At 40.7% G+C, this 57,671-nt stretch carries 49 protein-coding genes and 5 pseudogenes (1 of these 54 running past the window's edge); 24 read left to right on the top strand and 30 right to left on the bottom strand.

What is annotated here, in order from left to right:
• Positions 1–26: 26 nt before the first annotated feature.
• On the bottom strand, positions 27–170 hold the full coding sequence (locus D1367_RS30615; protein WP_181985236.1) for a hypothetical protein: 144 nt from the start codon (positions 168–170) through the stop codon (positions 27–29).
• A gap of 372 nt (positions 171–542) precedes the next feature.
• The gene (locus D1367_RS08190; protein ID WP_118165565.1) at positions 543–1,202 is read right to left on the bottom strand and encodes a phytochelatin synthase family protein; all 660 of its coding nucleotides are present in this window, start codon (positions 1,200–1,202) and stop codon (positions 543–545) included.
• A gap of 638 nt (positions 1,203–1,840) precedes the next feature.
• On the opposite strand from D1367_RS08190, the gene D1367_RS08185 reads away from it, so the two are divergent.
• The 5 genes from D1367_RS08185 to D1367_RS08165 all read left to right on the top strand — a co-directional run bounded on the left by D1367_RS08185 (position 1,841) and on the right by D1367_RS08165 (position 5,349).
• Entirely contained in the window at positions 1,841–2,041 is a 201-nt protein-coding gene (locus tag D1367_RS08185; protein WP_220451015.1) for a hypothetical protein, read from the top strand.
• Between the two features lie 142 nt (positions 2,042–2,183).
• The gene (locus D1367_RS08180; protein ID WP_118165561.1) at positions 2,184–2,579 is read left to right on the top strand and encodes a hypothetical protein; all 396 of its coding nucleotides are present in this window, start codon (positions 2,184–2,186) and stop codon (positions 2,577–2,579) included.
• A gap of 460 nt (positions 2,580–3,039) precedes the next feature.
• Positions 3,040–3,798, top strand: a complete 759-nt coding sequence (locus D1367_RS08175) for an ATP-binding cassette domain-containing protein (RefSeq protein WP_118165555.1) — start codon at positions 3,040–3,042, stop codon at positions 3,796–3,798.
• On the top strand, positions 3,795–4,427 hold the full coding sequence (locus D1367_RS08170) for an ABC transporter permease (protein ID WP_118165553.1): 633 nt from the start codon (positions 3,795–3,797) through the stop codon (positions 4,425–4,427). The genes D1367_RS08175 and D1367_RS08170 overlap by 4 nt, the downstream gene beginning before the upstream one ends.
• Before the next feature lie 7 nt (positions 4,428–4,434).
• The gene (locus D1367_RS08165) at positions 4,435–5,349 is read left to right on the top strand and encodes a glycine betaine ABC transporter substrate-binding protein (protein ID WP_118165550.1); all 915 of its coding nucleotides are present in this window, start codon (positions 4,435–4,437) and stop codon (positions 5,347–5,349) included.
• A 146-nt stretch (positions 5,350–5,495) separates the two neighbouring features.
• On the opposite strand, the gene D1367_RS30610 is transcribed toward D1367_RS08165, so the two are convergent.
• The 4 genes and pseudogenes from D1367_RS30610 to D1367_RS32710 form a co-directional block, all read right to left on the bottom strand.
• The gene (locus tag D1367_RS30610; protein ID WP_181985103.1) at positions 5,496–5,660 is read right to left on the bottom strand and encodes a hypothetical protein; all 165 of its coding nucleotides are present in this window, start codon (positions 5,658–5,660) and stop codon (positions 5,496–5,498) included.
• Positions 5,661–5,678: 18 nt separating this feature from the next.
• On the bottom strand, positions 5,679–6,308 hold the full coding sequence (locus D1367_RS08160; RefSeq protein WP_118165548.1) for a Uma2 family endonuclease: 630 nt from the start codon (positions 6,306–6,308) through the stop codon (positions 5,679–5,681).
• Between the two features lie 72 nt (positions 6,309–6,380).
• Positions 6,381–6,548 (bottom strand): annotated as a pseudogene (locus tag D1367_RS32715) (phytochelatin synthase family protein); the annotation flags it as partial.
• Between the two features lie 111 nt (positions 6,549–6,659).
• Positions 6,660–6,862 (bottom strand): annotated as a pseudogene (locus D1367_RS32710) (phytochelatin synthase family protein); the annotation flags it as partial.
• Positions 6,863–6,869: 7 nt separating this feature from the next.
• Between D1367_RS32710 and D1367_RS08145 the strand changes: the two are divergent.
• Positions 6,870–7,427, top strand: a pseudogene (locus D1367_RS08145) (gamma-glutamyltransferase); the annotation flags it as partial.
• 69 nt (positions 7,428–7,496) lie between these two features.
• On the opposite strand, the gene D1367_RS08140 reads toward D1367_RS08145, so the two are convergent.
• From D1367_RS08140 to D1367_RS08100, 7 genes are all read right to left on the bottom strand, one after another.
• Entirely contained in the window at positions 7,497–7,760 is a 264-nt protein-coding gene (locus tag D1367_RS08140) for a hypothetical protein (RefSeq protein WP_118165546.1), read from the bottom strand.
• A gap of 550 nt (positions 7,761–8,310) precedes the next feature.
• Positions 8,311–9,243 (bottom strand): polysaccharide lyase family 7 protein, encoded by a 933-nt coding sequence (locus tag D1367_RS08135; protein ID WP_118165544.1) that lies wholly within the window; start codon positions 9,241–9,243, stop codon positions 8,311–8,313.
• Between the two features lie 349 nt (positions 9,244–9,592).
• Positions 9,593–11,260 (bottom strand): NosD domain-containing protein, encoded by a 1,668-nt coding sequence (locus D1367_RS08130; RefSeq protein ID WP_118165542.1) that lies wholly within the window; start codon positions 11,258–11,260, stop codon positions 9,593–9,595.
• Positions 11,261–11,752: 492 nt separating this feature from the next.
• Positions 11,753–13,831, bottom strand: a complete 2,079-nt coding sequence (locus D1367_RS08120) for a glycosyltransferase (protein ID WP_118165538.1) — start codon at positions 13,829–13,831, stop codon at positions 11,753–11,755.
• 87 nt (positions 13,832–13,918) lie between these two features.
• Entirely contained in the window at positions 13,919–15,346 is a 1,428-nt protein-coding gene (locus tag D1367_RS08115; RefSeq protein ID WP_118165535.1) for a nucleotide sugar dehydrogenase, read from the bottom strand.
• A gap of 265 nt (positions 15,347–15,611) precedes the next feature.
• Positions 15,612–17,030, bottom strand: coding sequence for an HlyD family secretion protein (locus tag D1367_RS08110; RefSeq protein ID WP_118165532.1), 1,419 nt, complete (start codon positions 17,028–17,030; stop codon positions 15,612–15,614).
• Between the two features lie 654 nt (positions 17,031–17,684).
• Positions 17,685–18,104, bottom strand: coding sequence for a cupin domain-containing protein (locus tag D1367_RS08100; protein ID WP_118165528.1), 420 nt, complete (start codon positions 18,102–18,104; stop codon positions 17,685–17,687).
• Positions 18,105–18,512: 408 nt separating this feature from the next.
• On the opposite strand from D1367_RS08100, the gene D1367_RS08095 reads away from it, so the two are divergent.
• Complete coding sequence (locus D1367_RS08095; RefSeq protein WP_220451014.1) at positions 18,513–19,325, top strand: polysaccharide lyase; 813 nt, start codon at positions 18,513–18,515, stop codon at positions 19,323–19,325.
• Positions 19,326–19,352: 27 nt separating this feature from the next.
• On the opposite strand, the gene D1367_RS08090 is transcribed toward D1367_RS08095, so the two are convergent.
• Positions 19,353–19,976, bottom strand: a complete 624-nt coding sequence (locus D1367_RS08090; protein WP_118165524.1) for a DUF1802 family protein — start codon at positions 19,974–19,976, stop codon at positions 19,353–19,355.
• A 53-nt stretch (positions 19,977–20,029) separates the two neighbouring features.
• Positions 20,030–20,179 (bottom strand): hypothetical protein, encoded by a 150-nt coding sequence (locus D1367_RS30605; protein ID WP_181985102.1) that lies wholly within the window; start codon positions 20,177–20,179, stop codon positions 20,030–20,032.
• Between the two features lie 1,668 nt (positions 20,180–21,847).
• Here D1367_RS30605 and D1367_RS08085 point away from each other — a divergent pair.
• Positions 21,848–22,396: a 2'-5' RNA ligase family protein gene (locus D1367_RS08085; protein WP_118165522.1), complete on the top strand. Its 549-nt coding sequence runs from the start codon at positions 21,848–21,850 to the stop codon at positions 22,394–22,396.
• 32 nt (positions 22,397–22,428) lie between these two features.
• On the opposite strand, the gene D1367_RS08080 is transcribed toward D1367_RS08085, so the two are convergent.
• On the bottom strand, positions 22,429–22,965 hold the full coding sequence (locus D1367_RS08080) for a Uma2 family endonuclease (RefSeq protein ID WP_118165520.1): 537 nt from the start codon (positions 22,963–22,965) through the stop codon (positions 22,429–22,431).
• 330 nt (positions 22,966–23,295) lie between these two features.
• On the opposite strand from D1367_RS08080, the gene D1367_RS08075 reads away from it, so the two are divergent.
• The 3 genes from D1367_RS08075 to D1367_RS08065 all read left to right on the top strand — a co-directional run bounded on the left by D1367_RS08075 (position 23,296) and on the right by D1367_RS08065 (position 29,142).
• Entirely contained in the window at positions 23,296–24,120 is an 825-nt protein-coding gene (locus D1367_RS08075) for a peptidoglycan-binding domain-containing protein (protein WP_118165518.1), read from the top strand.
• A gap of 276 nt (positions 24,121–24,396) precedes the next feature.
• A complete protein-coding gene (locus D1367_RS08070) occupies positions 24,397–25,584 on the top strand; it encodes a TRC40/GET3/ArsA family transport-energizing ATPase (RefSeq protein WP_118165516.1) in 1,188 nt (395 codons plus the stop codon).
• 252 nt (positions 25,585–25,836) lie between these two features.
• A complete protein-coding gene (locus D1367_RS08065) occupies positions 25,837–29,142 on the top strand; it encodes a GAF domain-containing protein (RefSeq protein ID WP_118165514.1) in 3,306 nt (1,101 codons plus the stop codon).
• A gap of 403 nt (positions 29,143–29,545) precedes the next feature.
• Here the strand turns inward: D1367_RS08065 and dnaN are convergent, their stop codons facing one another.
• The gene (gene dnaN, locus D1367_RS08060; RefSeq protein WP_118165512.1) at positions 29,546–30,709 is read right to left on the bottom strand and encodes a DNA polymerase III subunit beta; all 1,164 of its coding nucleotides are present in this window, start codon (positions 30,707–30,709) and stop codon (positions 29,546–29,548) included.
• Between the two features lie 16 nt (positions 30,710–30,725).
• Between dnaN and D1367_RS30600 the strand changes: the two genes are divergently transcribed.
• On the top strand, positions 30,726–30,875 hold the full coding sequence (locus D1367_RS30600) for a hypothetical protein (protein ID WP_181985101.1): 150 nt from the start codon (positions 30,726–30,728) through the stop codon (positions 30,873–30,875).
• A gap of 291 nt (positions 30,876–31,166) precedes the next feature.
• Here the strand turns inward: D1367_RS30600 and D1367_RS08055 are convergent, their stop codons facing one another.
• A complete protein-coding gene (locus D1367_RS08055; RefSeq protein WP_118165510.1) occupies positions 31,167–32,147 on the bottom strand; it encodes a magnesium transporter CorA family protein in 981 nt (326 codons plus the stop codon).
• A 161-nt stretch (positions 32,148–32,308) separates the two neighbouring features.
• Positions 32,309–34,360 (bottom strand): serine/threonine-protein kinase, encoded by a 2,052-nt coding sequence (locus D1367_RS08050; protein ID WP_118165508.1) that lies wholly within the window; start codon positions 34,358–34,360, stop codon positions 32,309–32,311.
• 519 nt (positions 34,361–34,879) lie between these two features.
• On the opposite strand from D1367_RS08050, the gene D1367_RS08045 reads away from it, so the two are divergent.
• Complete coding sequence (locus D1367_RS08045; protein WP_118165505.1) at positions 34,880–35,758, top strand: hypothetical protein; 879 nt, start codon at positions 34,880–34,882, stop codon at positions 35,756–35,758.
• 28 nt (positions 35,759–35,786) lie between these two features.
• On the opposite strand, the pseudogene D1367_RS08040 reads toward D1367_RS08045, so the two are convergent.
• Both D1367_RS08040 and D1367_RS08035 read right to left on the bottom strand, forming a co-directional pair.
• A pseudogene (locus D1367_RS08040) lies at positions 35,787–37,803 on the bottom strand (aspartate kinase).
• A 122-nt stretch (positions 37,804–37,925) separates the two neighbouring features.
• A complete protein-coding gene (locus D1367_RS08035) occupies positions 37,926–38,495 on the bottom strand; it encodes a Uma2 family endonuclease (protein ID WP_118165503.1) in 570 nt (189 codons plus the stop codon).
• Positions 38,496–38,948: 453 nt separating this feature from the next.
• Between D1367_RS08035 and D1367_RS08030 the strand changes: the two genes are divergently transcribed.
• On the top strand, positions 38,949–39,452 hold the full coding sequence (locus D1367_RS08030) for a HugZ family pyridoxamine 5'-phosphate oxidase (protein WP_118165501.1): 504 nt from the start codon (positions 38,949–38,951) through the stop codon (positions 39,450–39,452).
• Between the two features lie 159 nt (positions 39,453–39,611).
• Positions 39,612–40,517: an alpha/beta fold hydrolase gene (locus D1367_RS08025; protein WP_118165499.1), complete on the top strand. Its 906-nt coding sequence runs from the start codon at positions 39,612–39,614 to the stop codon at positions 40,515–40,517.
• A 223-nt stretch (positions 40,518–40,740) separates the two neighbouring features.
• Here the strand turns inward: D1367_RS08025 and D1367_RS08020 are convergent, their stop codons facing one another.
• Positions 40,741–43,488, bottom strand: a complete 2,748-nt coding sequence (locus D1367_RS08020) for a zinc-dependent metalloprotease (protein ID WP_118165496.1) — start codon at positions 43,486–43,488, stop codon at positions 40,741–40,743.
• A gap of 1,057 nt (positions 43,489–44,545) precedes the next feature.
• Here D1367_RS08020 and D1367_RS08015 point away from each other — a divergent pair.
• Entirely contained in the window at positions 44,546–44,941 is a 396-nt protein-coding gene (locus D1367_RS08015) for a hypothetical protein (protein WP_118165494.1), read from the top strand.
• A gap of 378 nt (positions 44,942–45,319) precedes the next feature.
• On the opposite strand, the gene D1367_RS08010 is transcribed toward D1367_RS08015, so the two are convergent.
• Complete coding sequence (locus D1367_RS08010) at positions 45,320–45,991, bottom strand: LuxR C-terminal-related transcriptional regulator (protein ID WP_118165492.1); 672 nt, start codon at positions 45,989–45,991, stop codon at positions 45,320–45,322.
• A 105-nt stretch (positions 45,992–46,096) separates the two neighbouring features.
• On the opposite strand from D1367_RS08010, the gene D1367_RS08005 reads away from it, so the two are divergent.
• Positions 46,097–46,753, top strand: a complete 657-nt coding sequence (locus D1367_RS08005) for a DUF3386 domain-containing protein (protein ID WP_118165490.1) — start codon at positions 46,097–46,099, stop codon at positions 46,751–46,753.
• Positions 46,754–46,775: 22 nt separating this feature from the next.
• On the opposite strand, the gene D1367_RS08000 is transcribed toward D1367_RS08005, so the two are convergent.
• Entirely contained in the window at positions 46,776–47,006 is a 231-nt protein-coding gene (locus D1367_RS08000) for a hypothetical protein (protein WP_118165488.1), read from the bottom strand.
• Between the two features lie 55 nt (positions 47,007–47,061).
• On the opposite strand from D1367_RS08000, the gene D1367_RS07995 reads away from it, so the two are divergent.
• Together D1367_RS07995 and D1367_RS07990 are read left to right on the top strand one after the other, a co-directional pair.
• Positions 47,062–47,379, top strand: coding sequence for a hypothetical protein (locus D1367_RS07995; RefSeq protein ID WP_118165486.1), 318 nt, complete (start codon positions 47,062–47,064; stop codon positions 47,377–47,379).
• Positions 47,376–47,744: an aspartyl protease gene (locus tag D1367_RS07990; RefSeq protein WP_118165484.1), complete on the top strand. Its 369-nt coding sequence runs from the start codon at positions 47,376–47,378 to the stop codon at positions 47,742–47,744. Before D1367_RS07995 ends, D1367_RS07990 begins: the two co-directional genes overlap by 4 nt.
• Positions 47,745–47,929: 185 nt before the next feature.
• Here D1367_RS07990 and D1367_RS07985 read toward each other — a convergent pair whose 3' ends face one another.
• The 3 genes from D1367_RS07985 to tmk all read right to left on the bottom strand — a co-directional run bounded on the left by D1367_RS07985 (position 47,930) and on the right by tmk (position 49,589).
• On the bottom strand, positions 47,930–48,220 hold the full coding sequence (locus D1367_RS07985) for a hypothetical protein (protein WP_118165482.1): 291 nt from the start codon (positions 48,218–48,220) through the stop codon (positions 47,930–47,932).
• A 5-nt stretch (positions 48,221–48,225) separates the two neighbouring features.
• Positions 48,226–48,732: a hypothetical protein gene (locus D1367_RS07980; protein ID WP_118165479.1), complete on the bottom strand. Its 507-nt coding sequence runs from the start codon at positions 48,730–48,732 to the stop codon at positions 48,226–48,228.
• A gap of 197 nt (positions 48,733–48,929) precedes the next feature.
• Positions 48,930–49,589, bottom strand: coding sequence for a dTMP kinase (gene tmk / locus D1367_RS07975; protein WP_118165477.1), 660 nt, complete (start codon positions 49,587–49,589; stop codon positions 48,930–48,932).
• A 97-nt stretch (positions 49,590–49,686) separates the two neighbouring features.
• Between tmk and D1367_RS07970 the strand changes: the two are divergent.
• The 3 genes and pseudogenes from D1367_RS07970 to D1367_RS07960 all read left to right on the top strand — a co-directional run.
• Positions 49,687–49,896: pseudogene (locus tag D1367_RS07970) on the top strand (sensor histidine kinase); the annotation flags it as partial.
• 220 nt (positions 49,897–50,116) lie between these two features.
• Positions 50,117–51,961: an ABC transporter substrate-binding protein gene (locus tag D1367_RS07965; RefSeq protein WP_118165475.1), complete on the top strand. Its 1,845-nt coding sequence runs from the start codon at positions 50,117–50,119 to the stop codon at positions 51,959–51,961.
• 263 nt (positions 51,962–52,224) lie between these two features.
• On the top strand, positions 52,225–54,315 hold the full coding sequence (locus tag D1367_RS07960) for a hydantoinase/oxoprolinase family protein (RefSeq protein ID WP_118165473.1): 2,091 nt from the start codon (positions 52,225–52,227) through the stop codon (positions 54,313–54,315).
• 5 nt (positions 54,316–54,320) lie between these two features.
• Here the strand turns inward: D1367_RS07960 and D1367_RS07955 are convergent, their stop codons facing one another.
• Positions 54,321–54,803: a GNAT family N-acetyltransferase gene (locus D1367_RS07955; protein ID WP_118171216.1), complete on the bottom strand. Its 483-nt coding sequence runs from the start codon at positions 54,801–54,803 to the stop codon at positions 54,321–54,323.
• A gap of 55 nt (positions 54,804–54,858) precedes the next feature.
• On the opposite strand from D1367_RS07955, the gene D1367_RS07950 reads away from it, so the two are divergent.
• The gene (locus tag D1367_RS07950; RefSeq protein WP_118165471.1) at positions 54,859–56,421 is read left to right on the top strand and encodes a hydantoinase B/oxoprolinase family protein; all 1,563 of its coding nucleotides are present in this window, start codon (positions 54,859–54,861) and stop codon (positions 56,419–56,421) included.
• Positions 56,422–56,710: 289 nt separating this feature from the next.
• Complete coding sequence (locus D1367_RS30595) at positions 56,711–56,887, top strand: hypothetical protein (protein WP_181985100.1); 177 nt, start codon at positions 56,711–56,713, stop codon at positions 56,885–56,887.
• A 54-nt stretch (positions 56,888–56,941) separates the two neighbouring features.
• Here D1367_RS30595 and D1367_RS07945 read toward each other — a convergent pair whose 3' ends face one another.
• Positions 56,942–57,448: a GNAT family N-acetyltransferase gene (locus D1367_RS07945; RefSeq protein WP_118165469.1), complete on the bottom strand. Its 507-nt coding sequence runs from the start codon at positions 57,446–57,448 to the stop codon at positions 56,942–56,944.
• Positions 57,449–57,481: 33 nt separating this feature from the next.
• Positions 57,482–57,671, bottom strand: the final stretch of a protein-coding gene (locus D1367_RS07940; protein ID WP_118165467.1) for a pyridoxamine 5'-phosphate oxidase family protein. Its footprint extends 365 nt past the window's final position; the window shows 190 of its 555 coding nt (coding positions 366–555); its start codon lies beyond the right edge, outside the window; the stop codon is at positions 57,482–57,484.

Here is a 57,671-nt window from a genome sequence, read left to right as displayed (position 1 = left end):
TAAGCAAAAAGCGATCGCATAACTCATTATCTCTGCTCTGAGCGATTAGCAAGATATTCATCTATACTCACGGACTCACCATCGCTATACTCAGCGCGAACTGCTTCAATTTCTGCCAGTGTATCTGCATCGTCTTCGTACAAAGCTTCTTCGGCTTCAAAAAAGCCCAAAGTCTTTAGGTTGTATTTTACGCTTGTGGGGTCAGCGCAGCAATTGGATTTGTCTAAACTGCGATCGCACTTCTACAACACTCTACTAACTATCTCTTTCTCTCCCCTTTCCAAGGCTACGGTGTACACACAAATTAAATTACCCCCCTTAATCCCCCCTTGGAAAGGGGGGAAAAAGAAATCTAGTTCCCTCCCCTTTACAAGGGGAGGGTTAGGGTGGGGTAATTTGATAACTTGTGTGTACACCGTAGCCTTTTAGGAGAGAGGTTAAACTGTATTACTTCCATTCGAGAACCGCTATATTCATCATCAACATTTGTTAGTTATCTTTTAGAGGTTGTTTTAAAAATGGTTGGCTGTTATTCTCAGCACTTATTCAGAATGGAGAGCGTTCAAGGCGATTTCTGATGGGTGAACCACTCCGTTAGCTGCTAGATTTGCTTTCTCTTTCCTGCGAAGCACAATCATACCACGAGAGCGATTCGATGAGGAATCTTTATCTACGCAGGCGGCATAGATACGCTCAATTGGGCATTTCCAAAACCGGGTATACCGTTTAGGATTTGTATCTGCAATGGTTATTTCTTTAGTGTCCGGGTCATAGTCTGCCAATAAGGAGAAGTGACCACCTTCTAAACTTGGATTTTCATGGGCAATACGGGTATTGAAGTTAAGAATGTGGACATCATTTTCATCACAAACGGCGGCTTCAACTTCACGGATGAATGCTTCGAGTGTCATACTCGGTTTATCAAAATGCTCTATCCGAATGGACAGGGGTATTCCTTTTTTTTCAATATAAGTTCGACAGGTATCGTAAGTTTCTGCTAACGTCATGCCATCATCTAAAACCGATGCGATCGGCAGTTGGGTGGCATAGAAAATCTCATCAACAGTCGTCAGATATCCCAATGCGGTAAAGGCATAAGCAATTGCAGTGACATTGCAACAATAGATGGGTTGTTGAAACTGATGTAGTTGAATGATTTCCAAATCTCGTTTGGAAATTTGAGCTAGGTTATCAAGATCCATTTTTCTACCTCTTTAGATATATACATAGATTAACTCAGGATTTACGCGCTAACGGCAATCGTGCTTGTATTATCAAGCGATCGCCATTCCAGATGCAAGGACAGTTAAGACACTTAAGCAAATTTTTGCAACAAGTACCATTAATTCCTAATTTTTAAGCTATCTGCTTGTCTCAATACTGCGTAGGTTTTGGCAAAAAAATAAAAAATGTGTAGGTTGGGTTGAGGAACGAAACCCAACATTTTAGGGGGTTTGTTGGGTTTCGCTTAGGCTCAACCCAACCTACAAATATTCAAAACCTACGCAGTATTGCTGCTTGTCTTTTGTAATCACAGCATTTACTTGCTCTCCATCAACAAGCCGCTTCTCTACGTTCCCTGTGGGACGCTGACGCGCAGTTTGCTTCCCCGGAGGGTACGCGTTTACGTACTCCCCAATAAGTATCTGGAAAACCTCTCTCTAAATCTCTCTCCTTTTAGGAGAGAGACTTTGAATTTCCCCCCTTCCCGCGACGAGTTGGGGGTTAGGTCAATCGTTGGGTTTTCCACATAACGTGAAAAGTCAGATCAGAACTTACGGGAATGGTTTCACAACTTACGGGAACGGTTTCACAACTTACGGGAACGGTTTCACAACTTATGGGAACGGTTTCACAACTTACGGGAACGGTTTCACAACTTATGGGAACGGTTTCACAACTTATGGGAACGGTTTCACAACTTACGGGAACGGTTTCAGAACTTACGGGAGCAGTCTCACAACTTATGGGAACGGTTTCACAACTTATGGGAGCGGTTTCTCTTAAAGTTTTGATAAAGTTTAGACAATTATCTCTATAAATACTAACATTTAGTAATGAAATTCCGAAAATTTACTGCTATAGCTTGAAAAATTTATTATAAAAATTGCGAGTTTTGCTGAACCGGAGTGCAGTTTAATTGAGGCAAGCTAGCTTTAGCAGCATCTTAAAGGATTAATTTTATGTCTCGTAAAAAACGCACATCTCGGATTTTAGAAAAAGCTCAGTTAAGATCGGCTGGGCTAAAATCGATTGTTCCAAATATCAAATTTGATGAAAACTATAGTCTGGAAAAACTGATTGAGTCAATTGAGCAGTTACGTAAAAAGATTGATATTTATAATACTGCTCTGTCTGTGGTTGACTCTTCTAGAACTGAAATTGGAGAGATGGAAAAAAACTTGAGTCAGCTTTCTGAGAAAATGTTGATGGTGGTTGCAATCAAGTACGGCAAAGACAGCCGCGAATATGAGATGGCGGGTGGTGTTCGTAGTAGCGATCGCATCCGCAAAATCAGGTCGAGCCGCTTAAAAAATGTTGCAGAACAAGCATTAGATGAAAATGCTAAAACTGCATAGTAGGGTGTGTTATGCCAAAGGCTAACGCACCGTTTTTATAATTTATTAAAATCTTGTTTTCAGCCAGAGTCGGGAAATGCTAATAATTGGGCTGCTGCCGCGAGTAAGGGAGGCGGGAGCCTCAACGATGGGCATTCCTAGTCGGAGACTGGGAACGAGATAAACGAGATAATAGCTGAAAAACCCAAGGTTTTACCCCACCCTAACCCTCCCCTTATAAAGGGGAGGGAACTAGATTTTTTTCCCCCCTTTATAAGGGGGGACTAAGGGGGGTAATTCGACTTCTGTATACACGGTAGCCTTAAAAAGGGGGGAACCGAAATCAAAGTCCCCCAATTTATCGGGGGATTTAGGGGATCTAAAATTTTTGATATTGGCAAGAGGACTTTTCAAACATCCTCTTAGCACGCTAGCAAAATCAGCACATAATACAATAGCTAGCGTCCACTAAAAGCCACTCATGCCGCAAAATAACCAAACCGCCGTCGAATTCCGCGATGTTACCTTTAGCCGCAATCATCGCCCATTGGTGTCAAATCTCAATTTCACCATCCGCCAAGGAGAAGCACTGGTATTACTTGGGCGTAGTGGTAGCGGCAAAACCACCACAATGAAGTTAATTAATCGCCTATTTACACCTACACAAGGCGAAGTTTTATTTGATGGCATTCCCACAACTCAATGGGATGAAATTAAACTGCGGCGAAAAATTGGTTATGTGATTCAAGAAATTGGTTTATTTCCCCATTTCACAGTTGAACGCAATGTGGGTTTAGTCCCGGCTTTAGAAGGTTGGCAACCGAAACAAATTAAAACGCGGGTTTATGAATTGTTGCAATTAGTAGGCTTAGAACCAGTACAATTTGCTGGGCGTTACCCGCACGAACTTTCGGGAGGACAAAGGCAAAGAGTCGGTGTAGCCAGGGCTTTAGCAGCAGATCCGCCAGTGTTGTTGATGGATGAACCCTTTGGCGCACTCGATCCAATTACGCGGCTAGAACTGCAACAAGAGTTTCGGCTTATGCAGCAAGAATTGGGCAAGACAGTTGTGTTTGTCACCCACGATATTCAAGAAGCGTTTGTGTTGGCATCGAGAATTGGTTTAATGTATGGGGGAGAATTGGTAGTATTGGAGGCAAAAGATGAATTTATGCGATCGCAACATCCAGAAAGCCTCGCCTTTCTCCAATGTCTGCGTTCCCTACAAGATACTTTATGAAAGATTTTTTCCTTGTTAAGTATGCCCCAGAAATTCTTCAGCATACTCTAGAACACTTGTTTTTGGTAGGCATAGCAATTGGAATTGCTATAGTTATAGGCATTCCATTAGGTATTTTGATTACACGCAAAACCTATCTCCGCCAACCAATTCTCGGCATAGCAAATATTTTCCAAACTATCCCTAGTTTGGCACTATTTGGCTTACTCATTCCAGTACCTATAATTGGTGGAATTGGCGCAGTACCAGCAATTGTTGCTCTGACTGTATATTCTTTGCTGCCGATAATTCGTAACACTTACACAGGTATTACTGGCGTAGATCCAGCGATTCGAGAAGCTGGGAGAGGCATGGGAATGACAGATAGACAATTATTATTACAAGTTGAGATTCCCTTAGCATTGGGAGTAATTTTAGCAGGAGTGCGAGTAGCAACGGTAATTGCCATTGGTATTGCAACTATTGCAGCAGCGATTGGGGCTGGTGGTTTGGGAGTATTTATTTTTCGCGGCATATCAGTAGTGAATAATCAGTTAATTTTAGCTGGTGCAGTTCCGGCGGCGGCAATTGCATTACTGGCTGATTTTGCAATTGGCTGGATAGAGAATAAATTAAAAATTAAAAATTAAGCTAATAATGAAAAGATTTTTAACGCTTTTATTTTTAAGTTTTGCTGTGTTATTGCTAACCACTGGCTGCACGCAAAATTTAAATAGTAGTAGCAATGATGGTAATATTATCGTTGCTTCTAAAGATTTTACTGAACAAGATATTTTAGGTGAACTTTTAGCACAGCAAATCGAGGCAACAACTAATTTAAAAGTAGTTCGCCGCCCTCGTTTAGGTGGTTCTTTTGTTTGTCATAATGCGATTACTGCTGGCATAATTGATGCTTATATTGAGTATACAGGCACAGCTTTGACTGCAATTTTAAAGCAAAAACCAGTTAATAGCTCCAAAGAAGTGTATGAAATAATAAAACAAACTTATGCCCAGCAATTCAATCTGGAAGTGATGCCAAGCTTGGGTTTTGAAAACACTTTTGCGATGATTATTCGGGGTGATGATGCCAAGCGCTACAATATTCAAACTCTCTCCCAAGCGACTCAATATACACCGCAGTGGCGCGGCGGTTTCGGCTATGAGTTTTTAGAACGGGAAGATGGTTTTCCTGGATTAGCGAAAGCTTACGATTTACGTTTTGCAAAACCTCCTCAAATCATGGACTTGGGTTTGATATATCGTGCTTTGATTCAAAAACAAGTAGATATGGTGGCGGGTAATTCTACTGATGGGCAGATTTCTCGTTTGGGTTTAGTTGTCTTAAAAGATGATAAACATTATTTTCCACCTTACGAAACTGTGCCGATTGTTCGACAAGAAACATTAAAAAAATATCCCGAATTAAGAAATGCGATCGCTTCACTTGCGGGAAAGATTTCGGCAGATGAAATGCGGCAATTAAACTACTTAGTTGAGGGAGAATTACGTGAGATTAAAGATGTTGTCCAGGAGTTTCGGAAGTCTAAGAGATTAGGTTCATCTAACTGATGGGTTCGGATAAGGTTTTTTGATGACACGCCGCTAATCGCCGTTTCTACAGACGCGATAAATCGCCGTTTCTACAGACGCGATAAATCGCCGTTTCTACAGACGCGATAAATCGCCGTTTCTACAGACGCGATAAATCGCCGTTTCTACAGACGCGATAAATCGCCGTTTCTACAGACGCGATAAATCGCCGTCTCTACAAAGGATTGATTATTATTGTAAAGACGGCGATTTATCGCTTCTCTTGCCTTAACCGAATCGTATTGGGCTACGGTGTAACTCACCCAGTCGAAAACCGCTATATGAGGCATTGAATTAAATATTATTTTCTACTGTTGTCCATGCAAAAAGTTCTTTAACCACTTAATGACTTCACTTGTTGTTTGCTCGTTTGCCATTTGGAGACATTGCTGCACAATTTCTCTGACGTTAGAAAAGTAGCTGCTTTCTGTAAGCACATAACTTTCTCCGTGCAATCGATAAATTAATAGCCGATTACTCTTTAATATCCAGACTTCTGGTACTCGATAAGGCAAGAAATCATTAACGTCGGTGTAGCTTGTTACATCTATTTCAATTGCTAAATCTGGTGGTGGATCTGACTCCCAATCAATTCTTTTTTTGCCTACTACTGCTCTGCAATTTTCAATGTAAAAGCAAAAATCTGGTTCAATACCACTAATTTCTGGCAAGCTCATGGTGATGGGCGTAAATGACTCGTATATGCGGTTTAAATGATCCAGCAAAATCCTAGCAATATCTGCCAGTAAACTCGCATCTCTTCCATGCTGTGTTAGCGGTGTCATCAGCAAAATCTCTCCTCTTCGATATTTAATGCGAGGCGACGAGCGATCGCCTAGTTGCTGACTCAATACTTGATAGTCTTTCCAGCCTCCCAAAAGCTTCAACACCGCGCCAGGTGGTAACTCGATTCTTTCTGGTGTAATTACGGTATCCATAACTAGCTCGCATTATTTACATCGAAGATAGGCGATCGCAGGATTCATCAATTGTATGAACAGATTATTATATCAACGAATTTTGCTGACAAATACAAAGCCACGGCTTTTATTTACTGAAGAATCAGTTGTGAGCATTGCTTTCCATAAATCTGCTGTTTTTACCCAAACTGGTGGATATTTGGAACGAGAAACATCAAGAATTAAAAACCTATCTGTTTGCTCATTATATGCTGCTAAATGAGAAATATATCCCAATACAGTTCAGATAAGACCAAAACACTTGTAGAGACGGCGATTTATCGCGTCTTATAGAGACGGCGATTTAGTAGAAATAGCGCTTAACTGAACCGTATTGAAATATATCCGCCTTTTTCTTGACCAATTTGTTTGCGTAAATAGTTTACTATAACGAAGTTTTGCGGTTGTTTTAAATTTTCTGCCGCTTGTTTGCGGAACTGCTCTAAACTAGTGTCGGCAGCGTGGTAAACGTTAACTCTAACGCCATAGCTAGCTAGTAATTGCCCTAACTGATCTAAAGTTATATAGCGTCGCTATCCTCTTGTGGATGAAGAACGCAACGCCGTAAGTCTGACTTTTACAATTAACCTTGGTTTTGGTTCTGGTGTCGTGACACCGGGAACTGGAATTGTGCTTAACAATGAGATGGATGACTTTGCTTCTGCGCCAGGAGTGCCTAATGCCTTTGGTTTGGTTGGTAATGATGCCAATGCGATCGCACCTCGTAAGACTCCCTTATCTAGCATGACTCCCACAATTGTCACAGAAAATGGTCATTTCCGCATGGCAGCAGGTGCGCCTGGTGGTAGCACTATCATCACCCAGGTTTTGCAAGTAATCCTAAATGTACTGGAATACAACATGGATGTTGGTGCAGCTGTTTCTGTTCCACGCATACATCATCAATGGCTTCCAGATCAGTTGCGCGTCGAATCTTGGGGCTTAGATGCTCTCACTGTGCAAGACTTACGCCGTCGAGGACACAAAATAAAGGAAACTAATCCTTGGGGTAATGGTAATGCGATCGCTCTCACATCTGATGGAACTCTAGAAGGGGCCGCCGATCCTCGCGGTGAAGGTTCCCCCAGAGGTTTGTGAGCGAGTCAGAGACTAGGAAGACGCACAGACGCCAAAAATCACAAATGACAAATGACCAATGACAAATGACTATTGATTTTGGGTCGTTGATTCTACGTAGCTGCTGCTGCCGAACTCATTTGCTCGTGCGCTAGGTACTAGTGTCCAACCTGCTTTAAGAAGTTTTTGATAAGTTGCCCAACCTTTAGAACCATTTGGTATTTGATAATCTGGGACTGTAAAACCTCTAAAAGCTGTGTAAGGACGCCAAGGTTGATTCGGTTCTGTCTGCAAATACAAAATTTTCTCTCCGTTGCCACCAGATTTAGGTAACCAGCACATTTGTCGATGCATTGCAAACTCCTTGTACTTTTAGTTAATAATGCATAATAACAGAAATTTGTCAAGTTAATTATCACCCTTCTGGGATACTTTTTTGCCTAAGACTTTAGACAAAGAGTAATTAAGTTTTATCCATTTCAGGATAATTACTTAACAAGTCATAGCTTGGAAGACATCTGCTAGAGGGACACAAAGATAAACAACTTTGCCTCACCTTCTTTATCGGGTGAGATTTTTCTCATGTTATCCGCGTTTTTTGGGATTGTGTGTAACAATAACTACTTTTTGAAGTGTGGGTTTGCAATTTAGAGGAAAAACCAAACATGGATGATTTTAACGGATGCGGAAGTCCCCACTTTGACTGGTTCCCAGCCTAAAGGCTGGGAACCCATTCTCTTAGGCTCCGCCTCCAGTAGCTTGACTATAGGCAGCAGCCCATTCTGAATACATTCCCAGCCTGGAGGCTCTTGACGAGGCTACACAAGCCTTTGGGCTTTACAAGCGTGCCATTCGATCCTGTACTTAAGTCTTAAGCTTCTAAACACTGATTAGACGCGTGGAATTAGCGTAGAGTAATATTCCGTACTTCTATTTCCGAGTAGGCGTAAGGGTCAGTCTCAGACCTATCAACAGACCGATTTTTGCTCACGCACGCAGTGTTGGTGTTGTTGTAAATATCTCTCTTTGAGCAAGCTTGGATATATATGCCGGCTTTGAAGTAACAGGAACCGACGATATCTGTTAGCTTCACTGTAGCAGTACTATTGCTTACACCTGAACGCTGGTTCTTGTAGGTGACGGTGACATTGCCACCGGATGTAACAGCAATGTCGATAGTCATCGGATCGCCGATCTTATAAGCGCTGTCGAGGATCTGAGTCATAGTGTCGTTGTTGAAGCGGGCTTCAAGCTTGCCGATGTCCGTCGAGCCGTTGGCAAAAGGTGGGCCAAAGTATTTCACCATCAGGTTATCGTTTTTTGAGTCATGGATCTGTGCGATGGTGACTTCTGGCTTCTTCGTGGTGGTGTGCAACAGGGTTTGCTCCAGGTACATGGCATGATTGGCATTCGTACAGCTCCAGGCAGCGGGCTGCGTACCGTCACCCTGCATTTCACGCAGTTCAGAACGGGGGTAAGCGGTATTTTTGGTGGTGCGTGCGCCACCAGCAATCGCTTTAAAAAGCACACCATTCTTCGCAGCATTCAGACGAAAATATTCTGATTGAGGGTAGGTTTGGAGTTGCGGCTGCTTAATTTCTGTTGCACTGTTTGACTTGGGGGGCAAATCCAGGCTGATTGGCAGGGTTAGCTTCCACTGGCTGAGGTCAAGCACGTCGTCTGGGTACTGAGCGCTATCACCTGAGACTGTGGCATTGTCCGCAACAAAGAAACTACTTTCAGACTGAGCGCTAGCATTGCTGACCGACATAATTCCAGCCGACGCTACAAAAGCAGCAGCGATCGTAAAAGATAGCTTTGAAAATTTTGTCTTCATTTTTTAATCTCTGTTGAATAATCAGTTGTGACTTTACGGGTTTGAAACACACCCACAGTAGGTCAAAAGGTGATCTTCAACCAACCGTGTCCATTGGCTATAATGAGTGCCAAATGCTATTTTTACCCCGATAGCGCGAAACCGAGATTCTACAAGCTGAAGTCACAAAAGAATTTCTGACAAAAAATCAATTATCCCAAATGATTTTTACATTTTAGGGGCGCAAGGTCTTGCGCCCCTAAAATAGGATGGAATGTTTTTAACTGGAAGTCCCTAAAACTAAAAAGTTTTTCATGTTATGTACGCCCTCTAGAACGTACATAAAAAAACTCAGATTCTAACCACAAATCTAGGGTATTATCTGATTGTTAGTATTAGTTGAATTTAGCCCCTTGAGACGGAAGGGGATATTGACACTCTGTATAGTGTTGCTGTCAATTTTATTGTAATCATCTTTTACATCTCCTTCTGCTATTCCCCACTTGTATCTATTAAGTGCACTAGCGCGAACCAAGTTATTTTGTAATAGGTTATTCGTTGAGAAAACTACAGCATCACCATGCAAGTAAATTGCTGGGTAGGTGTTAAAACTTCCTTGACCATTATCATCAACTATATTGCCAGTGATAGTGCTGTATGACGAAGACCGATTGCGAATACCATACTTAGCATTAAGAGCAACAACATTGTCTTTTATTTCAGTCAATTTAGCCAGATAAACATAGATGCCATCTGCTTTATTGAACTTGACAATATTCCCCAGCAGCTTATTTTCATTTGAGACTCTGCTTAAAGTTGAACCTGGTTGAACCGTGATCCCATTAGCGCCGTTATTGGTTACTACATTATTCAAGTAGATGTTGTTTTTTGCGCCTGTGACTATATTGATGCCATGTCTAGTATTGGCATCGACAACGTTGTTTACAAAGATTGAATCAACACAAGTATCAGTCGTCATCCCATCTACTGCATTATGGTCAGCCAGAGAGTCTTTAATCGTTAGTCTTAATGTTGGTGTTCCCGTATCAGATTGTTCATGAGGGTCAAACCCATAATGGGGAAAGTCATGCACTCGCATATTATCGAAGCTACTATCGCCGTAAGTCCCGAAATTGGCGTAGCCGTTAGTGTAATTTGTGCCATTCCCTTTATTTCCATCCAGCGACATATGACGAAAGTGTTGTCCATAGAAAATAGGCTTCCTTCTTCTGTCAACAGAGTATCTGAATGCCGACCTCAGCAGCCCAGCCTGTCCTAATTTAATCCCGTTTGCCAATTTAAGTTTAGTTCCCCAACCAACACCAGTGAGAGTAACGTTATCGTAAGTAACGTAAACATTATTAGAAATCATGTAAGTGCCTTCAAGCAGCAATACAGTTCCGCCTCCGCGCTTACCTACATACTCGATTGCTTGCATGATGGTATCTTGATCGGCAATGCCATCAGCAGTATAGTTAGTCAAACCTGGCTTAACACTATCTTTTGCGGCGACGGTGACAGTATCAGGTGCATTAAAGGGAATCAAGTTCACAGTATAGGAAGAGTCAAAACTTTTGTAAAGTGGGTTCCCAGTGTTCGTAGTTGGAGAAATGCGGATATAGTAAGTACCTACATTTAGGCTCTCGGTGATTGATCCTCCTGTAGTACCAGGGTTAATTGCACTAGTCCATGTTGTGCCATTGTTTGCTGAAACTTGCAGGATGTTTCCATTACTGTCGAGCAGTTCCAATTGAGTACCTGCACTCAAGCCGTTGAGAAAAACACTTACAGGAGTCGCAACGCTGACATTGAACTTGTAGTAGTCGTCAGTGTCAAAGTTGCCAACAAAATCTTTGAATGAGACAGCATTAGTTAATGTGCCAATATCGTTGGCTGTTTGCGGGGTGTTACCTGCACCGTCAACGGGATCATCTGCTCTTGCAGGTAAATTAGGAATAACAAAGCTAGTTACTCCTAATCCAGATACAACTAAGATTAACGAAACGAATTTCGTCAAAGTCAGAAAGTTAAGCTTCATAGAATATGTACCTCAAAAATTTATTTGGCTGATTGAATCAAAAAAGTAGATACGGCTTCCATATAAAAGGGAAAAGGTTAAAGGGCAAAGGGGAAAGGGATGAACAGGTCGCCCACAAGGGGCGAGGTTTTTACCTTCCCCATAAAATTTGGAAAATTTTCGCTTGACTTCGGGCGAGGTTTTTACCTTTCCCCCTTCCCCTTTCCCCCTTCCCCTTCTTCATAAAGCACCCCTGAATCAGACACTAGTACTTTCTCAAAGCAACTTTGATGAGTGAATAAGTTTGTAGCCAGGACTTTAGTTCTCAATTTGAGCGCTAAAGCATTCACTACAAACCCAGCAAAATTGGTTTGATGGGCTACTAATAGTTTGTCAAGCCAATTTTGATAAGTGGATAAGTTCGTATTCAGGACTTTATTCCTTAATTTGAGGGCTAAAGCACTCGCTACAAACCCAGCAAAATTGGCTTGATAGACTACTATAAGGCTGAAACTAGCGACTAGAGTTGATCGAGACATACTCAGAGTTGATATCTTCAGATTTGCGAAGGATCAAAGAATGATTACCAATTTTCTCTAGATCGAGGTTTTTGATTTCGGCGTGCAATACGTTTTCTAGAACAATGCCATCCAAGCCCGACGCTGTTTTAGACAGCATCTGCAAGAGCGTGAAACTCCTTAACTGGATGTTCTTAACCTTGTTTTGCGAGACAAGTAATGTCTTAGAAAAACGAGGTCTAATTAAAATAACTGCCTCTGCTAACTTCCGGCTGAAGTGGGCTTGCAAGATTGTTCGCCCCATGCCTTGTCCTTTGATAATCGTGTTGCTTCGGTTAATTTCTATAGGTCGAAACAGGTCGATTTCACCAATGGGTAAGTTAATCTGAACTATGCCTTTACTAGGTAAGCTATTAATCAAGGCTTGCAGAGGTGCTGAGTCATCCTGACCATCGTTAGGAAGGATGCCTCGATCAATTGCTTCAATGATTTGAGTGATGGGCGGTTGAGCTAACACTTGGCTATTCCACCACAATCCTGGCAAGTCCTGAATAGGATTGACAACTTTTGAGAGGCACAGTAAAAAAATTACAAAGCTAAACATCTGAGAAACAACTAGGAAACGGGATGTAGTGGTTTTAGCCCACCGCTCCCATCGTGAGCCTGCAACAGCTTGGCTCTGATTGCCTCGGTTACTCCATTTTTGTTGAGCTAAATTCATCTGAGTCCAAACTTTGATTAAAGATGAACTCCACTGAGCAATCAAAAGGATAGGCAAATGAATTGGCTTCAGGTGAGACTCCCGTCCCCAAAAAACGATGGCTAGCATTATGGGCCGACTCAAAAGAATCCAAGACCAGATGATTGCCATAGCAGTCCAGTTGGTCTGGAAAAAATAAATCAGCAATAAACCAGGGGCAATTAAAGATGTCCAAATGCTCAATCTTTGATCGAGCAGACAGTACCAAATAAACCAGCCCGTCTTGTTTGGCCCAAGAGCGATCGCCCGATTACCATTCCGCAGCATATTACCAGACCAGCGCCGGATATTTTGGTAGGCACGGTCTACAAAAGAGCCAGAGATCGTTTCGATCGTGTAGACCATCACATCAGGGATGTAAAGTAGGTTATATCCCCGTTGCAACACCCAGTACCAAGTACTTTTATCGTCTCCTGAGAGAAACTTAAAGTTACCCCAGAGCCAATCGTCTAACTTGTCATTTTCGAGGACATCGGCAAACGTCGGATCAAGAGCTGCTTCAGACCGATACAAGGAAAAGCGACCTGTGAGGCATAGCAATTTCTGGGAGAGGGAATGAGAACACATGTAGAGATGCCGTTGGCAAAACCGTAAGTGTAGCCACTCGGAGAACAAGTAAGACCCTACGACTATAGGCATTTCATCGGTAGTAAGTGCGCCCATTTTGGGAAACATCTCAAAAAAGGGTAGGCATTTGCGTAAGGTGCCAGGGCTGATTACTGAGTCGCCATCCATGAGAGCAACGATAGTTTCTGGAGGCAGATTCAGGCGAGCCAGTTCTCGTAAACCATCAGCTAGGGCTTTCCGCTTACCACCGCCAGGATCTGCGATCGCAATTAAGTTCACAAAACGGCTGTCTGGGTCTTCAGATTTCAAAAGTTCTCGAATTGCGACAATTTCTGGTTCAGTAGTGACGATTACTAAGGTGACAGGTTGGGTGAGGCTCTTGGCTTCTTGAGCGATCGCCAAAAACACTCGCTCTGTAATCCAAGGTTTCTCTTTGAAAGTGGGCGCAACTATACAAAGAGGTGGTAAATTCGTAACCGGAATCCGATTAGCCCGTCGTCGCCAACGAGCAAATACCCAGTTGAGGTAGATACGGGAACGAAGCAATTGTAAGCCAAACCAACACCACCGCCAAGACCCCATCACTCCTAATACCATCAGGCTGGACAAGCCCAATATTGCTAACCGTTCTGGGTTGCTAAGGAGTTTTAATCCGATAAAACCTAAGACCGAGATGCTTAACATCAGCATCCAATTCAGGTAGGGGCTTAGTTTTTGTAAAGGCTTTAGAGCCGCAAATTTATTCATTGATGTTACTTCTTAGAACCTAGAGCAGCTAGCAAACGAGTAGAAGTTAGGACTTATGCATCAGCAGCATGAGTCCTAAACAATTGACTAACTGGCTAATTTGTTAAGGCTATTCAACTGCGTTACCTTAGCAGTGCCATTTTTGTAAACAGCATCGTTTAAATTCGCCTGTGATTTCTTGAGGGCACCTTTTTTGTTCCAGGAAATTCCCTCATATTTGGCTACGCCTGGTAAGGAAAGCCCTTCGGTCAATCGCACTAAGTCGATAACAGCAATGTCACTATTAAGTCCCTGTAATGCCTCTATGAACTCTGGTCGTTTTTGAGTAACAACTATTGTCTGACAGTTATTCAACACATCTGATATGTCATTAGTCACAATCTGAGAGATTTGAGGCAACTGGCGTCTTAGGTACTCCAAGTTACTGCCCAGTATGGTATCTGGATTTACATCTGGATCGTGTACTACCACTTCCATTCCGTCTTGCCACAGTTCTCTAATCAGGCTGATCACAGGGCTTTCACGCAGGTCATCCGTACCTGCCTTAAAGCTTAAGCCCAGTACGCCTATACGTCGAGCGCCAGTCTCATGTACTTTGACACGCGCTGCTTCGATTTGCAGGCAGTTGCTAGGTATTACTGCGTCTAAGATGGGAATCTCTACTCCCAATTTCCGAGCGTTGAAGGTTAAAGAGCGTAGGTCTTTGGGCAGACATGAACCCCCAAAGGCAAAGCCGGGCTTCAAGTAAACAGGGGAAATGTTGAGCTTGGTATCGGCGCAGACTAGTTTCATCACAACATGACTATCTATGCCTAAGCGATCGCAGACACGACCGATCTCATTACCGAATCCGACCTTGAGAGCGTGAAAACCATTGTTGACTACTTTCAGAAGTTCTGCTTCCTCCAAGGCTACACGATAGAAAGGAGCTGGAATATTCTCATAAAGCAATGCCATCATGTCGCCTGAACGGCTGTCTAATTCACCAATCACCGTGTAAGGAGGCGCATAAAAATCTTTGATAGCGTCAGTTTCGCGCAGAAATTCTGGGTTGACCACAATGCCAAAATCTTTTCCGGCAGTTCGTTGCGAATACTGTTCTATCACTGGTAGCAGAAAATCACGAGCAACACCAGGAAAGACTGTACTGCGTAGCACTACAACGTGATAGCGTTCTGATGTTTGTAGACCACGACCAATCTGTTGAGCAACACTTTCAATATAGTCCAGCATTGGGCTACCATCGGCCAAACTGGGCGTACCGACACAGATCAGTGAAACATCAGCCCAAGGCACATACTTCAAACCATTTGTTACAGCCTTCAGATTCCCCTGGTCTATACCCTTCTTGATCAAATCATCAAGGTTAGGTTCTTTAATAGGGCTACGTCCACTGTTGAAGGCATTTACCTTTTCTTGACTCAGTTCAACACCGATCACATCGTGGCCAGATTCAGCGAGACAGGCCGCAACAACTGTACCAACGTAACCTAAACCCCAAACTATAACTCGCATTGCTAATCTCCTAAAGAATAAATGTGGTAGCCCAATTATTTGGCTCAGAGCCATGAACCTCTACTTGTGACATGATCTCATCAGCTAAGAAGAGTCACAGTAATAGCAATACAGACTACTTTTGCCAAAGCTATACCGATCAAGTTGTCGAATCATATTTATCTATAAGTTGAGGAAAATTGACAAAAAAGTACTCTAGAATTTCGCAAGAAAATGTTTCTGACGAAATTCGCTCATTAAGACCTATAAACTGAACTCAAACAGCTTAATTCGAGCCAAAGCCTTTGTTACTAAATGTCAGACGAGCTGATTGTCCTAGTCCGCAGAACTGTTGAGAGTTGGTATGTCCAGGTGGTGGCGGAATTTTGACTGTTACCCGCGTCAAAGGTTGTCCTACCAATGTTGGTGGAATGGTGGGTAAAAGTGCCTGAACCTGCATGAGCTTTGCTCGCTCGTCGATGCCTTGAATGCTACTAATTGGCTGGAGCAGGTCAATTTCACCGGTGATGGTTTTGGAGTAGCCTCTGATCTGCACGTTCACCGGCTTTTTGGTATCGATGCGGCTAGCTTCGTCAGCACGAACCACAGCTTCAATCCAAAGGTTGTTACAGTCGAGCAAAGTCATAATCCGTTCGGAATTAGTTACTTGTTCGCCCTGTTCATGCTCTGTGCTATAGACAACACCAGCAAAGGGCGCTGACACTTTTATATCTTGGCGATCGCGGGGATATGAAACAGGAGCGATCGCTAGAGGCTGACGAATTTTGTACAGAGATTGGGCTTTGTTAAGTTGTTGTCTGCCGGTACTAATTTGAGCCTCTAGGTTGCTGATCAATGTCTCTTGCGCTTGAATTGCCTGAAGCAATTTTGAGCGTTGGTCTGAAAGTGTTCCCCCGATGGTGTTTTGATTACTGAAAGCAAGGCCATTTTTAGTAGCATTTAAGGAAGCTTGAGCCGAATTAAGAGCTGCTTTGGTTTGCTTGACTTCGGCTTCGGCTGATTCCCAGCCAAGCTGTAGTATCTCTGTTTGCTGTTGCGAAACTGCACCTTGTGCTAGCAACTGTTTGTATCGTTCGTATTGTGAGCGGTTAGCTATTGCTTTAGCAACTGCTGCGTCGACGGCGGCTTGTTGCTGGCTCACTCCTTGCAAAGCCATCTGCACATCCACTCCCTGCACGGCATTATGTTGGTTTTTTAAGCTTTGCAACTGGTTTTTGAGAAAATTTAAAGATTCCTTTGCTGCCGCCAGTTGGCTAGCATTCGCTTGAACTTCTCCTGCTAAGTCTGAAAGTTTTAACTGCGAACTAATTTGTTCGGCTTGCGATCGCTCTAAACGTTCAGCTTGCGATCGCTCTAACTGTAAGCGAAATTGCTCTTCTTGAGGGCTGCGCTCAGTGCCAATCTGTGCTAACACCTGTCCTGGTTTCACCAACACACCAGGCTGTGCATAAAAAGCTTTGATGTTACCATTGGTAGGAGCTTGTAACCGCACAATCCGGCCATTGATCAATCCATCTTCTACTATTAAGTTTGTCAAACGATACTTAATTGTTGCACCACCTACTGCTACCGTTGCTGCCCCTAAAAATATAAATGCTGTCCCTAGTAATACCCTTTGATAAGAGTAGGGCTTTTTTTTAATATCAGGAAGCGGTGCTACTATTTCTTTTTCTATTTCTAACATAATGCTGTTCTTAGTAGATATTAAACTTGTACAAAAATTTAAACCGTTCTATCTACAAGCTTTTAAAACTAATACATTGTATTTTTTAAAAGAATATAGCCGTTACTCTTTGTTCATGATGCTGATAGCTTATTTTTCTAAGAATGCGCTGTTAATTCATCATTATAAGGATGCAATTCTTACTTATAATTAACTTGAACAAACAAGCTATCTCTTTTTACACCTACAATTTCCATCTCGCGTGTTTATGCTTTTAATATTAGTTTCTGGCTTTTGAATATACAATAAAGAAGGGATGAAAATTAGTATAAATACGTAAAGCAACGATGATTTCAATAAAAGACCTACTGTGAAATAACTGAGAGTGAGAACTAAGCACAGCCAAGAGAATCGCCGAGATATTAGTACCACTACGTGTACTTGATAATTCTCATATTGCAAGTCGGATAAGCACATATTGTCAATAAAAAAGTTTAATCTCAATAAAGCCCACATTAATTGCATTAATGCTTACTTATTGAGAATAGTCTGCTTCACTATTTTTACAACACACGTTACACATCTACTTTTATCCAAACGCAAATTGCTGTAAATTGTCATGATATTGACTAGCGGGACTGGCGAGAGTCCCGCTAAATTCACTCAAAAATGATACTAGGCTCTATTACGGGCGTAATCGTCTTGAAACCGAACAATGTCATCTTCTCCTAAGTATTCTCCATTTTGAACTTCAATTAAGATTAGGGGAACTACACCAGGATTTTCTAGACGATGATTCGTACACTGGGGTAAATAAGTAGATTGATTGTTAGTTAGCAATACTTCTTGATCAGCGCAAGTGACTTTTGCTGTACCAGAAACAACAATCCAGTGTTCGCTACGATGGTAGTGCATTTGCAAGCTAAGGCGATGACCGGGCTTCACTTCAATCCGTTTAATCTTGTAGCCTGGCTTTTCTTCCAAAATAGTAAAAGAACCCCAAGGCCGCAGTTCTGTTGCAGCAACGCTTTTGTGACTCTCAGATACAGATACGACTAATGACGGCGCAAGGTGAATCTCTTGAGACTGAAGCATAATTATTTTTCCTTATATACAGAACAGCTTTTGTTTGCTGAACGTTAGTTAGTAATTTGCAATGTCAAACTATAGTATTAATTATTTTTCAAAGAAAAATAATAAAGTTTGCGTGTAAATACTTAAAATTATTGTAAATTTAGCTTTTATGCAATAGTGAAATTGACTATCTGGGTTACAGTTGAATAAAAGGATATAAAGTTGACGATGAAAGCAAAAAAGCTTGTAGAGAATTAGAAGGTACTAAAGTTTACGCCAATCTATAAAATCCGTATTGATCTAATTCCGTTTGGGAACTTTTAGCCAAAGCTAATAAAATTTATAATCATGGTTTTTTTCACTGCTTCATGTCGTACACTTTTAAACGCTACCTTTTTGGGACTCGCTCTAAGTAATTGCAGCTACCCAGTGACCAAGGTGGCCATTGAGACTTCATATGCTTCAACAGAGGTTGTTAGTTCCACCGCAAAAGATTTACTTAGCTTTAAAAATGCAGTTATTTGGTCTGATAGATTTGAAGCAGCCAACTGGAAAGAGCATTGGAATTTTAGAAAAAGAGGGCAATGGGGTCTGCAAAACATTGAGGTCATCAAAGATCCTAGCGGTAGGTTTTCTAAGGTATTGAGGGTATTGTATCCGGCTGGCTCTGCCAGTCCTAAGGTTACGGATAGTGATGGAGCACCCATCGGTGGAACTCAGTTTTTTGCTGATTTGGGTATGCCATCTCACGATACTATGCGGTTAAGCTATTACGTTCGTTTCTCTGAAAACTTTGACTTTGTAAAGGGTGGAAAATTACCAGGCCTTTTTGGTGGTAGTGTTAACAACGGTCGAAAAATTCCTGATGGTAGTAATGGCTTTTCAACGCGCTATATGTGGAGAAAAAATGGCAATGGGGAAGTTTATGCCTATCTCCCTACTAGCCGCGAACATGGCACTTCAATTGGCAGAGGAAACTGGCTATTTCGACCGGGAACTTGGCATCACTTGGAACAAGAGATTGTACTAAATCAGCCGGGAAAAAATAATGGACTAATTCAAGTGTGGTTAGATGAAAACAAAGTTCTTACTAAAGATGGGCTAACTTTCCGAACTACCAACGCTCTAAAAATTGAGGGTATCTTTTTCTCGACTTTTTTTGGCGGAGGAGATCAATCTTGGGCAAGTTCCAAAGATGTATATGCCGATTTTGCTGATTTCTCTGTTTCCTCCGTCAATTAAAAAAGCTAATAGCAATACAACTCAGGTTTAGCCAAAGGTAGAGTTGTAATTGAGCGTATCAATCTTTGTCTCCATTTTTTCGCCAACAATGCCGCGAATTGTCTCTACTAGTTGAGTGTATGCAAAGTCAGATAAAACTGGTTTTGCTCCTTGCAAGTGAATTGGTTGATCTAAATCAATCCATGACTTGCAACCGCCGTATTTAGGGTGGTATGGAATTTCTTGTTGGGGTAGTTTATATGTCCGCAGGAGGAGAATATAAAGCGGCTGACGTGGTTTCCATTTGAGGCGATCGCTAATAGAATGCTCGTTCCAAATATGGAAGGGAAGCAAGCTGTTGACAATAGACTCGTCACTACAGGGCAAAATATCTGTAATTTCAGCCCAACTGCCGATGGGCACTTTCTCTCGATGCCAACCTGGTGTTACTGGATAAACACGATTGGCATACTCAGCTTTCAGCATGAAAGCTTGTTGATGTTCATAAGTAGGATAAAGCAAAATTTGCTTGTGGGCAACTTGAAAATGTCCATTTCGTTCATGGATACCGCCTTTGCGGAGCAACATAATTGTTTCGCCACTTTCCAAAGCATTTATGGCGACTGCCCATTCTTTGAGAGCATGAAAAGTTGTAGTCAATTCCATTTGCATCTACTGTAACTCTGATTTAATTTCAAGCTAAAACCAATAAAGTGTGAACCTATCTAGGGGAATGAATTAGAAAGCAAGCAGTTATGGAAAAGCGATCCGCCGCCCAATTGGCAGAAATTGATGCCATTAGACGTATTGTTACCGACCATCTGGATAACAGCCAGATTATGTGGAATTGTTGACAATGCAGTTTGGTTAGTCATTAGTCATTAGTCATTAGTCAAAGAGATACCACATCCCTTGTGGGCATGGTTTGAATTAGTCGGATATTATTAGTTTTTTCGCACACTATAAAGGCAGAACTCAGGGCATCGCTGTCAACAAACCTGATTCCTATAGATTGCAAAATCTAACAAAACGTCAACTTTAGTAAACTAAGGGTTGCAACTCACAAACTAAGTGGTAACTTAGTTTGTAGGACACCAAACAAAAACCAAACTAAAAGGGTAAATGACTTAGTGTCCCCTGTCATCAACCCAAGCAAATTTCAGCATATCAAATATAGAAGTGGTAAAAAGCCGAATCTAGAAGGCAAAGCCAAATCCTAAAGCGGAAAAACGCAATAATGCTGAGTTTGTTCGTTGTTTAGTCAACCTTAGTTATTAACTTTCAATTAATTAGTTTAACAATTTGAAATCTGTAAACTCGATAAAACCTGGTCACCCTCGACCAGGTTTTTGGTATTTTATTGTCAGAAACCCCACGCCTAAAGGCGGGGGCTTGAAAAAAGCTCTAATCTGACCAGACTAAGTTCAAAACTTGAACTACGTTAGAGGCAAGAGTTAAAGACCTACCAGAGAATGCGTAGCTAGTTCTCTGCTCTAGAAATTGAGGATTAAACAGGCTTAAAAGGGTTAAACCAGTGTTCTCAATATAGTACCGACCTTTAACATTGTCGTTCCCGCAGCGTCTCCCCTTCGGAGAAGCTCACATCACCCCGCAAGGGAGGCTCTTTGGAGCAAAACATTATGCGTACAGGGTTGTCAAGTTTGAAACGGTAATTGTCCCGTTGAAAGTACAAAACAAAAGTACACCGAATGCAGCAACCCCAAGGCGATAATGTGACTGCGTAAGCGTTGCGGTAGCGAGTCATCGAGCGTCTTAAAATCGCCTACGCCTTGCCCCCATGCTTGAAAGCATTGGCTCTCCACGGCGAGAGGTATTTGGTGATAAAATTTTATTTGTACGGCAGGGAGTGCCGCAATTGACGCTTGAGGAGCTAGTTGTGAGACTAGGATAACATTAACAAAAAACAGTTAATGTGCCCAAGAAACCTAAAACCTTTTGGTTAAGGTACTTCACTTATTTTACTTATAAAAATCAGGCTACTAAGTAGGCTGATTTTTTGCAATATAAACTCAAAATAAGACAGGACTTACGCAGTACAATTATTTCGTTGAGTTGGGCATAGCGTATAGGGAATGGGGCATCGGTGAATTTTCTATGCCCAATACTTCGACTTACCTCGGCTCCGGCTCGGCACGAGTCGCTCAGTACAAGTGCCCGATGACAAATGCCCAGCCCAAACCCTTGATTTTTCGTTACTGTTTATAAATCTCCACAAACAAAGCGATGTCTACGACGGGCTATGACGCTCGTGGACTCGCTTTGCGCGTCGCTATCGGCGTCGCTTGACTTTTAAAACAGTCGCTACAACATCAGGCGATCGCACTTGACAATCAAGACAGTTGCTACAAATATTCTAAACAACTAGGATTTAAGGACTTCCAAGTAAAAAAATATTCCATTGCTATTGTTCACTGTTGACCGTTGACGGTTCACGAGTTTTCAGTCAACAGTCAACAGTCAACAGTCAACAATCAACGACTTGAATGTGGAATAATTTATTTTTTGGAGTTCCCTTAAAGTAGATGAGCCGTTTTTTTGTCGCCCTTTTACCACCACAAGACATTCAAGACTACGCCAACCAGATTAAGCAGTACTTTGCCGATCGCTATGATAGTAGCTCGGCGCTAAAGTCTCCGCCTCATATTACCCTGCAACCACCCTTTGAATGGGCAGATGATAACAAGACAGTACTAGAAGCATCCTTAAAGGAATTTGCTCGTGGACAACAGCCAGTAGCAATTACACTCAAGGGGTTTGATGCCTTTGCGCCTCGTGTAATATACATTGATGTAGTCAGAAGTCAAGAGCTTTTGACTTTGCAAGCTAATTTAATGGCCTATGCAGAAAGCAACTTGGAAATCGTTGACAAGGTTTCTAAAACTCGCCCTTTTGCTCCCCATATAACGGTTGCGTTTCGAGATTTAACAAAGCAAAACTTTAGAGATGCTTTTTCAGAATTTAAAAAGCGTCAGTTGCATTTTGAGTTTACCGCCGACAAATTAACATTACTGCTTCACGATGGTAAGCGCTGGAATATTAAATCGGAGTTTGCTTTTCTGAGCAATGAGTAACATTTAAAGTGTGTGGTTACATTACTTTTAGTTTAGTTTTGCCTGCGAGTCATAGCCATCACCGTGTTAACCATAAGCTTTGGCAAATCCCCCAAAGTTGGTAAAATGTCTTCTGCAGAATAAACCAGTGGCAGATCATCTCCAAGCCATCCCCAAATCTGTTGGCGAGTTATATCTATTAGCCAAGCTAATTGCGTTCCGTTGCTAAGACAGTGGAGAATTTTGTTTTGCAAGTCTAGGGTGCTTTGATCAGGAGAGCGAATTTCAATTAACCAGTCAGGCGCTCCCTCTAGAGGGCCATCTTTATCGTCAAGGCGATCGCAAGCTATAACGGAAATATCTGGGACTGGGGAGTAAGGAGGTACAATACAACGCAGTTCTTGCACGGCTTCAAACAGCGAGGTATGACGATTTATATAATTCACCAAATTGCGTTGTAGCCGCGAGTGAAAAAGGGTTGGCATTGGTTTTTCCAGCGCTTGCCCGTTAATTAACTCCCATGCGGGGGAAGCTTCAATGTTGGGTTGAGACAGAAACTCGGCTAAAGGGATCTTTGCAACTGACTTCATTTTGATCACTTATGAGAGCATAGATTCTTACCGCACTCTAATATTAAACTAGTTTCAACTTAGTAATATATCGCACTACTATCCAATTTAAGACTTCAGCGATATATGCTTTCCCACTAATTCTCCAAGTGCGATCGCGCTACTTAAACTACCAAAATCTACGACCTTACCGCATTATTGCTGCGTAATTTTGTCGTGGATCATTGTCGTTATAATGGCATGTAATATATGCGATCGCTATTTACAAGCAACCCGAAGCGATCGCTCACCAACGCTAAACGTCTCAAGGTCACACATAACTTAAATTTTGGAACGCCTTGCAAATAAGATATGTTAGATTTATTTATTTCTACTTACATAATTTTTGTCAAACAAGATACATTAAATGGTAGTTTAGTAGCAAAGGAACCAAAAAGTATGGCTGTTAGTAGCCCTGAAGTCATCCGTCATATATTGATTGGGCTGGGATATTTAGCTCCTGAAATAGATCCTAAGCCGGATCTGACTAAATTTGCTCCCTGGAAACGGAATAACAACTCCTTGACAGATGATGCTACCGAAGAAGCGATTAAAAAGTTTCAGAAACAGTACCCACAAAAACTTGTGGTAAATGGTAACGCTGATGTCGAGACTCGAAATGTAATGGAAGAAACAGTCATTGCACTTCAGAATAGATTGAAGTTTCACGGTTTTGCAACCAATGCCGAAATTCCAAAAAATTTGCCTTTTTATGGGCCAGCCACTTATACAGCAGTCAAGAAATTTCAGAAATCTCAGGGTTTAACTGAGAATGGCATTGCCACTATTGAACAGCGTCAAATTTTACAGCAACCTACTCTGACAAACAAGCCGCAGTCGCAGCCACAGATTAAGCTGATAGATTTATTGGCTCAATTCAAAAAGAATCCTCAAAATCCTTCTTACATCGCAGCCCTAAATAACTTACAACAAAATCTACCCAAAGACGTTTTGCACAAAGTTACTAACAAATGGAGGGGGACAAACGATCAAAATCCTGAGATTGTCAAGCTGACAAATGTGTTCATTTTTTATGATGACAACAATCAAAACCATCGTGATGCACTAACTCACTTACAAAGTCAGATCACCCCAGCTATCTCTCAAGCATTTTTAAGTCTCTGGAATAAAAAGTAAACTAACCATAAAAGTCATGTCCCGCCTGGAATTTTAGTTCCTTGGTAATAGCAAAAGTCATCTCTTGATGACTAAAATATACCCCAAAATCTTTAGTCTACTTCAGTAGACTTTAGCTAAAAGCCAAAGAACTTTAGTTCCAGGCGGGTGAGTCAAGCCGAAAGTTTTGCTATTCAAACTGTTCACGCCTCGACGGAGTAAAACAGCATTTATTTTCTTAAACAGTCGATAATGTAAATAAATGTAATAAAATCCTCAGGCAGGACAGAAGCATCTATGCGTGTAATTTTAATGACCGGTAAAGGCGGCGTGGGCAAAACTTCCGTTGCTGCTGCAACTGGACTGCGTTGTGCGGAACTAGGCTATCAGACATTGGTTTTAAGTACAGATCCCGCTCATTCGCTGGCAGACAGTTTTGACATAGAACTGGGACATGCACCCCAAAAAATTCGCCCAAATCTGTGGGGTGCAGAATTGGATGCTCTACAAGAACTTGAGGGAAACTGGGGTGCGGTAAAACGTTACATTACCCAAGTTTTACAGGCAAGGGGTTTAGACGGCATACAGGCAGAAGAATTGGCAATTTTACCAGGCATGGATGAGATTTTTGGCTTGGTAAGGATGAAACGCCATTACGATGAGGGTGAATTTGATGTTTTAATTATCGACTCAGCCCCCACGGGCACTGCACTGCGTTTGCTGAGTTTACCTGAAGTCGGCGGCTGGTATATGCGCCGTTTTTACAAACCATTCCAAAACATCTCGGTAGCACTTCGCCCTCTAGTTGAACCTTTTTTTAGACCAATTGCTGGTTTTTCGCTACCAGATAAAGAGGTGATGGATGCACCTTATGAGTTTTATGAACAAATTGAAGCCCTGGAAAAAGTATTAACAGACAATACTCAAACTTCAGTGCGTCTGGTAACTAATCCCGAAAAGATGGTGATTAAAGAGTCTCTGCGGGCCCATGCTTATCTGAGTTTGTATAATGTTGCAACAGATTTAATTGTGGCTAATCGAATTATTCCCCGCGAAGTCCAAGACCCATTTTTCCAACGTTGGAAGGAAAGTCAGGAGCAATATCGCCAGGAAATTCATGATAATTTCCACCCTTTACCTGTGAAAGAAGTTCCCCTATTTTCTGAGGAAATGTGTGGTTTAGCTGCCTTAGAACGCCTGAAAGAAACTCTTTATAAAGATGAAGATCCGACTCAGGTTTATTACAAAGAAACGACTATGAGAGTCGTACAAGAGCAAAACCAATACAGCTTAGAAATTTATTTACCTGGGATTCCGAAAAACCAAGTTCAACTGAGTAAAAGTGGAGACGAATTAAACATTACGATTGGCAACCACCGTCGTAACTTAGTTTTACCGCAAGCCTTAGCAGCACTACAACCAGGAGGAGCAAAGATGGAAGACGACTATCTTAAAATTCGCTTTGCTGACAATATAAAAGTTTAATGTTGCTACGGCAATGTTTGACAAAAAGTCAAGAGTAAAAAGGAAGATTTTTTTCTTTTAGCTAGTACAGACGCAATTTTTTAGCGTCTGTTTCTGTGATATGTGATTGAATTCATATAAAAGGTAAATAAATATTTTTATTAATGATTTGCCCGTAGTTTTACGGAAGACAAATTGATTAAATAAATTTCAAAATGACTTTAGCTTTAATTATGTCACTTTGCAAATTATTAATTGATTTTGCTATAAGCAATGACCTCCAACCCTGAACAAGATTTGCCGTTATGTCGTCATGAAGAAAGTTTATTACGCCGCATTACAAACCGTATCCGGCGAAGCTTAGAGTTTGAAGAAATTATCACAGTGACAACGGCAGAAGTGCGATCGCTCTTAAAAACTGAGCGAGTGATGATTTACAAATTTCATGCCGACGGTAGCGGTCAGGTAATTGCTGAGTCAATTTATAACAATCATTTGCCGTCACTACTGGGGCTGAATTTCCCTGCTGAGGATATTCCACTCACTGCCCGTGAGCTATTTATCAAATCACGGATGTGTTCTTTTGTCAATGCTGATACTCAACAGATTGGCCAAATTCACCTGCGTGACTTGGATAATGGAGAAACTCTATCAGAAGAAATTCGTTACCGCCCTGTAGATTCCTGCCATCTTGAATATTTGACGGCAATGGGGGTAAAGTCCTCTCTAGTAGCGCCTATTCTCTATCAAGATCAACTTTGGGGACTACTGGTGTCTCATAATTCCCAAGGGCAGTTGATTTCAGAATATGACCTGGAAGCAGTACAAATGGTAGTCGAGCAGTTGTCAGTAGCGATCGCTCAAAGTACCCTACTCACTCAAGTCCGCAAAACAGGAGAACGAGAAGCGATCGTTAACCGCATTGCTACCCTACTACATTCATTACCAACGATTGTATTACAACCAGCCCTAGAAGCGGCTGTTGCTGCCTTTAATGGCGTTGGTGGACGGCTTTGCATTAGAAATGCAGGTGTTGATTCCCATAATGGCAACGTCACCAGCTTAACAGAATGCTTGATACCAGGAAACACTTGTATCAAGCTTTATATCTGTGGACAGCAACCTGTGATGCCACAAACTATATATCCACTAATAGAGCAGTATAGTATCTGGCAAGAACACAACAAGTCTAGTAACTACGATATTTGGGCGATTTTAGATATATATAATACTCCCGGCTTGCGAAGTTTGCAACCTGTTTTTCAACCAACTAAAATTCGCAGCATGTTGATGATCCCACTTGTGTATCGTCAGCAGTTGCTGGGGTATTTAAGTATTTTTCGCAACGAAGTAGATAGAGAAACCATCTGGGCGGGGCAGTATGACAGCGATCAAAGGCAATTGTACCCCAGGCGATCGTTTGAGGCTTGGCGCGAATCTAAAAAAGCACAAGCTCAAAAATGGACGGTTGAAGAAATTGAACTGGCTAGAAACCTCGGTAAACACTTTGCTTCAGCAGTTCAGCAATATGAACTACACCAACAAGTCCAAACCTTCAATGAAAATTTAGAAAAACAAGTTAAAAGGCGCACAGTTGAGTTAAAACGGACAGCTGAACAAGAACAGGCTGTGTTTAAAGTTATTGCCGAGATTCGGGAATCTCTTGACACAGATACCATTTTTCAAACTACTACTAAGGAAGTTTGTCAATTAATCAAAGCCGATCGCGTTTCTGTTTATCGTTTCAATTCTAATTGGGGTGGTGAATTTGTCGGAGATTTTGAGGCTGCTAGTCCATACTGGTCGAATGAGTCTGAACTAGGTGTTAATACAATTTGGAATGATACCTACTTACAAGATACACAGGGAGGACGCTACCGCAACAATGAAACATTTGCAGTCGATGACATCTACAAGATGGGGTTTAATCAGTGTCATATCGACAATCTAGAACAGTTTCAAATTCACGCTTTTGTGCTGGCTCCGATTTTTGTTGGGCAAAAACTTTGGGGTTTATTGGCAACTTATCAACACACTGGCCCTCGCCAATGGAAAGCCTCTGAAGTTAACTTTCTCAGTCAAATTGCTGGTCAAATGGGCGTAGCACTCCAGCAAGCTGATTTACTCACTCAGACACGACAACAGACGTTAATTTTGCAACAAACAGCAGAACAACAACGGGTATTATTTGAAGTTGTTGCAAAAGTCAGGGAATCTCTTGATCTCGATGCGATTTTTCAAACAACCACCCAAGAAATCTGTAAATCACTACAAGCGGATCGAGTTGCAGTCTACCGCTTTCAGGCTGATTGGAGTGGTGAATATATCGCCGAATTTGTAAATGATGGCTGGGTAAAGTTAGTAAGTGATACTAATACAGTTTGGCAAGATAGCTATTTGCAGGAAACCCAAGGTGGGCGATATCGTCACAATGAAACTTTTGCAATTGCTGACATCTATCAAGCTGGTCACTCTGAGTGCCACGTTGAGGTTCTAGAGCAAATTCAGGCAAGAGCTTATGCGATCGCACCTATATTTATCGGGCAACAGCTATGGGGCTTACTAGCAGCTTACCAAAACTCTGCACCCCGCCATTGGGAAGCTTCGGAAATTAAGTTCATCACTCAAATTGCCAATCAGCTTGGGGTTGCACTTCAACAAGCGCAATTGCATAATCAAACCAAAGAGCAGACCCAAAAGCTGACTCAAGCTCTGCATGATTTAAAGCAAACTCAAACTCAACTGATCCAAACTGAGAAAATGTCCTCACTGGGTCAACTGGTAGCTGGTATTGCCCACGAAATTAATAACCCGGTGAACTTTATTTATGGCAACATCAATCATGTCAACGATTACGCCGAAGATTTACTCAGTATACTAGACCTCTATTTGCACACTGCCCCTAATCCTAGTCCTGAGATACGCGATCGCGCTTTGGAGATAGACTTAGAATTTCTGATCGAAGATTTGCCCAAAACTCTATCTTCCATGAAAATTGGAATTGATCGCATTCGGCAAATTGTCTTGAGTTTACGGAATTTCTCTCGCCTTGACCAGGCAGAAATGAAGCCAGTTAATATTCACGAAGGCATTGATAGCACCTTGCTAATTTTGCAGCATCGCTTGAAAGCAAAACCAGAAAGTCCGGCGATTAAATTAGTCAAAGAGTACAGCAACCTGCCCTTAGTAGAGTGCTATGCCGGGCCACTGAATCAGGTATTTATGAATGTTTTAAGCAATGCGATCGATGCTTTAGAAGATTACAGGGAATCTCAATCAAATCTTGATACCGATCAAATTACCATTTGTACTGCTCTTGGAGAGCTTGAAGGCAATGTTAAGAGCGTAGTAATTCGCATAAAAGACAATGGGCCAGGAATACCGGAAGCCCTAAAAGCAAGAATCTGCGATCCATTTTTCACTACCAAACCAGTAGGGAAAGGCACTGGCTTGGGGTTGTCAATAAGTTATCAGATTGTCGTAGATAAACATGGTGGTGTGTTTAAATGTGATTCTGTGCCGGGGTTAGGTACAGAATTTTGGATTGAAATTCCGATTAAACAAATCACAAAATCGTAGAAACAAAAATTTTGTATTTTTTAGGGACATAAAAGTTTTATTTTGAGACTTAACGGAAAAAGTCAGGTAATTATAGCGGTTCTCGAATGGAAGCAATACAATTTGACCTCACTTCCATTCGGGAGCATCCCAAATGTGCAAGTTTATTTTTATATGGGATTTTGGCTTAGAACAATAATGAAATAACGAACCGCCAAGGACGCCAAGAGCGCCAAGGAAAGAAGTTTGTACAAGGTTTTTGTGTCAGTCCTGTACCTTTTGGCTTGCATTGGGATGCTCCCCTTCCATTCCTCTCTCCTAAAAGGAGAGAGACTTTGAATCTTACTCCCCTTCCCTTATAGAGAAGGGGTTGGGGGTTAGGTCTATATTGAACTCAACCCAGAAGCGCTATATGCCATTCTTTTTAACTTCTAAGTTGCACCGGCATAGCTAAATAAGTCATTTTTAAACCACCTAGTGGTGTAAAAATTACTGGAGTTAGGCTTTGATTTAAATGCATTTGAATTTCCGTAGATGGTAACTCTTTCAAGCCTTCCATCAAATATTTAATGTTAAAGGCAATTTCTATGTTTTCCCCAGAAATTTGTGCAGGCATTGACTCTCTACCACTGCCCACATCTTGGGCTTCACAAGATAAAGTAATTTCTTGAGCTTCGCTATCAATACTGAGCTTAACTATATTATTTTTCTGATCGGCTAGTACAGCAATCCGTTCTAAAGTGCTGACGAATTGTCGCCGTTCAATTGTCACTTGTCGCTCAAATTGGCGCGGGATTAATTGTCGATAAGCAGGATATTGCCCTTCTAATGTGCGACTAGTCAAGCGTTGATTTTGCCATGCAAACACAACTTGACCTTGATCGAAATATAAAGCTACAGGTTCATCTGATGAGGCGCTGTGAGCTAGCATTCGTTGGAGTTCGCGTAATGCTCTAGCTGGTACTGTCACTTCTAATTGACTAGTTCCACCTAAAGGACGCTCGTTGCTAGTTTCTACCACTGCTAGACGATGACCGTCGGTAGCTGCAAATTCTAGAGTATCTTGTTTAACTGTTAAATGCACTCCCGTAAGTACTTGCTTGGTTTCATCACCACTGGTAGCAAATAATGAACCGCGTAATCCTTCAATTAATGCGGTGGTGGTGAGATGGATTACTTCTGTATTTTCAATTACAGGTAGTTCAGGAAATTCTTCAGGCCCCATTGCTCGCACTTGGTAATGTCCACTCTTGGGTGTGAGTGTGACTATTAAACCTTCTCCACCGGATGTTGCACCTGTAAGGGCTGATTCATCGTCTAGAGTGATTTCGCCTTCTGGAAGACGAGAGGTGATGTCTACAAGTAACTTAGCAGGAAGTGCGATCGCACCACTTTGCCATACCTCTGCGTTAAAGCTGGTGCGGATTCCCAAGCTGAGATCAAAGGCTGTTAAGCTTACTTGGTTAGTTTGGGCATCTGCTTGCAACAGCACATTGGCAAGTACTGGATGAGTTGGCCGTGAGGGTACTGCACGACTAACAAGTGAGAGATTTGTACTGAGATCGCTTTGGGAGCAAACTAATTTCATAAGTCAGATTCAGCTGGTGAAAGATATCCTAACACCCTTATTGTTAGTATGCGATCGCTACAGTTATCAAAATAAGCTAGGATTGGGAAGCCAACCCCTAGATGGAGTTGGCAAAGCTATTATTTTATTTTTGGCAAACTTTATTCTAGAGTGTGTCATAACATAGACTAGTAAGATGGAGGGATCGGGAACAGGATCAAATAAGCTTTCCTGCACTCTCTTGACAAATGTGCAATTACCTTAATCTCTCACGAATGTTCTTTTTCTTAGCGATCGCTCTACCGTCGGAATAATGCTGTAATCGTAACCTGAAAGACGTTATACTATTTCTTTGTGAGGCTGCGCCAAATTTTCTTTCTTCCTTTGTGTCCTACCCTCCGGGAAGCCACTTCGTGTCTGTGCGCCCTTTGCGGTTCGCTCCTTATATAATTTGGGGCATCTTTATACAGAATTGGTATTACAACCAACGTTGTTTTTTAGCATAGAAAATACTACCAATCACAATTAATGCCATCACGCAGACTACAGCAGGATAAGCCCAAGGTTGCTCTAATTCCGGCATATATTTGAAGTTCATGCCATAGAAACCAGACATGAAAGTGATTGGTAAGAATATGCTCGAGAGGATAGTCAAACGATTAATTCGTTCACCAGTTTTGCCAGCAATGTTATCACGTTGAATTTCCATTAATTCTGACATCCAGGCCCTCAGCGCTTGATATTCTTGCCAGAGTTTATCAACGTGATGAACTAATTCTTGATTGAATAGTTCTTTCACTGGTTGGGAGATCCACTGTAAATCTTCGTGATTCATAATAGCCATAAGGGACTTGATGCTTTGAAAATTACGGCGTCCTGAACGAGTCGATTGCCTCATCGTGGCAATTTTTTGGTATGTTAATTCATCACCAGAATTATCTAACACTTCATCTTCTAAATCATCAAGTTTTCTAGAAATATGCTCAAATACAGTATGATAATTATTCAAAATCTCTTTAAAAATGAGATAAAAAACATAGCTTATTCCTAAAGTTTCAATATCTCTAGTTCGTTTTTGGAGATTATTAGCTAGAATAGTTAAAGCTTTTAATTCAGTGATTTCAAAGGTAATAATAAAATTATTTCCCAGCAAAATATTGCCACGAGCAACTTCAAACTCGTTATTTTTTATTTGAGGAGTTAGAATTTCATAGCTGTCAAATAAACAATCTTCTACGTCTTCATCAATTCCTACAGGGGAATGGTTGAAAATCATATTAACACGAGATGGATTAAGACCAAAGTGCTTAATTATTTTGGCCGTTCCAGTGCGATCGCGGAAGTGAATACAGCGCAACCAGATATTGTGAGAACTATCAATTTGTTTCAGTACCGTATCGACATGATGAGTGGTGAATAATTCCAGATTGTCTGGATGAAAAGTGAGGAGAGTTAGCATATAGGCATCCTAATTGAGTCGTGAGAAAATAGTATGACTAATGTTGAGCGATAATTTATTTGACTGATAACTGATATAGTGGGGGACTTAAACCCAGTTATCAAAACTTTTAACTGATAACTGATAACTGTTAAAATGGTATTACTATATTGAGTCATAGCTCAATTTTTTGATCTTTTCCCAGATTTAGGGCGAGTAGTTGGCGCTGGTGCTGACTTATTTTGCAGAATTGCAATTTCTCTCTGTGCATCTTGATAACTATCTTTTTCCCCTTGCTGTTGGAATAGTTTTGCAGCTTTTTTGAAATCTGCGATCGCACCCTGTTTATTTTTCTGCTTGGTGCGAATCACGCCTCGGTTATAGTAGGCTAAGGCATTGTTAGCATTAATTGCGATCGCTCGTGAATAATCTTGATTTGCAGCTTTTTTATTTCCCAGTTCGAGATAGGCGTTACCACGGTTGTTGTAAGCTACGACATCATTAGAATCTAGTTTCAGCGCTTCGGTATAATCTTCAATAGCGCCTTTATAATCTCCGAAAGAAAAGCGGTGAATACCTCTATGGATGTAAGCTGGACTAAATTTAGGATCAATCTGTAAAATAGCGTTGTAATCTTCAGTAGCTTCGACTTTATTTCCCAAATCACTGTAAACATCACCACGATTAAGATAGGCTTCTATGTATTTGGGATTGATGTTAATTGCGTCGGTATAATCTTTAAGGGCTGCATATTTTTGTTTATTAATAGATTGAGTCAAACCCCTTTGATAATAAGCTTTAGCATCACTAGGATTAATCTTAATTACTGTATCAAAATCTTGGATTGCTTCAAGTCTTTGTCTGAGGCGACGGTGAATAATCCCTCGCTGCAAGTAGGCTTCGGTATACTGAGGTTTGAGAGCGATCGCTTTGTTAAAATCTCCAATTGCTCCTTTATTATCCTTCAGTTGAGTCCGGGCTAACCCCCGGCCATAGTAAGCATAAGCATCCTGAGAATTTAACTTAATTGCTTGGGTATAGTCTGCGATCGCTTCTTTGTACTTACCTAATTCAGACAAAGCAAATCCTCGATCAAAATAGGCATTAGCATCTTGAGGATTGAGCAAAATAGCTTGGCTAGAATCTGCTTGTGCTTGCTCGTAGTCTCCTAATCGATAATAAGCATCACCTCGCTTATTATAAGCCAGGGCATTTTTTGGATCTAATTCAATCGCCTGATTAAAATCTTCAACTGCTCCTTCATAGTTTCCTGCATCATATTTATTGACTCCCTCTTGGTATAATGTCTGTTGAGCATTAGTTAGAGGTTTTAGCAACTTCAATTGCCACGCTCCAACACCAAGTGTGATACAGCCAGTTACCCCAGCTAGAACTAATAATAGTTTTTTCTGATGCTGATTTTGCTCAACATTTGCGATCTTTTTTAGATCGTCTAAAACTTCAGTCGCATACTGGTAGCGCTTCCGATAATTAAAACGTACCATTCTATTAATAATTATTGCTAATTTTCTGTTAACTTTTAGATTTTTGTTCCGCCAAACAATTTCACCTGTCAGCCGATTTTTCTGAGTTCGTAAATTAGAAATTTCGTTTCCAGATAAACCTAAAAGGGCTGCGATCGCAACTATACCTAAAGCATATATATCACTGTTGTATTTGAGATTGCCGTTAACTTGTTCTATCGGCATATATTCGAGATTGTCAACAGTATTAGTGATGGCTTCATTAACAGTACCAAAATTAACCAAAACTAACTTGTTGTCTGATTCACGGCGAATGATATTAGCTGGTTTAATATTCCGATGAATCACGCCATAGCTATGTACAATCACCAAAATTTCTAATATATCTGATAAAAGACTAATTACTTGGTCTTCCCTCAAAGGTTTTCCCTGGATAATTTCGTCAGTTAGAGGAATACCGGCTATGAATTCTTCGACTATATAGAATTTTTCATTTTCTTCAAAATAAGCAATTAGCTTTGGAATTTGCTCGTGTTCCTGTGCGAGTTTTTCTAAAGTTGCTGTCTTACTAGCAAACAAGCTGTGTAGGATTGTTAAAGTTCGAGGATTGTTACTAGAAGAACGTAACTGCTTTACTATAAATTGTCCCTCAGTAAGATTAACATCTTCAACTAGATAGGTTTTTCCCTTTTCACCATCATTGAGAACTTTTAGTATTCGATAATGTCCATTTAGTAAATGACTATTCATCAAGATAATTATAGTTTTATAAATTGTTTGATTATAGCTTACGTGTTATAGCGGTTCTCAATTGCATGAAATACAGACCTAACAAGAACAGCCCCTTAAGAGCGAGCGTTGGGGAGTAAGACTTAAAGCCTCTCTCCTTCAAGGAAGTGAGGAATGGAAGTGAGGTCAAAGTGTATTATATCCAAACGAGAAACGCTATATTTATGGTAATTTTATTGGTTAAAAAATATTTATTAAAAAAAGTAAATGCCATTCTGGCAGGTACAAATATTAATTCTTAGCTAAGATGGCATAGTCATAGTAATATTATTGTTGATTAAAAGAATGTTACAGTCTTAATACGGTTATATATTACCAGACTTGAGTAAAATTTGTACATTAAACGATATTTTGGAAAGCAGGTGAGTACGTAGCGGGGATATTTTGATCTTAATTTTTCAGCAATCCCACTCATGACAGCTAATCCTCCAATAGTGTAAAAAATAGAAGTTGAAATTATCCATAACCCCATATAGAAGATTGGAAATCAACAAATTTGGGCGCAAAAAAGAGGTGGTAGCTACTGCGAAGCGTCAATTGCTCAAGGCGCTGAATTGCCGCGATATAACTGCTATTGAGAGCTTGATTGTAGAGTGGCAAAGCATTCTGGGATCGGAAAAGTTAACTGATTTGATTGTTAACGAGGTAATGCTCGAATGTGATTCTGACAGCCACAGTTGGTTTTGTCAAATTTTTCTTGGACAAGCCCAATATAAACAGATGGAGGAAAAAGCTCAAAGTAACGTCTTTCAAATTTTAGTGAGCAAAGGTTTAGAACCAGGCAAGGACTTTAGCTCTGGACTTGATGGCATGATGATTGTAGGCGATCGCGCCAAGCAAATCTTACTTACCCAAGTACCACAGGAGCATCAAGCATCATTTGAGACACAGTTAGAATCCTCGTTAGTCTCAGATCCAGTTACTAGCATCGAACAGCAGTTAGGGTGTGCATTTTTTAGCAATTTGACTGAGATTGCTATCCAACAGATGCAAGTACTGAGTAATTCCCAAGCTGCGGCTTATCTAGGAGTGCTGTTGGCTGGATTAGTATCGCGTCATCCTCAACTTCAGGATGCGGACTTTCCCACACGATTTATTGCTAATACTCTCCAAGGACTGTCCCAAGAACGAGCAATGTTAATCTTGAACGATCCAGAGACAAATCCCCAGTTCGATGAAATGATTATCTTTGGACATTTATTAGCAGCAATGGGAGATAAAGAATATCACCGCCTGACAGAGGAAGAGGGTGGTATCAGCCTCGATCAACTGAAAAAACTTGATTTAGTTTGGTCTGGTGAACGTCGGCTTTCAGAAATGGTAGCCATGATGGAAAAATGGCATTTCAGAAATAGATAATCAGCAATTCAAAATTAAAATTTTAGTTCTATGCTGGCACAACAAATTTCTCACTACCAGCCAGTCCAAAAGCAGCATGAATGGCTTGCAAAGCTTTAACACCTTGCTCTTGTGCCACGACACAGCTAATTTTTATTTCTGAGGTAGCAATCATTTGAATATTAATTTGCTGTTCGGCTAACGCTTCAAACATTTTAGCGGCTACACCTGGTTGTCCCACCATACCTGCACCGACAATACTTACCTTAGCGATCGCACTATCTAAAACAACTTCACCCCATCCTAATTCTGCTGCTACTTGGGTAAGCATTTTTTTTGCACTTTCCCCGTCTATCCGCGAGACTGTAAAGGCAATATCTCGTCTGGGAACACCATCAATCACCCGACAGCGCTGAGATTGGATAATCATATCAACGCTGATATTATGTTGCGCTAATAATCCAAACAACTTCGCCGCCATCCCCGGCCGAATCTGGCAATTGGCGAATAGCAAGACGCGCTTGGTTCAAATCGAGGGCAACGCCGCGAACGGGGGATGGGGAGTGAGGAGTTGGGAGTGAGGAGTTAGGAGTGAGGAGTGAGGAGTTAGGAGTGGGAAGTGGGGAGGATAAAAGAATTAATTTATCTTTCCCTGCTTCCCCTGCTTCCCCTGCTTCCCCTGCTCCCCCTGCTCCCCCTGCTCCCCCTGCTCCCCCTGCTCCCCCTGCTCCCCCTGCTCCCCCTGCTCCCCCTGCTCCCCCTGCTTCCCCTGCTCCCCCTGCTCCCCCTGCTCCCTGCTCCCCTGCCTCTATCTCAAAGGCGCTGCGGAGTGCGTTGACGGCGCGATCGCATTCGGTTGCATTGACTACGCAACTTACTTTTACTTCGCTGGTGGAAATCATCTGGATGTTTACGCCTGCTTCTGCTAAGGTGGCGAACATCTTTGCAGCTACGCCAGGACGCCCAATCATTCCTGCGCCTGCGATGCTGACTTTGGCAATGTTATGTTCTACCATTACCTCGGCTTCGTCAGATTTGGGGTTAGATTGGCTCCTCAGTGCTGGGGCGATCGCTGCTGCTACTGCTTCTGCCCGTTTTAATATTGGTGTGGTGACAGTAAATGCTATGTCATTACTATTACCTTCATGAACTGACTGAATAATTAAATCTACGTCTACTTTTTGCCGGGAGATTTCGCCAAATAACCTTGCTGCTACGCCTGGTTTATCGGGTACGCGCAACAAAGCGACCTTTGCTTGGTCTGTGTCAAATTCTACAGCATCCACCGGACGGGCAATTTCTAGATTGATTAGCGATCGCCCTTGGGGTTTGGCTGATGTCACCCAAGTACCAGGTTGATCCGTCCAACTAGACCTAACGACAAGGGGAACACCATAGTTCCGAGCAATTTCCACAGCGCGGGGATGCAGCACTTTTGCCCCCAAGCTAGCTAATTCCAACATTTCATCGCAGGTGATGTCATCCATCAACTGGGCTTCGGCAACTAAACGGGGGTCTGTAGTTAAAATCCCTGGTACGTCTGTATAAATTTCACAAAAATTTGCTTGTAATGCGGCTGCGATCGCCACCGCCGAAGTGTCAGAACCACCACGCCCCAAAGTTGTAATTTCCATTTCTCCGGCGCTGGATGTGCCTTGAAAACCTGCTACTACAACTACTTTACCTGCATTTATGTGGCGAGTTAGGCGAGTAGTTTCAATATCTAAAATCCGAGCGCGGCTGTGTTCGGCTTCGGTAACAATTCCTACCTGAGCGCCAGTCATGGAAATTGCGGGTTGTCCGAGTTCCTGCAAAGCCATACTGAGTAAGGCGATTGTGACTTGTTCGCCAGTGGAAAGCAGCATATCCATTTCCCGGCGGTTAGGATTTGGAGAAATTTCATTAGCGAGTTTGACGAGTCCATCGGTGGTTTTGCCCATTGCCGAAACCACTACGACAAGCGAGTTTCCAGCTTTAACGGTTTTGTAAACGCGTTGTGCAACAGCTTGAATACGTTCGACTGAACCGACAGATGTACCACCGTATTTCTGAACTATGAGCGCCATAACTTTTATGCAATTCCCTTGTGTCTGCTTTGATCAATGCCCCCGCCGAGTTAGGAAGCCTTGAAGATATTAATAGATATTTAGTTTACTAAAAATTGTGTAGCATACCAATCATAAATTGATTATTCAAAAACTACATCTTCGTAAAGTGCTGCCATTGTTTCCTCAAAATCCACGCTGTTGAGTCGAAATGATGTATGTTCTGGTGTGTAAGATTGTAAAACCCAGAGCCTCTGCTCATTGCGTCGAAAACACTCGACTCGCTGACGTTTTGTATTAATTAAAACATACTCTTGCAGACTTTCCAGCGTTTGATAATCAGCGAATTTGTCACCCCGGTCAAAGGCTTCAGTAGAATTAGATAAAACTTCGACAATTAAACAAGGAAATCTTTTATAAGCTGGCGTTTGTTGATCTCGTTGGTCGCAAGTAACCATAACATCGGGATAATAAAAGCGATTTAGAGATTCAATTCGAGCTTTCATATCAGCGATGTAAACACGACAACCAGAGCCGCGCACATGATTACGGAGGAGAGCGAACAGGTTCCCAGCAATGGTAACGTGTGGATCAAGCGCTCCAGCCATTGCGTAGATATAGCCATCGATGTATTCATGTTTGACAGGGTTTTGTTCCTCTATTTGGAGGTACTCTTCAGGGGTAAGGTAGTTTTGTTGGGGCGAGGCTATCATATTTGAAATTTTAAGGGTAATTTATTTATTTTGTACCAAACAAGCTATTCACCAAACAGTGTACACAAGACTTCTAGTACTGACATTTACCAAATGATTCTTTATTAGAATTCCCAAAAAAAATGCGGAATACGCATACTACCGCAATACTGCGTAGGTTTTGGCAAAAAAATAAAAAATGTGTAGGTTGGGTTGAGGAACGAAACCCAACATTTTACGGGGTTTGTTGGGTTTCGCTTAGGCTCAACCCAACCTACAAATATTCAAAACCTACGCAGTATTGCATACTACCGCAAGGCGGAAGTCACGCATTCACGCATAATTGTATTCCAAGCTTTTGCGCCCATGCGACACCAAACAGCCCACACTTCGAGTGAGCTTCAGTGACCATCGTAGACATCGCTCAATCACGTTACAATAATTAATTGTTACTAATTAAACAGCAATTTACTTATGAGTCAACTTGAAAACATTCAAGCTGAGTACGAAAAGTTTACTGAAGAAGTTGAGAGTGTAATCATTAGCACCGTGAGCGCCCAAGCAATACCCAATGCTAGTTATGCTCCCTTTGTAATGGATGATTCCAAAAACATCTACATTTACGTCAGTGGTCTAGCAACTCATACCAAAAATATCTATGCCAATCCTCATATTAGTGTCTTATTTATCGAGGATGAAGCCAAGAGTAATCTAATTTTTGCCCGTCGCCGTTTGAGTTTTGATTGTACGGCAACTTTGATAGAGCGTGAAACTGACAAGTGGAATCAAATTGTTGAGCAATTTCAAGGGCGGTTTGGTCAAATTATTGAGGTTTTGCGCGGCTTGTCTGACTTTCGGATTTTTCAGCTAACTCCAAGTGAAGGTCGTTTTGTAGTTGGTTTTGGGGCAGCCTATCATATTAGTGGCGATAACCTCCATCAACTTGTTCAAATCACAGGAGATGCCGACAAAAAATAAGAATGAATTATGAATTAGTTTGACTGTATGCAAATTAAATATGAAATAGCTTAGGAGACAAAGATTTTACTTACTCTGATATTTATCGGTAAGCTTGACTTTATACCTCGTAATTTTGCCTTCGGGTAAAGTGCCATTAAACTATAACTTTTTAATTTTATGCTTCAGTTTCAACCTCCTGGCTTTGGACATAAACTTATCCATACATCCTTGGGGGCAATGGTTTACTATACCCAAACGAATGCACCTTGGGCGATCGCTGATACTGAAGATTTACCTCCATTACTGTTTCTCCATAACTTTGGTGGTGGAGCATCTGCGTATGAATGGTCTAAAGTTTACCCAGCTTTTGCCTCTAATTACCACATTTTAGCTCCCGATTTAATCGGCTGGGGAGAATCGGCTCATCCAGTTCGGGATTATAAAATTAGGGATTATCTCAGCACGATCGCAGAGTTTATCATTGAAACTTGTCGTCAACCTGTGACAGTGGTAGCCTCGTCTCTAACAGCCGCTTTTGCTATCCGTCTAGCTATTGTTCAACCCAATTTATTCAAAAGACTGTTTTTGGTGTCACCCTCTGGATTTGATGATTTTGGACAGGGTGCTGGACGCAGACTTCCGCTTTCGGTAATCAATGCGCCTCTGTTGGACAATTTTATTTATAAGCTTGGTGCTGAAAATGAAATTGCAGTCCGAAATTTTCTGCAAAGTTTTCTGTTTGCCAAATCACAACGAGTATCTCAAGAAATGGTGGAGGCTTATTTAACCTCTGCACAACAGCCTAATGCCAAGTTTGCCGCTTTGTCATTTTTGCGAGGCGATCTTTACTTTGATCTGAGTTTATATATTAAACAACTGACAATTCCCACGGTCATTTTTTGGGGAGAAAAGGCACAATTTACCAGCATCAAATTAGGACGACGCTTGGCAAATTTAAATCCAAGTGCAATTCCAGATTTTTATGCGATCGCAGATGCAGGAATATTACCTCATTTGGAAATGCCAGAAGTTGTAATTGGTTTATTGCAAAAGTATCTTGGGGAGTTAGGAGTTAGGAGTTAGAATTCCTCATTATACCAATTGGAAAAAAGAATGCGACAAATACACCATTTGTAGAGACGCGATTCATCGCGTCTTGACCCAAAGATGTGTTGCAATCATTAATTGAATTGGTATTAGATATCTCCGAAAATGGATGTAGAGACGTAGCACTGCTACGTCTCTACAAGGGTTATGGATAACGCATATTTAATTTATCGAGATGTCTATTTATCACTGTTACCTCCTATTTAGAAATTAATTGTGCATTTAATGCTTTAGCAATGCGATCGCCAGAAGCTTCTAAGTGCGCTAGGGTGTAAATATCAAGGCTTTCACTCAGTTGTTTGAGTCTGACATCAATGGCTTTTTGCAGTTGGCGCAATTTATACCAAGCCAGTGTCCGACCATCTTCAGGTGTATCAGTAGTACCCAACATCATCTCTAACAATATATTCAGATGTTCCCGTTGCAATGAACGGCGGATGCTAGAAATTGGCTTTGGTTCTCCTGGAGTTAAAACTTCTGTCCAGATGCCTGTTTGCAGGGTATCGAACAGTTCCGGGATGGAAAGCGCTTCTCCAGGCTGGGTTTTTAATTCTATATCTTGTAAACGATTCAGGCGATCGCTGTCTAATAGCGATCGCAGTACCGCACTTTGGAAATTCAGAATGCGATCGTGAATTGGATAATCAAGGCGGTTGTTAGGTACAGAACTACCCCAGTGTTCCCAGCGCGATGGTGCTAGTTGATTCAATAATTGTGGTGAAAAACTGAAAGCATTCTCAGCAAATACATATTCTTGTAACTTTGTCAACGCTTGACGTTGTTTTAAAAGTGAAACTGGTACAAATGTCCAAGAAGCATTCTCACTAGCATGGAGACGCCGAAACGATTGTCCACCAATGTATTTAGAAAGTAAGCTGGCGTTGCGAAAATAATATTTAAGTACTCTATTGAATGAGACGCGCAGATTACTATAACTTTCTCCAATCGATAGATAACCCTTGCCAAGGCGCTGCCACATAAAACGGGCATTATCCATTTGCCATTGCGAATAAAGTAGCACATCACTACTCATATCCCAGACGTTTGCCAAAGGATTAATGTCCCAGATATCTTCATCAGTTGCATAAGATAATTCTGGTTGAGGCGACACCAGTGCAATCTGCTCCAAAAAACTTTTTTCTGATTCTGGAATGATTCCCTCAACTGCTACTGATGGGCTTCTTTTATAACCATACTCAATTGCCCATTCGTCGTAGGGGCCAACAACTCCTGGGAAATAATCACCTTGCTTTACTCCCTGTGGTGCTATATTCACAGGTAGATAGTCCATCACCGAACCCACTAAACCTTTGGTGCGAGTGATTTCAGTATTATTTAATTCTTCGGGCGCTAACATGGTGCTGCCGTGAAAGTTGTGGCGCAAACCGAGAGTGTGTCCGACTTCGTGAGCAATCAGAGAACGCAAATATTGATGCACATACTTCTTCATGGTTTCACTACTGGGTGTAGTGTTTGGCAAAATTGACAACACTAACGCCCCCATTGCGGCTTGAGATGAAGACTCCATGCTATAGCAGAGGTCATTATCTGCTAAATGTTGTTCAGAAAAAGCTTTAAAATCTTTCGGCGTTCCAGATGAATTACCTGGACATGGGTTTTTGCCTAGTTGAGAAAAGTGTCCATCCGTAAAAGATGAATTTGCTTCCATCAGTGTGTGATATTCTTGCTGAATTGAACGCACCATATTGGCATCTACAATAATATCTGCATCCAATATTTCCCCGGTGAGTGGGTTAACGCGTACTGGGCCTCTAGCAAAACCTGCATCTAAAGAATTGAACCAGCGAATAGTATTGTAATGTACATCTGCCGGTTGCCAATCAGCATCATCTGGCATTTGCTGCACTTCAATAGCATTTTTAAATCCAGCTTTTTCAAACGCTTTGTTCCACATCAAAACACCTTCACGAATCGCATCGCGGTACTCTAGTGGCACAGCATTTTCAATCCAAAACACAATTGGCTTTTTGGGTGGAGATAAGGGGGCGTTAGAGTCTAATGGTTCTAGATGCCAACGATTGATGTAACGGACAAATGATTCGTGAGCATTATTATTAGAGAAATCTTGGAAAGCAGTAATAAAATATCCTACTCTGTCATCTGCAAGCCGGGGAATATAACCAGTGTTTTCTTTAAGCTGAGAAAAACTGTAGTGTACCTTCAGAGTGAGTGACCTGCTATCGGGTACGGTGACTAAATTTGCTCCTTCGGGTGATGAAAAACCGTAAATAGAATCAATTTCTACATTTTCTGGGAAGCTGTTAACATCCCCAAAATAAGACTTGTTTGCATCTAAGTAATAATCAGCCTGCAAAGAGGATTTTAATATGGGAGTTAAGCCGGGAAAATCCTGCATTAACAGTTCATCCAGGCTGATCAGCATATTTTTACTATCTGGATCAATAGTGACTATTTCGAGCGAATAAAGAACTGAGTCGCTAAAAGAACGAGCGAGCGATCGCTGTTCTGGTCTACTTTCTGCACGGAATTTAACATTACGAACAACAAAGTGCAATCTATTCTTTATTCGTTGGAAGTAGAAAACAAAATCAGAAATAGGTAATCCACTATAAATTCCCCTTTCCCCCAGACCCGATTCTAATGTAACTATAGCTAGATAGTCTTTATTTAGCTGCTCTGGTTTAATTTCTAAGTAAACTTTTCCCGAATCATCACTGCAATAAACTGTGAAGAGTCCCTCTAGTTTATCTATTCTTTTGACAATCTCATTAGATTGACAAAAATCTTCTTTTCTCCTCTTAGCAAGGTTATTGTCAGCACTTGCTAATTCTTCAACAGTTGGGAGTGCATTTAATTGTTGCACATCAATGTTTGAAAGTTGATTTGCTGCTGCGTAATCACTTGATAGGAGCAAGTTATACAGTAATACTATACAGATTGCTAATTTCCTTATCCAGTATTTCATCCTTTGGCTTTCCACCTGAACCAGTTCTTGTATTGAGCAAAAAATGTGGATTAACTCGTCGTCTGCAAGCCCTTCAAATATCTAGGGATTACGGTATATCCACTAAGTCAGACAAAACTTTGTCTCTAGCCTAAAAGTCGTGTGACTATTGATTGTTATTAGTAGCAATTTAGAAATTGTCCATGAACTATCTATATCTTTAGACAGGCAATTTATCTAACTAAAGATACATGTTTTTTTAATTTATATCTGTATTAAAGACTAAAGGTAGCATTAAAAATGTATTTAGTGCTACATTTGCCAGTCGAAGTAATCTCAAGCATGATTTATAAACAGAAAGCGAGACTTGCGAAAAAGCTGTTATTGAACAGGAAAATGCTTTTTTAGGATGAATTGTGGACATTTATGGTAATCTAAACTCTTTTCTTACATCCTCAATTGGTTCTTTCCAATGATCTTCAAAGCGGTAGCCTCCAGCGTAGGTGGTATCAGCCCCTTTGGGGAAGTCAAAAGTCACGCATTCAAAAATCAAAATCAAGCAAAGCCTTTGATTCTGGTTCCCCGCTTTTTAAAGCAGTAGGGGGGATCTAAAAGTCAATACGCTTGGGTTAAGGCCAAAACTCTTGTTTTACGAACCGCAGAGGCGCAGAGAACACAGAGAGAAGAAAGAGTATAAATGCTTAACTGAACTGTATTGATCTAAAAGTACCTAAAGTCGCAGCGAAACCCTTTTCAAACAACCTCTCAATGCATAAGTCCTAAACTAATGACTAATAACTAATGACTCTCTTGCATTGCGGTTTGATGTATTCATTCAGCAGTCCCTTTCGGATAATGCTCTCTTTTGCATGTTATACAAACTCTCTAGAGAAACGTAGTATTGCTCATTGCTCGTGCCCATAGACCAATTGCAAATATCCATGCATCTAAGAAATCTCCTCTTCCCAAAGATTTAAAAAATATTTATTGTTTTTAACTAAAATATGCCTTTTGCTAGAAGAATCATTAATTTTTTATAGTTAGTGTTTATTTGTAGTCAAAAAATAAGCTAATTGGCATGATAAATTTGATTTCTAGAACGATTGCTAACATCAGTTCCCTACTTAAAGGACTTCAGGTAAAATCTTTTTTGGCTGTTGTCGTAGTTGGTTTTTTAGTGCTGACAACGAATATTAGTGATGGGCAAAATGACAAAGGCTTAAAAGAGAGAGTCCGCCAACAGGTAGAGCAAAATGATGCTCAAAGACCGAAAACAGTAGGGCAGTGGTTTAAGGATGCTCGTGAAACCGAAGCTTCTCCTGGTGAAAGACTTCAGAAGATTGGGCAACAGTCAGGAGAAGCCCTTAAAGAGTTTGGAGGTGGATACGTAAAGGGCGCTCAAGAAACTGCTAGTGATGTAGGCGACAGTGCGGCAGAGGCAGCCAAAAATGTCTCAAACAAAGTTGGACGCTAAATGCGTTACGATGTTCCATTGGCAGCAAGTACTAATAACTTTTCGCCAATAGAAAGAGTAATAATAGGGGCGCTGGTGTCTAACCACCGAATTCTAATGACTGTTGACTGTTGACTGTTGACTGTTGACTGAAAACTCGTGAACCGTCAACGGTCAACAGTCAACAATAGCAATGGAATATTTTTTTACTTGGAAGTCCCTTATATGAAAGTTTTAGGATAGGGTTTAATACCCCAACAATCTGTTTGTTGCAAGTTTTGGGTCGGGGTCTAAATCCCCGTCACAAAACAAAATTGACGTTAGCGACGTAGGAGCGTGATTACGAATTACGAATTACAAATTATTTAAGATTGTGGGAATTAACGAAACTACGTCTTTTTATGAAACTTGTATATCTTGTAGCTTGGCCACCATTTCTGCACGCGCCGAAACCTTCAACTTACGAAACATCCTCTTCAAAGCTTGTTTGACGGAATTTTGCGTAATCCAAAGTTTTTCCCCAATTTCCGCATTCGTTAACCCCTGCGCGACTAACTCGGCAATTTCTAACTCACGCGCTGTTAGAGGATTTACTAAAAGAGAATGGGATATTTTTGGTTTTGTCCGTAGAGTTGCCATTTTTGCTGATAAATGAATGCATAAGGCACTCAAATCAGCTAAATCGTTGCCATTAAAAGCCGGATTTCCCTTGTCACGAGCTAAGTTAAGCGTTCCTACAAGACGACCATCGCAAACAATTGGCCCAGTCATCACATGTTCGTGATCGGAACGCGAGCAAAAATGCTTCCAGTCTTTTGGTGATAATAATAACTGTTCATGGGCGGGAGCGTGACGCTCAACCACGTAGCGCCCGACTGGATTGCTTTCTAAGCATACTGCCGGTATAGCCTGAACATCGATTTGGGCTGTTGGTTGCTCATCTAGGAGATAAATGCCCCAATTTTGCACGCCAAAATGCTCACCAATTTTATCCGTGAGAGCTAGCCTTAATTCTTGCTCATTTTGGACATTAGCGATCGCATCAAATACGGCGTGGAGAAAATTAACCATAAGTGTACCCAGTTGGGGACTATCCAAGCCTCAACAATTACTTCTATGCTAATACAATACCAATGAAACTAAAACGCTAATTACAGTAGCGACTAGGAGAAGCACATGACAGTTACACAACTCTCTGCTCAGGAACTTTTCCGGGCTGCTTATGAGAACCGCTACACTTGGGACAAAAATTTCCCTGGTTATACCGCAAATATTACCTTTAAGCATGATGATAAAGTGTTTACAGGCAAAGTTATCATCAGTGCCAATCTCAAAGCGGAAGTTTTAGATGTAGATGACGAGCCAGCCAAGCAAGCAATTCATGGTCAAGCATGGGAGATCGCAATTCACCGCATCCGCCGCAGCTTTGAAGACACCCACAGCGCCAATACGTTTAGCTATGGTAAAACTGATGAAACTGGTGCGGTTGAGCTTTTAATGGGTGGTAAGGCTGAGGGCGATAAATATAAAGTCCGCAATAATGAAGTATGCCATGTTCACCGTTTAATCCACGGTACTTATGTGACAATTGACACTTTCAGCAGTCACAACACCGGGGAAGGCTACCTATCCCACAGCTATGATTCTGTGTACCATGACCCCAAGACTGGGGAACAAAAGGGCGGTAGAAGCGAATTTATCGATGAATATGAAAAAGTTGGTGACTATTTCATCCTAAATCGTCGGGAGATTCGCACCGAGACAGCAGGACAAGTATCTATTCAAGAATTTATCTTCTCTGATATTAAATTGTTGGAACCTGTTGCTGCTTAAGCTATATTTTGTAATTTAAAAATTAGCGATCGCTCTTTATTTTAAAGGAGCGATCGCTTTTTGTTTGACATTTTGATTGATGAATATGAGGTTTTAAAAAGAGAGCTTGATCTGAAAGAATATTGATAACTGATTTCAGGCGATCGCTGCCGATATAATCAATATATAGCAGTCCTAAATCATTCGTGAACAACAAGATCCCCGACTTCTTAAAGAAGTCGGGGATCTGAGCCTCTCGATTTTCAGAACTCATTTAGGATTGCTATATAAAAAGTAAAAGGCTATTATCCGATCAAATAGTAAACAAAATGACACAACTATCTTCTAATCACACACCGCGTCGAGGAAGAGTATTTCCAGAACGTCAACTATCACCAGAAGAAAGAGCCAGACGCAAAGCTGAAGATGAGTTATTTTATCAGCGTTGTCGAGTAGTATTTGACAGAGTTCAACCAGAGTTAATCAAAGAACACTACGACTGGTTTATAGTCATTGAGCCTGAGAGTGGAGACTATTTTATCGATCCAAATGAGGATGTTGCCAGGACAAAGGCTCGTGAAAAATATTCTGATAAAATGCGCCTCCTCATGCGTCTCAATGAGAGGGGAACTTGTGGCAGAATATGATTTTTGGAGAATTTAACACTCAAAGTGAGTTAATCTTTGAAATTGGTTTGGTTACATCTGATGGAGATATTATACCGATTAATGCACTTCTAGATACGGGATTCACTGGTTGGCTAGCACTTGATAACCAAGATGCTCTAAGTTTAGGGTGGATTCTTAACATAAATGAACAACGAGATATGCAAACAGCATGGGGAGAAGCACGGTTTAGTCTTTATGAGGGAACCGTGCTTTTAGATGGAGAAGAATTCACCATAGAAGTTCTGGGTGGAGATTATCTCGATAATATTCTTTTGGGTGTGCGTTGGTTAGAGACAAAACGACTAGTAGCAGATTTTACCGCAGGAGTGTTGACATTGGGGTAAAGACGATCCGCTTTACCTGAGAAACCTGTAGTATTTATACCAATTTTTTATGAAGCTGCATAGAATTCGATCCCCCCTAGCCCCCCTTTTTAAGGGGGGAACCGGAAAAACATCTATCAAAGTCCCCCAATTTATCGGGGGATTTAGGGGGATCAAGATATATGCAACTTCACATTAAATTGGTATTAGAGGTGTTTTTGGTAATATTCCTCTATCGTGCCTACAGTTTTTAATAATGGCGAATCTAACGGCTCAATCCAATCAGCCACTTCACGAGCCAGCCCAAGGGTTGAGATTCCTCCTGATGCTTCAAGTTTACCAATCAGCGTTTTACTTCTAATCGATTGTAGTGCATCGATCAGATTGTTTAAACGCTCTGAGTGTTTAAATTCTGGTTGTTTGTCGAGACGAATCTGTTCGGCAATCTCAAGAGCTTTATCGAGCAACTTGATAAATTCTTCTGTCTTTGTTTCCATGATTTTTACGAACAACTAAAATCTTTGATGACGATATTTTCTCCCTCAGACCACTTAATATTTGGATCTCTTGTATCTTTAATAAAAGTCTGTTGACCACCGCCAGGATAGCATTTATTGGGGGTTTGAGGGGCAACAATGCCTTGATAAACTGTCGTTCCTGCTGGCAAAGTAACTGGTTGGATCATAGTGGCTTTATTGCCCCATAATTGATTGAGGGCTAGATTCCTAATTACTTCTACATTTGTTTCATATTTATCAGTTGTTAAATACCTACCATATCTGTTCTCACTGCTACTATAGTAGCGATAAAAAGTCTTAGGCTGGTCTAGTTTGACTTCCTCACATTTAGAATTGAGGAAGGTAACGGCAATATCAGATGCTAGAGGGCATGAAGAACTAACTTCTTCGGCAAGAACTCGTGATGAATTGAATATAGTCCGTGGGAATGAACTGACTGAAAAACTGAGAAGGCTTAAGCCAATACCTACAGAAACAGACTTAAATTTCATACAAACTCTTCCTTCCAACCTTTTTTGAAATGGTGTGTTTATTTCCGCCGTGCTGTACTAGTTTTGGATTAGGGTGTGGTATCGGAAAATACCTCATCCTTTATAATATTCTCAGCTTTAAACCAACGATGCAAGGACAGTTAAGACAGTTAAGTAGAAAGTTCAAAAAATTTTGCCTTCAAAATTTGAGGCGATGTCTATAGCAACCCCTTCAGGTGTACGCGTAAAATTCCTTGAATTACTTGTTGTACAGCTTCTTTAGTCAAGCTGCCATCTATCCGCACAATTCTTGAGGGATAGGATGCTGCTAACTCTGCGTATCCTTGCTGAACGCGCCGATGAAAAGCGATTGTTTCTTGTTCAATGCGGTCTAACCCTATTCCATCTCCCCGTTTCCGGGCTAGTCCGACTTCGACATCGACATCTAGCCAAATAGTTAAGTCACTCTCTAAACCACCAGTGGCAATATGATTAAGCTGATTGATTAAACTCATGTTAAGACCGCGACCATATCCTTGGTAGGCAATGGTAGAGTCAGTGTAGCGATCGCATAATATATATTTCCCTGCTGCAAGATTTGGTTTAAGTTCTTGTTCAACGTGTTGCGATCGGTCAGCAGCATACAACAAAAGTTCTGTCACTTGTGCAACTGGCTCGCCCTGAGCGGAGCCGAAGGGTTTATCCTCTGTTTTCTCTAATAGCAAGCGGCGAAGATGTAAGCCTAACTCCGTTCCACCTGGTTCACGAGTTACCACCACAGAAACACCTAGACTTTCCAACCACTGACAACAAAGCTGCATTTGGCTGGTTTTACCACAGCCTTCTACCCCTTCAAATACAATTAATTTGCCACTCATGCTTTTTATGTTCACTACTTTAAAAATAACTTTTGGATATAAGGGACTTCCAAAAAAATAAATTATCCCAAATTATTTGTACATTTGTAGAGGCGCTAATGGTACAGGCATTCCAAAAAAGGTACAAAAGCACTTGTTTGAACCATTCTTTACTACTAAACCAGTTGGTAAAGGTACGGGATTAGGTTTATCTATTAGTTATCAGATTATCACCCAAAAACATCAGGTAACATTACAATGTATTTCTGCTCCTGGACAAGGTACAGAATTTGTAATTTTAATTCCGCTAAAGCAGCAAGCTATCTAATTGTCAACATAAATAGAAATTAGTTCGACACCCATAGGATCACCTAAGTTAGGAATTAGACTATCATTTTGAAAAAAGGATGATATAGGAATCGTATTTGATTTTTGAAATTATCTACGTAGGCGGGGAGTGGGGAGTGGGGAGTGGGGAGTAGGGAATTAGGCTTTTCGAGTAGAACCCGAGCTTTTTCAGAAATCAAATATTAGTCCTATAGATAATTATGGTGTGTCAAAATTGTCAACAGGTTATAGAACAGCTAAATATTAATATTGACCTTTTCTTTCAGAAATTAGAGACAGCTTCAAATAGAAGGCAAATCAGTGAAATTGACAAGGAAATCATTTGTCAATCTCTATTAGGACACTCTCGACAACATATAGCTAAAATCTTCAATTTATCTGACCAACAAATTAGAGATAGGCTGAGTAATAATATTTATCCCAGAATAGCAGAACTGATGCAAATTGACCAAGAAGAGATAGCTGGGAAGTGGGTTAAGCTGCTTAATTTTTTACTTCATACTAATAACGGATATAAATTGCAAACTGCTCCTCAATTAAACAATGATAACTTTCAAGGTAGTTTTGGCAGACAAATTTTTCTTTATCCCCCAAATCAAGATATTGTTGAGTTACAAATCCAAGGCAATAAATTTTATCAGCAAGGACTTTATTATCAAGCATTAAAGTGCTTTATTTGGGCTTGGAAAAAAGAAATAGAAATTTATGGTACAGGGAATCCAGAAATTTTAATTTATATTAATAACTGTTTAATTGAATATAAGCAATCTCTTTTACGAGAGAAAAAAATTCAGATTTATACTTTGGCTGTGGTTGTACCATTTTATCATAATCAAGGTCATGTTGCATCTGAGATTTTACGAGGTATTGCTCAAATTCAACTCCAAGTAAATATTCAAAGCTTTGATAAAATTTCACTAGAAAAAGAGATAAATTTAGATGATATCAAGTCCGACAAATTGTTTACTCTAAATAATACAGATAGTCAAATAGCCTTGAAAATTCTAATTGTCAATGATCCTAATAATTTATATGCACCATATAGCCAAACAGCAGAGAATTTAGCCAATTTAGCGCCACAATTAAACCTGATTTCTATCATCGGTCACTATTCAAGTGAAATGACTAAAAAGGCACTAAATTTATATTCTCAAAATGGACTAATTTTAGTAAACCCTAGCAGTACATCTAATGAACTTTCTCATTTATCTGGGGGTGAGAGCTTATCATTTTTTAGACTGACTACTCAAGATAGCATAAATGCCACACAGTTAGCTCATTATTTGACAGAAAGCTTGCCCGAAAAAGATCATAAAAAAGTAGCTATTATTTATAATAAAAATAGTAGTTATAGCACTTCATACAGAAATACTATCAAAAAATGTCTAGAGCAATATAGTGAACAGATTATTTTTCTAAAAGAATGTAGTTATATTAGCGAAAAATATTATCATATTCAAGCTTATCTAGAAGATATTAAACAGAATGAAGTTGATATTATTATCATAATTCCTGATGGAGGAATTGAACCTAATTCCCTTGATAATGCTGGACTGATTAGTAGATTAAAAATCAATAACTGTCTAATAGCTGGTTCAGCAACTTTTTACCATGAGAATGTTTTACATTGGATTGATGAACAAAGTCAGTATAATTTGGTAGATAAAAATGAGTGTCAAATTATAGCTTGTGTTCCTTGGCATTGGCACAGTAAAACAAATGGGTGCAATAGTGAAAATCAACTAGGGCAAAAGTTTTGTCAGCTAGGCACTCAATTATGGGGAGAAGAAAACTTAACATGGCGTAGTGCAACAGCTTTCGACTCAGTGTTAATAATTCTGAGAATTTTAGAGCAATTTAACATTTCAGATAGTCAATCTTTACTGATATATATGAATAAATATTTTAAAGAGGATAAAAAACAAGTGAAAGGAGTTACAGGAATTATCCAATTTGAAAAGAATGGCGATCGCATCAATCCCCCAGCAGAAATAGTAGCTGTAAAATGGAATGCACAGCAGTCTAAATGGCAGTGGACAATTTAATAACTATATCTAAGAGGTTGTTTGAAAAGAATTATTACCCCCCTTAGTCCCCCCTTGTAAAGGGGGGAAACAAGAAAAATCCAGTTCCCTCCCCAATATATCGGGGAGGGTTACGGTGGGGTAAAAAATATTTGATACATCAATAATAACTTTTCAAATATCCTCTAAGATTCCACATCTGTAGAAAAATATTTCACACCTGAAGTAGAAAGACTTCATAACCCATTGTTATGCTACCTGTATAGCGTTGAGAAAACAGAATCATGTTGAAAGTTTTTGCCGATCGCGGTGGTACATTTACAGATATTGTTGCTGTTACTAACAATCAGACAATTATAGACAGACTCTTAAGACATCCAGAACGTTTTTTAATTGTTTCTCTACCTAATCAGCAATGGATTATAGTCTACAAACTGGTTTCAGAAAATCCCGAACAATATCAAGATGCAGCCATCCAAGGAATTCGGGATATCATGGGTATTTCCAGCAACGAACCCATTCCTACTGAAGCGATAGAAGTAGTAAAAATGGGGACAACAGTAGCAACAAATGCACTGTTAGAAAGGAAAGGCGATCGCGTCGTTCTTCTCATTACTAAAGGTTTTAAAGATGCACTACGAATTGGCTACCAAAACCGTCCTAACATCTTTGCTCGTCATATCGTTTTACCAACCATGCTTTATGAGCAGGTGATTGAGATTGATGAACGCTATGATGCTCATGGCAATGAATTAATACCGATAAATATTCAACAAGTCAAAAATGACTTACAAGCAGTTTATAACACAGGAATTCGGAGTTGTGCTATTGTTTTTATGCACAGCGATCGCTATCCCAAACACGAACAACAAATAGCCCAAACCGCCCAAGAAATCGGTTTTACACAAATATCTGTATCTCATCAAGTTAGCCCGTTAATGAAATTAGTCAGCCGAGGAGATACAACAGTAGTTGATGCTTATTTAACTCCGATTTTACGTCGCTATGTCAACCAAATAGCGAGTCAGTTACCTGGAGTAAAATTAATGTTTATGAAATCTGACGGCGGTTTAGTTGCAGCCGAACAATTTCAAGGCAAAGATAGTATTTTGAGTGGCCCGGCTGGTGGTATTGTCGGTGCAGTACAAACTAGTAAAAGAGCAGGTTTTGAGTTAGTTATTACCTTTGATATGGGAGGGACAAGTACAGATGTCGCCCACTTTAAAGGAGAGTATGAACGACAATTAGATTCAGAAATTGCTGGGGCGCGGATGCGAGTTCCCGTATTAGCAATTAATACCATTGCGGCTGGAGGCGGTTCAATTCTCTTTTTTGATGGTTCTAGTTATCGTGTCGGCCCTAAATCTGCTGGTTCAAATCCTGGCCCTGCTTGTTACCGACGTGGGGGGCCATTAGCGGTTACTGATGCTAATGTGATGTTAGGCAAAATCCACCCGCAATATTTTCCCTCGGTTTTTGGAATTGATGGCAATTTACCTTTAGATAAAGATACTGTAATTCAGCAATTTACACAATTAGCCCAAGATATTCAAGGCGCTACATTAAATAATTGTACTCCTGAACAAGTAGCTGCTGGATTTATTGCGATCGCAGTAGAAAATATGGCGAACGCAATTAAAAAAATCAGTCTACAACGGGGTTATGATGTCAGCCAATATGTGCTTTGTTGTTTTGGCGGCGCAGGCGGACAAGTTGCTTGTTTAATTGCCGATACCTTGGGAATGAAAAAAATATTTCTTCATCCTTATGCTGGTGTTCTTTCTGCTTATGGAATGGGATTAGCTGATGTCCGGGCAATTAGAGAAGGAGGAGTAGAACAGCCTTTAACCCAAGCATTAATTCCTAAATTATACCAGTTAATGGAATATTTAGAAACTCAAGCTAGAAGTGAAATAAATGAAGCTAATGCTCAGATAGAAATAGTTCAGAAAGTCAACTTAAAATATGAAGGAACTAATTCTACTTTAACCGTTAACTTTGCCGATGATGTGGTATTAATGCGGCAAGAATTTGAGGATGAACATAAATCCCGCTATGGTTTTATTCAATTAGATAAAACTTTAATTGTTGAATCAGCCTCAGTAGAAGTAATTCAGAAAATGGAGACACCCGAAGAACCCTTAATTACTCGTACTCGTCCTTTAGATGAAGCTGCTACATCTCTTGAGACAGTAAGGATGTTTAGTACCGATAGATGGTATGATACGCCTGTTTACCGACGAGAAGATTTACAACCAGAAGATAGTATTAATGGGCCTGCGATCGTTGTTGAAAAAATTAGCACAATTGTAGTGGAACCTAATTGGCAAGCAAGATTAACTGAACGTAATCATTTAATTTTACAGCGTCTATAAACTGCTTATACAGCAAGTATTTGTGGTGTCCAGGTTAAAAAACAGCGATTACCTTTCTGCTCCGTAACTTTTGCACCTAGCCTATGATAAAAACTAAGTCCGCGACTGTTGCGAACATCAGCATTCCAAGCAAGATGGGTACAGTCATTATCCTTTGCTACTTGAGCTAAATAACTCATTAACGCGGCTCCTGCTCCTTGACTTCTCATATTTTCGTCCACATACAAATCATCAAGCCAGATACTCGGTTGCCCTACAAAAGATGAGTATCTGAATCCATATAAAGCAAACCCAACCACACACTCTGAGGTTTCTGCAAATAAAACGTAAGAGAAAGGTACTGTTCCAAAAATTGTTTTACGTATTTTCTCCTGAGTAACTTGAAGTACACCAGAATAAGCACCAATGTTTCTATCAAATTCAGACTTTTTTTGGATAAAGGAAAAAATTAGTAATATGTCATCAGGTGTAGCAGACCGAATCTTCATTGAACTTCTTTTAATCACTTTAGTAGATAATTTTAGCAAACAATAGGAATCAAACATGTACACAACAACGCAACCAGATCCCATCCGCTTAGAAATATTCAAAAATCTCTATCAATTTATCGCCGAACAAATGGGAATTGTTCTCCAGAATACGGCAGCATCTGTAAATATCAAAGAAAGGCTGGATTTCTCCTGCGCTATTTTTGACTCATCTGGATTATTAGTTGCTAATGCCCCCCACATTCCTGTACATTTAGGCTCAATGAGTGAAAGTGTCCGCAGTTTAATTAACGAAAAAGGCGACACCCTAAAACCAGGAAATGTCTATCTATCTAATAACCCCTATAATGGCGGAACCCACCTTCCCGACGTAACTGCAATTACCCCTGTTTTTCTAGAGAGTTGTGAAAATACTCCATTCCCTACTCCCCTCTTTTTTGTTGCTTCTCGTGGACACCAAGCAGATATCGGTGGAGTTACTCCCGGTTCAATGCCTCCCCACAGTACTACAGTAGAAGAGGAAGGAATTATTTTTGATAATTTTCTCTTGGTTGAAGAGGGCAATTTTCGAGAAACCGCAGTCAGACAACACCTCTCAACTCATACTTATCCTGCTCGTAACCTTGACCAAAATATCGCTGATTTTAAAGCACAAATTGCCGCAAATGAACGGGGAGTACAAGAGCTTCGTAAAATGGTTTCACAATACAAGCTCGATACTGTTCAAGCTTACATGAAGTTTGTACAAGCTAATGCTGAGGAGTCGGTGAGAAAGGCTATCAATCTTCTCAAGGATGGTTCATTTATTTATGAAATGGATAATGGGGCACGAATTCAAGTTCAAGTGACGATTCATCAAGAAAATCGTAGTGCTACCATTGATTTTACTGGAACTTCTCGGCAACTAAATAGTAATTTTAATGCTCCCAAAGCTGTCACTCAAGCCGCAGTTTTATACGTCTTTCGGACTTTAGTTGATGATAATATTCCACTTAATGCCGGGTGTCTTAACCCTCTAGAAATTATTATTCCGGTTGGCTGTATGCTGAATCCAACTTATCCAGCAGCAGTAGTAGCGGGTAATGTCGAAACTTCTCAAACCATTGTCGATGCTTTATACGGCGCTTTAGGTATCATGGCTGCTTCTCAAGGAACGATGAATAATTTTACTTTTGGTAATGAGCAATATCAATATTATGAAACTATCTGCGGCGGCTCTGGAGCAGGAATTGATTTTGATGGAACTGATGGTGTTCATTCTCACATGACTAACTCTCGCTTGACCGATCCAGAAGTTTTAGAAACCCGTTATCCTGTACTTTTAGAAAGCTTTAGTATTCGTCCCGATAGTGGTGGTAAAGGGCAATATTCCGGTGGTAATGGAGTTGTGCGCCGCATCCGTTTTTTAGAACCCATGACAGCTAATATTCTTTCTGGACATCGGGTTGTCCCTCCCTTTGGATTAAATGGCGGAGAAGCCGGAATTGTCGGACGCAATTGGATACAACGTCACAATGGAATTGAAGAGAATTTAGACAGCACAGCAACAGTAGAGATGAAACCTGGAGATGTTTTTGTGATAGAAACTCCTGGAGGAGGCGCATTTAACAGTTATTAGTTATCAGTTATCAGTTATCAGTTAAAAAATGTAACTCAATTGGGAGTCAGAGTCCCCCACAACTAAGTACACCATTTCATTAATTCGTAGCGAATTATCTATAGAAACACTCTGCGTTCCTTTGCGCTAACCTCCGCGTTCCTTTGCGTTTAAAAAAGTTACGAACTTATGCAAAGCGGTACTTAGTACTTTAAGCGATCGCCTAAGACTAATTCCTTCTATAGACTGTGGTCAAGGTCATGACTTAATTGGTTAGCTTGAGAGTAGCAACTATTTAAGGTGAAAAAAGATGAATAAGACATTACTAACGATTTTGATGCTTGCACTCTTACTCTTATTCATCATCTCTCCCTTTGCTGCCCTTGCTAGTTTAATGCTGATAGTGTTAGTTTTGGCGTTTTTCTCTTTACTAGGAAACTTGTTCCAAGTAATAATTGGCGCTGACACCGATTCTAAAGGGTCTTAAGCGGTGCGTTAGGCTTAAAGCCATAACGCACCCTACAAGCGACGAACTTTGAGCTTAAAAATCAATTTTCATTTTGAAAGAGACGCCACCAACTCGGTTGATTGTCTCACTATCAGCAAGAACTTCCCAGCCAAATCGTTTATATAAACCCACGGCTGGATTTGTCGCTCTGGTACTAAGTGATATTGATGGATAAAATGTTTTAGCTGCTGCTAACAAATGTGTGAGTAACTGCGTTCCTATGCCTTTATTTCTATGTTGAGGAAGAATGGCAATAGCTAGTTCAGGAGTTTGATCATCAACATAGCCATATCCCTTATTTTCACCAGTCAATAGACGCAGCCATGCCGCTCCTACTGGTTGATTACTACTTTCTAGAATAGCGATAAAGCCGCTATCATCTTTACGTCCCCAATCTTTAACATATTTTGCCAAATCAGGATTATTCATTGCATCCTGCACTGTCAAATTACCTTCTTCTACTATATGGGCTGCTTCGTACAACATTTCCCAAAGGAAAGGCTCATCTTGCTGTTTAAGTGGACGAATAGAATAATCCATAACTCATGCCCCAAAGTCCGCTTTTGTCTTTCTTTAGGGTAATTTACTTAGTGGTGTGGCTAAACCGTCAATGCTGACGAGATTTTTCTGCTGTTGATATTCTCGAACTCCCTCTTCGCCTTTTTTACTAGCCCAGTCTACTAAAGTCTGGCGCTCACCTTGATATTCATAAAGTGGTACGCCAAAACCACAAGAAATCTGTATTTTTTCAATGTCAGCGACA

Origin of the sequence: Nostoc sphaeroides (assembly GCF_003443655.1) — a bacterium.
Lineage (GTDB): Bacteria > Cyanobacteriota > Cyanobacteriia > Cyanobacteriales > Nostocaceae > Nostoc > Nostoc sphaeroides.
The sequence above is the reverse complement of the archived record's forward strand: the minus strand, read 5'-3'. Positions and strand labels throughout refer to the sequence as shown.

What these genes read in the sequence shown, in the direction of transcription:
- D1367_RS08190 (WP_118165565.1), bottom strand. Translation starts at nt 1,202, where the DNA reads ATGGATCTTGATAACCTAGCTCAAATTTCCAAACGAGATTTGGAAATC.
- D1367_RS08185 (WP_220451015.1), top strand. Translation starts at nt 1,841, where the DNA reads ATGGGAACGGTTTCACAACTTACGGGAACGGTTTCACAACTTATGGGA.
- D1367_RS08180 (WP_118165561.1), top strand. Translation starts at nt 2,184, where the DNA reads ATGTCTCGTAAAAAACGCACATCTCGGATTTTAGAAAAAGCTCAGTTA.
- D1367_RS08175 (WP_118165555.1), top strand. Translation starts at nt 3,040, where the DNA reads ATGCCGCAAAATAACCAAACCGCCGTCGAATTCCGCGATGTTACCTTT.
- D1367_RS08170 (WP_118165553.1), top strand. Translation starts at nt 3,795, where the DNA reads ATGAAAGATTTTTTCCTTGTTAAGTATGCCCCAGAAATTCTTCAGCAT.
- D1367_RS08165 (WP_118165550.1), top strand. Translation starts at nt 4,435, where the DNA reads ATGAAAAGATTTTTAACGCTTTTATTTTTAAGTTTTGCTGTGTTATTG.
- D1367_RS30610 (WP_181985103.1), bottom strand. Translation starts at nt 5,660, where the DNA reads ATGCCTCATATAGCGGTTTTCGACTGGGTGAGTTACACCGTAGCCCAA.
- D1367_RS08160 (WP_118165548.1), bottom strand. Translation starts at nt 6,308, where the DNA reads ATGGATACCGTAATTACACCAGAAAGAATCGAGTTACCACCTGGCGCG.
- D1367_RS08140 (WP_118165546.1), bottom strand. Translation starts at nt 7,760, where the DNA reads ATGCATCGACAAATGTGCTGGTTACCTAAATCTGGTGGCAACGGAGAG.
- D1367_RS08135 (WP_118165544.1), bottom strand. Translation starts at nt 9,243, where the DNA reads ATGAAGACAAAATTTTCAAAGCTATCTTTTACGATCGCTGCTGCTTTT.
- D1367_RS08130 (WP_118165542.1), bottom strand. Translation starts at nt 11,260, where the DNA reads ATGAAGCTTAACTTTCTGACTTTGACGAAATTCGTTTCGTTAATCTTA.
- D1367_RS08120 (WP_118165538.1), bottom strand. Translation starts at nt 13,831, where the DNA reads ATGAATAAATTTGCGGCTCTAAAGCCTTTACAAAAACTAAGCCCCTAC.
- D1367_RS08115 (WP_118165535.1), bottom strand. Translation starts at nt 15,346, where the DNA reads ATGCGAGTTATAGTTTGGGGTTTAGGTTACGTTGGTACAGTTGTTGCG.
- D1367_RS08110 (WP_118165532.1), bottom strand. Translation starts at nt 17,030, where the DNA reads ATGTTAGAAATAGAAAAAGAAATAGTAGCACCGCTTCCTGATATTAAA.
- D1367_RS08100 (WP_118165528.1), bottom strand. Translation starts at nt 18,104, where the DNA reads ATGCTTCAGTCTCAAGAGATTCACCTTGCGCCGTCATTAGTCGTATCT.
- D1367_RS08090 (WP_118165524.1), bottom strand. Translation starts at nt 19,976, where the DNA reads ATGCAAATGGAATTGACTACAACTTTTCATGCTCTCAAAGAATGGGCA.
- D1367_RS30605 (WP_181985102.1), bottom strand. Translation starts at nt 20,179, where the DNA reads ATGACTAACCAAACTGCATTGTCAACAATTCCACATAATCTGGCTGTT.
- D1367_RS08085 (WP_118165522.1), top strand. Translation starts at nt 21,848, where the DNA reads ATGAGCCGTTTTTTTGTCGCCCTTTTACCACCACAAGACATTCAAGAC.
- D1367_RS08080 (WP_118165520.1), bottom strand. Translation starts at nt 22,965, where the DNA reads ATGAAGTCAGTTGCAAAGATCCCTTTAGCCGAGTTTCTGTCTCAACCC.
- D1367_RS08075 (WP_118165518.1), top strand. Translation starts at nt 23,296, where the DNA reads ATGTTAGATTTATTTATTTCTACTTACATAATTTTTGTCAAACAAGAT.
- D1367_RS08070 (WP_118165516.1), top strand. Translation starts at nt 24,397, where the DNA reads ATGCGTGTAATTTTAATGACCGGTAAAGGCGGCGTGGGCAAAACTTCC.
- D1367_RS08065 (WP_118165514.1), top strand. Translation starts at nt 25,837, where the DNA reads ATGACCTCCAACCCTGAACAAGATTTGCCGTTATGTCGTCATGAAGAA.
- dnaN (WP_118165512.1), bottom strand. Translation starts at nt 30,709, where the DNA reads ATGAAATTAGTTTGCTCCCAAAGCGATCTCAGTACAAATCTCTCACTT.
- D1367_RS08055 (WP_118165510.1), bottom strand. Translation starts at nt 32,147, where the DNA reads ATGCTAACTCTCCTCACTTTTCATCCAGACAATCTGGAATTATTCACC.
- D1367_RS08050 (WP_118165508.1), bottom strand. Translation starts at nt 34,360, where the DNA reads ATGAATAGTCATTTACTAAATGGACATTATCGAATACTAAAAGTTCTC.
- D1367_RS08035 (WP_118165503.1), bottom strand. Translation starts at nt 38,495, where the DNA reads ATGATAGCCTCGCCCCAACAAAACTACCTTACCCCTGAAGAGTACCTC.
- D1367_RS08030 (WP_118165501.1), top strand. Translation starts at nt 38,949, where the DNA reads ATGAGTCAACTTGAAAACATTCAAGCTGAGTACGAAAAGTTTACTGAA.
- D1367_RS08025 (WP_118165499.1), top strand. Translation starts at nt 39,612, where the DNA reads ATGCTTCAGTTTCAACCTCCTGGCTTTGGACATAAACTTATCCATACA.
- D1367_RS08020 (WP_118165496.1), bottom strand. Translation starts at nt 43,488, where the DNA reads ATGAAATACTGGATAAGGAAATTAGCAATCTGTATAGTATTACTGTAT.
- D1367_RS08015 (WP_118165494.1), top strand. Translation starts at nt 44,546, where the DNA reads ATGATAAATTTGATTTCTAGAACGATTGCTAACATCAGTTCCCTACTT.
- D1367_RS08010 (WP_118165492.1), bottom strand. Translation starts at nt 45,991, where the DNA reads ATGGTTAATTTTCTCCACGCCGTATTTGATGCGATCGCTAATGTCCAA.
- D1367_RS08005 (WP_118165490.1), top strand. Translation starts at nt 46,097, where the DNA reads ATGACAGTTACACAACTCTCTGCTCAGGAACTTTTCCGGGCTGCTTAT.
- D1367_RS08000 (WP_118165488.1), bottom strand. Translation starts at nt 47,006, where the DNA reads ATGAGTTCTGAAAATCGAGAGGCTCAGATCCCCGACTTCTTTAAGAAG.
- D1367_RS07995 (WP_118165486.1), top strand. Translation starts at nt 47,062, where the DNA reads ATGACACAACTATCTTCTAATCACACACCGCGTCGAGGAAGAGTATTT.
- D1367_RS07990 (WP_118165484.1), top strand. Translation starts at nt 47,376, where the DNA reads ATGATTTTTGGAGAATTTAACACTCAAAGTGAGTTAATCTTTGAAATT.
- D1367_RS07985 (WP_118165482.1), bottom strand. Translation starts at nt 48,220, where the DNA reads ATGGAAACAAAGACAGAAGAATTTATCAAGTTGCTCGATAAAGCTCTT.
- D1367_RS07980 (WP_118165479.1), bottom strand. Translation starts at nt 48,732, where the DNA reads ATGAAATTTAAGTCTGTTTCTGTAGGTATTGGCTTAAGCCTTCTCAGT.
- tmk (WP_118165477.1), bottom strand. Translation starts at nt 49,589, where the DNA reads ATGAGTGGCAAATTAATTGTATTTGAAGGGGTAGAAGGCTGTGGTAAA.
- D1367_RS07965 (WP_118165475.1), top strand. Translation starts at nt 50,117, where the DNA reads ATGGTGTGTCAAAATTGTCAACAGGTTATAGAACAGCTAAATATTAAT.
- D1367_RS07960 (WP_118165473.1), top strand. Translation starts at nt 52,225, where the DNA reads ATGTTGAAAGTTTTTGCCGATCGCGGTGGTACATTTACAGATATTGTT.
- D1367_RS07955 (WP_118171216.1), bottom strand. Translation starts at nt 54,803, where the DNA reads ATGAAGATTCGGTCTGCTACACCTGATGACATATTACTAATTTTTTCC.
- D1367_RS07950 (WP_118165471.1), top strand. Translation starts at nt 54,859, where the DNA reads ATGTACACAACAACGCAACCAGATCCCATCCGCTTAGAAATATTCAAA.
- D1367_RS30595 (WP_181985100.1), top strand. Translation starts at nt 56,711, where the DNA reads ATGAATAAGACATTACTAACGATTTTGATGCTTGCACTCTTACTCTTA.
- D1367_RS07945 (WP_118165469.1), bottom strand. Translation starts at nt 57,448, where the DNA reads ATGGATTATTCTATTCGTCCACTTAAACAGCAAGATGAGCCTTTCCTT.